The following is a 56146-nucleotide window of genomic DNA, read 5'->3' on the forward strand; positions in this document are numbered from 1 at the left end:
CGGTAGATTTGGTAACCACATCAGAAATCAGCGTAGCTATAACACTTGATAACGCGCAAAACGCCTCGCGTCCAGAGCTTGACCAAGAATGCCTAGATAAGCTTGCAGAGTTTTGCCATGTGTCGGTAGAAAACAATTTAACACTGGTAGCACTTATTGGCTCTGAGATTCAATTACGCCAACACGAAATGAACTTAATGAGTGTACTAAAAGACTTTAACATTCGATTAATTTGTCACGGTGCTAGTAAGCACAACCTTTGCTTTTTAGTAGAGCAAACTGAGTCAGATAACGTAGTACAATCTATTCATAGCCGTTTATTAGAAAATGATTTTGCTGCGTAAATCACGCTTATTCACGAAAGCGATTTATTAAAGTTACTTAATAAAATCAGTTAATAAAAAGCATCGCCAGTCGATGCTTTTTTTATGCACCACACTTACATCAAAACAAACATTACTGTCACTGCTATCAACTACAGTAACGCTATTACTGCAAGCACTGAGCTTTGCACTATGTAATTCGTCAAACACATTAGGGCTAAGTAGTTTTGCAATAGGGCGGCTGGTGGCTTTAGCAAGTGACTCTTTTAATGTCCAAATTCTAAAAAACGTATCCGCTTGGGCTTGGGTATTAGTGGGCTTTGTAATAAGTGTAATTTCATCATTATGATAAAAATGCTTAGCGAGCTTTTCAAATGGGCGCTTTAGGCTTACTTTTTCAATATCAAAACCAAACTCACTTTTACCAAGGTTAAGCGCAACCCCAACTAAACCATGCGAGTGCGAAATACAGGTATTAATAACATCATCACTTACATGTACTTGCAGCTTTGAGCTTGCTTCGTCAAATTCTGTACTCATTTTATTAAGGGTTACGTGCACATGTTGCGGCTGCGTTATTTTAATAAGGTGCTTTAACAATAACCGCGTAGCTAAATACTCTTGCTTAGCTTGCGGGCTTTTGCGGCGTTTTATAATGGCTAACTCAACCGGGCTTAAGCAATCGGGCAAATTAAAGTCACTAAGCTCAAGTGTTTTAGCATTAAATAATAAAATACTGTTACTAGCTAAAGGCAAATTTGCAAATTGAGTTGAAGTAATACTCAAGGCGTTTTTAAAATAGTGTTCAGTCATAAAAGCCCTAAAGCAAAAGAAGTCGCTGATATTGTGAGCGGTTAACGCCCCTAATAAAGGCTGGGTACAATTTTATTACTCAGCTGGCATGAAATATGGTTTAATTCACAATAATCAAAATAATAACAGATTTGTAGATGTATGGCACAAGTGCGTGATGGGTTTCAAAGCCGACTTGGTTTTGTTTTAGCCGCTGCTGGCGCGGCAGTGGGTTTAGGTAATATTTGGGGTTTTCCTACGCAAGCGGCCAACCATGGCGGCGGCGCTTTTTTACTGGTTTATTTTATTGTTATATTTTTACTTGCGCTCCCTGCGCTGTATACCGAACTTTATTTAGGTCACAAAGCACAAGCTAACCCGGTAAAAGCATTGGGCGATGCATGGCAAAGCACTAACCGCAAAGTAGGCGCAACAGCAGGTTATATTGGTCTTGCGGGCGCGGTTGTTATGCTAAGTTTTTACTCAATAGTAGCAGGGTGGATGCTCTCCTACGCTATTGAACCCATAACGACCTTTTTAGGTTTCACAGGCGCAAGCGAGTTTTTACATAGCGACTCAGTGCTTCGTAATTTTGTATTTACGCCGCTTATGCTTATTTTAACTGCCAGTATTATTTTAAAAGGTGTTAAATCGGGAATCGAAACCTGGTCGCGCCGTTTAATGCCACTGCTACTCATATTGCTTGTTGGTTTAATTGCCTACATCGCAACACTCGATGGCGCAAGTGAAGGCTTTGCCGCGTATTTAATTCCTGATTTTAGCCAAATACTCGACCCTAATTTAATTATTGCCGCAATGGGGCAAGCGTTCTTTTCGCTCTCGTTAGGTGTGGGCTGTATGATGATTTACGGCTCGTATTTACAGCCAGATGCTAATTTACCAAAGCTCACCGCAGGTGTTGCTTTACTCGATACCAGTGTCGCGTTTTTAGCGGGCTTACTTATTATTCCTGCTATTTATGTGGCGCAGCACAACGGTGTAGAGGTATTTAGTGGTGGTAAATTGATTGGCGAAGGGCAACTTATTTTTGCTATTTTACCTGCGCTATTTAGCACCATGGGCGAAATTGGCTTATTAGTTGGTTTATTATTTTTTGTATTAATGTCTATCGCATCGGTTACGTCAACAATATCGACCACCGAAATTCCGGTAGCGTTTTTAGTCGAAAACCACAACGTTAGCCGCACCAAAGCAACATGGGCCGTTAGCGCCGTTGTACTTGTGTGTGCAAGCGCAATTATACTAAATTTTGATTGGTTATTTGGCTTAGTTATTATGCTATTTACTCAATACCAATTGCCGCTTATGGGCTTGTTTTACTTTATTACGGTAGGTTGGATGTGGCAGCGTGGTAATAAATTACACCAAGCAACAACAGGCGTACATTACTGGTTTGCTCAGTATATTCGGTTTGTTTGCCCAATATTAATGACCTTAGTATTTGCAAACGTTGCGTTTGGTTAAGCTCTATTTAAAGTGAATTTTTAAACAAAAAAGCGAAGAGACTAACTTCGCTTTTTTTGTGCCTGTAATTTAGGTATAGCTTAGGTCTTTATAAAACCTCATTAGTTAGAGGCCTACCTTCACTTACTTCAAGTGCGTTAAATAGGGTTGTGTTTGCTATTTCGGTGAGTGCTTCTTGAGTAAAAAATCCCTGGTGCCCCGTTATTAATACGTTTTTAAAGCTCACTAAGCGCGAGAATATATCGTCTTGATTTATTTCGTCGCTGTGGTTTTTAAAAAATAGCTCCGACTCTTGCTCGTAAACGTCAAGCCCCAGGTAACCTAGCTTTTTAGTTTTAAGCGCGCTAATACACGCGTTACTATCAAGCAATGCACCGCGAGAAGTGTTAATGAGCATAACGCCGGTTTTCATTTTACTAAATGCCTCATCATTTATTAAATGATGAGTTTGCTCGTTCAGTGGACAATGCAAAGAGATCACATCGCTTTGGCTAAGTAAGGTGTCTATATCGATAATTGTATAATTGCCAGGTTGCGCGTATGGGTCGCACACTAATACTTTAGCGCCAAAGCCATTTAAAATGCTGCACAGCGCAAGGCCAATTTTACCGCAACCTACAATACCCACGGTTTTGTTGTGCAAGTTAAAACCTAGTAATCCGTTTAAATCAAAGTTGTCTTCGCGTACACGGTTATACGCTTTATGCGTTTTGCGGCTAAGTGTTAGCATAAGGGCTATACAATGCTCAGCTACGGCTTCTGGGCTATAGGCAGGGACGCGTAATACTTTAATTTTGTGTGCTTTTGCTGCAGGTAAATCAACGTTATTAAACCCTGCACAACGCAGCAAAATAGTATTTGTGCCTTGGCTTGCCAGTTGCTCAATAACGGCGGTATTTACAGTATCGTTAACAAAAACACATATGGCATCAAACCCGCTTGCTAAAATAGCCGTTTGTTCGCTCAGGGCTTGCTCAAAATACGTTATTTTTATAGCGCTGTAATCGCGTGTACTTTGTTCAAAAAAAGGCAGTTCGTACTTTTGAGTACTAAAAAAAGCAATGTTCATGGTAATAGCCTCGACGCTTAAGTATTTGTAGGGTAGTTAACCTTTAATACATTAAACTACTTTACAAGTAAGCGCCTAAGTAAAACGCATTTTATTGATTTAAATTAAGCCTTAAGCGGAGCCTTACTTGGGGTAAACAAAGGTATTTTTGACGATACTTTTTTACCACCTTTAGCTGCGTTTAACTTTGCGGCTTGAAGTAAGTTGCTTTCTATTACTTGTATAAGTGTTTCGGGCTTAGTTCGCGGTGCATAACGTGCAACAAGTTGCCCTTGTGAATTAATTAAAAACTTAGTGAAATTCCACTTAATAGCACGATTTTGCGAAATACCCCGCGTATGCGATTTTAAATAATTAAACAACGGGTGTGTTTCTGGCCCATTTACCATTACCTTACCAAATACCTCAAACGAGGTATTAAATTGATCTTGGTAAAAGTCTTTTATGGCTAAATTATCAAGCGGCTCATTTTGGCCAAACTGGTTACACGGAAACGCAAGCACAGTAAAACCATTGCCTTTGTATTGCTGATAGAGCTTTTCGAGTGCGTTTAATTGCACCGAAAAATTACACTTACTCGCTGTATTAACAATAAGGACGGTTTTGCCCTGTAACTGGCTAAGAGAAAAATTTTCGCTGTTGTAAAGTGGTGCATTAAATTGATAAATACTGTCCATAGGTTACCTACTTACCTTTCCCGCTAAGGAAATTTTATAAAGACTTTCATTCGCTTTTTTATCGACCGATTGACATAATCGAGGTCTAGTTTCTAAGTTATCAGTTTAATAGGTCATTTTTATGTCAATGAAAGTCGCATTTATAGGTTTAGGCGTAATGGGTTACCCAATGGCGGGGCATTTAGCAAAAGCAGGGCACAGCGTATGCGTTTATAACCGCACTCAAGCTAAAGCAAAAGCGTGGACTGCAGAACATTCAGGAAGCTTTGCATCAACCCCGCGCGAAGCTGCCAGCAATGCCGACATCGTATTTATGTGTGTTGGTAACGATGATGATTTACGCTCAGTAGTGTATGGCGACGATGGCGTGTTAGCGGGCATGTTACCGCACACTGTTTTGGTTGATCACACCACAACCTCTGCCGAAGTAGCCCGCGAAGTGGCTGCAAAAGCGGCTCTGCAAAATATCGACTTTATAGATGCGCCTGTATCGGGCGGGCAAGCTGGCGCCGAAAACGGCGTATTAACAGTTATGGCGGGTGGTAGTGAAGCTGTATTTGCTAAAGTGCAGCCAGTTATGGCGGCATTTAGTCGTTTTAGCCAATTACTAGGCGGCGTTGGCTCGGGACAACTTTGTAAAATGGTCAATCAAATTTGTATTGCTGGCGCAGTGCAAGGTTTAGCCGAAGGCTTACATTTTGCCAAGCAAGCTGGGCTTGATGGTGAAAAAGTAATAGAAACAATATCTAAAGGTGCTGCCGGTTCGTGGCAAATGGAAAACCGTTATAAAACAATGTGGGCAGGGGAATATGAGTTTGGTTTTGCCGTAGATTGGATGCGTAAAGATTTAGGCATTGCACTCGATGAAGCTAAAAACAACGGGGCTACTTTACCAATGACCGCAACAGTCGATCAATACTACGCCGACGTACAAGCACTTGGCGGCGGCAGATACGACACCTCAAGCTTACTAGCACGTATTGAAGCACTGCATAAAAAATAACGTTTACGTTGAGTATGTCGATGTAGACGACAAGCTTGCTTGCGTGACGGGCAAAGCCCGTAAAGTGATTTATTCACAAAGAGGTTATGAGTCGCTGCGCTTTTAGAGGCAGTGATAGATAAAAAAGATTATTGTTGGTTTTATGTTTGCTCATTTACTCCTTATTCGCTTCTCTTTGTGAATAGAGTTTTATTTAAGCAATTAAAAGCCGCGCTTTTCAAGTGAGCAAGCTCTACGTTTACCCCAAAGTATAGATTTATGGTTGTTTTTATAGACGTGAAGCTGCTTGCGTGACGGGCAAAGCCTGTAAAGTGACTTATTCACAAAGAGGTTATGAGGCGCTGCGCTTTTAGAGGCAGTGATAGATCTAAAAAATTATTGTTTTTATGTCTTCTCATTTACTCCTCATTCGCTTCTCTTTGTGAATAATGTTTTATTTAAGTAATTAAAAGCTGTGCTTTTCACGTGAGCAAGCTCTACGTCTACCGCCGGAGTATAAATTTACGCCTGTTTTGTAGACGCTAAGCTTGCTGGCGTGATGGGCGAAGCCCATAAAAATTCAAACAAAAAACGCGACGCTTAAATTACTATAGCGTCGCGTTTTTATATGCGTTGTATAAGCGCGTCTACACCAAATTACATGCTTTGAGCGTAATTATATAGCGCCTTTAAAATTGTAAGATTTTTTTCGCTATCGTCATGTTCATGCGCTAGGTTTTCAAGGGTAATCATAAAATCTTGCGCATTAATCGATGGTTGATCTTCCCCGTGCATTAACTTGTTTTGGCAATATTGGCGCCATTGGTCAAGCTCTTGCTGGTTTAGCGTTTCTGGCCAGTTACGGGCGCGGTATCTAAATAACAACGTATTAAACTTTTTATCTTCAAAGTCTAAATTCAACCCTGCTAATTCATCTGGTTTTGCATCACGAATAATCGCAAACTTAGCTTTATCAGCATGGCTTGTAAACCCATCGTAAAGTAAGTAGTCAACGTTAGTGGTTGCGCTGTAATCGCCTTGTTCGTTAAACACTTCCGTTACTTTATCGCGAAGGTCGGTATTGGCTTTTAAAATAGCTAAGTTAGCTAAGCACTGCTCGCGGTCAATCCCAAGGCGGGCGGCGTTTTCAGGCAATAATGTTTTAGCTGGGGCTAAAATAGGGCACTTGTTTAAATGCACTAGTTTTAAGCCAACAGGTAAATCGTCCTCGGCTAAATCTACACGTTTGGTGTATAAGCGTTTGCGTAACTCTTCTACGTTTAAATCAATGAGTACTTGCGGGTTTTGGGTTAAATCAAAGCAAATAACCGCGTTTTTATTTACCGGATGAAAGCTCATAGGTGCAACCCAGCTTGTACAACCTTGTGTTGCTGGTATGCGCGACGTGGTATGCACCAGCGGCGTCATATTAAAAACATCAACCAATTCAGCAAGGGCTTTTTTACCACGCAAACCAAAAAAGAAGTTATACAGCTTTGGTTGTTTTTCTTTTATTAGCTTAGCCAGTGCAATAGTGGCGGTTACATCGCTTAGCGCATCATGCGCTGCGGCGTGTTCAATACCATTAGCTACCGTTAAATGCTCTAGCTTAAAGCTTGGGCTGCCGTCTTCTTTTAACGGCCATTCAATACCTTCAGGGCGCAGTGCGTAACACGCACGTACTAAATCAATAATATCCCAGCGGCTATTGTTATTTTTGTATTCACGCTCGTATGGGTCATAAAAGTTACGGTAAAAGCTATAACGGCTTACTTCGTCATCAAATCGAATACTGTTATAACCGGCAACACAGGTGTTTGGCACACTAAATTCGGCATGAATTTTTGCTATAAACTCAGCCTCAACCAAGCCTTTTTTCATCGCCACTTGTGGTGTAATACCCGTAATTAAACACGCCTCAGGGTGAGGTAAGTAATCCGCTTGCGGCTTACAATATTCAATAAGTGGCTCGCCAATAATATTTAAATCAAGATCGGTACGAATACCCGCAAACTGGCTCGGCTTATCCTTTTGAGGGCTCGCTCCCCAAGTCTCGTAGTCGTGCCAATAGATTGTTGCTTGATTCTCTTGATAGCTTTCATTATTCATTCTATGTCTTAGCCCTTTATATTTACGGGTTATTAGCGCTACTCAGTTTCTTTTTGTATTTTTGAGTTTCTTGTAATTGGCGCATTGTGTGTATAGTATCGTGTATAAATTTTTTGCTAACTGTGTATAAAAAATTAAATGGCGATCAGTGACACCAAATTAAGAAAGCTGCTAGGTAAAAATCAAACACCGTCCGTATTATCGCATAGAGATAGTTTAAGTGTAAGGGTATCTGCTAAGGGGACTATTACTTGGCAATACCGTTGTCGTGTTGATGCTAAGCAGGTAATTATTACGCTAGGCCGTTATCCTGGGCTAAGCATTAAAGAAGCACAAGACTATATACCGCTTTTTCAAAATTGGTTGAGCCAGGGTAAAGACCCTCGCCTAGAACTTAAGCTTATGCGTAACAATGCCAAGGGCTTGCCCACAATGGCAGAAGTTGCTGCAGAGTGGTTAGATAAAAAAGTACTCGACCTAAAAGAAAAAACGCAAACTTTATACACAAACCAAGTCAGCAAATGGATTGTACCTATACTTAATGATAAAAATATGCCACTTGATTTAATGACCATTAAAGATTGGATAACATATTTTGATGAAGTAAAAGCACAAGGCAGTGCTAAAACAGCCGGTACCATATTAGTGCGTATTAAGTCTATTATTGGTTGGGCTGAAAAACGCGGCGAAGTTAAGCCATTTAATCCCGTACTTACATTAAATGTAAATGACATAGGTGAACAGGCATCAGTTGGCCAACGAGTAATGCGCTTTGATGAAATTGCAAAGCTATGGATACAAATAGAAAGCTCAAAAGCCACCCCAGCAACTAAAGCATGCCTACAACTAATTTATATAACAGGGGCGCGCCAATCAGAGGTTCGTTTAGCAAAGTGGGAGCATTTTGACTTTGGGAACAACATTTGGACTGTACCGCCCGAAAACTCAAAAACAAACAAATCTATCCGCAGGCCAATTTCAGCCAAGATGAAAAGCATACTAGACACACTAGCAATGGTTTATGGGCGAAAAGGTTACTTAATTCCAGGTGGTAATCCCCACAAACCAATGACCACACACTGCATTAACCGTTATTGCTGTCGAATGTGGGATCACTTATTTGAAAAATACAAAATCCCTAAGTTCCTACCACATGACGCCCGTCGTTCAATATCAACACTGCTCAGCGAAAACGGCGTTGCACCACACGTAACAGAAAAAATGTTAGGCCATACAATGCGCGGAGTAATGGCCGTATACAATAAACATGATTGGATAAAAGAACAGGCTGAAGGGTACGAGCTTTATTGTAATTTGATAGCAGATTCAATTGTGATTGAATTATCTAAAGTACATAATTATAAATGAAGATATTTTATATTTTTCCATTAAATAAGATCCAAAGAGAAAGTATTAGTAAATAATAGACTACAATACTTTCCTTCTTCTTGCCTGTTATTAACTTATGCTTAATTGAATAAATTCTTTCTTTGTTAATACTTTTGTATCGATATCAAATAATGAGTATATTGCTTGAGTTTTTTTCAAAAGTTTAGTGTCATTAGTCACAAAAATATCGGCGTATTTTCCATAAATAATATGAGATACATCATGTAGACGAGATCTGGATTTTTTTGTTTTTTCCCTATAGTAACCTAACTGCTCAAGTAGATTTGCAGCATAATTTACAGAGTGCTCTAATATGCAGAATTTATTCGTTAAATTATAGTGTGGGGAAGATTGAAGTTTTTTAATCGCTTCACATTGGGTTATTAATCCATGGTGCATTAAGGATTGGAGAATTAGAGAAATATAAGTAATATTACTAAGAACGTCTTTTGGGTTTTGGTTATTAGCTTTTTTGGGGTTACTATGCGGGTTATCATTTGCCCTTTCGATTATCCCTTTATCAACTGTTTCAGCGTAATCATTTGAGCTATAATGTTCAATTACCCTTTTGTAGCAATCTATAGGATACTCCTTACCAAATTCTATATCCTTATCGTTTCTTGATCTTGGCCTTAAAGAGTTAGTCCCGCAGAGATTTGTAAGGAATTTAATATCAGCGTCTATGATATTTTTTTTTGTTTTATTTCTCATCGCTGATACTGCGATTTCTTCTAAGTGGGCTGGACTAAATATAAATCTGAAGCCATTTTCTTTCATCTCTTTAACTTTATTTTCTAATTGTTTATTTTCTAATTGTTTATTATCTAATTGTTTATTTGAGCTTTGTCTTAAATAAATGATCAGATTGTGATCCAAATATACTTTCATAATTTACTCTTTAATATGACTATCTTTTTTGCATAGTTTCTGTAATTTTTGTACATCTTTTTTCTCATTTTGGATATGCATTTTTCTATGGCAGTTTGGGCAAAGAGCTACAGTATTCGCGATGGTGTCTTTACCACCTTTAGCAAGCCAAATAATATGATGCGTTTCTAGATACGGTTCATCCGATTTGTTTTTAAAAGGAGCCGGTTGATTGCAGAGCTGACAAAACCCTTTCGCCAATCTTTTTGTATGCTCAGCAACCCAAGGGTTGCGTTCGTGTTGCTGGATAATCACATTTCTACTACCTACATTCTTTCTAACATTTTTTGCTCTACGTTCAATCTCTTCGTCACTCAGCCTTTTTGCTTTTTTAGTCTTTGCTTCAAAAACTTTACTTAAATAAATTTTATTAATTGGGGGCGATTCATTACCTTTAAGCTTGAGCGGGAATACACAAACCTTTCTAGATAGACCATTTTGATCTGGTTGTTTCTCAAAGTAAGGCGTTGAAGCTAATTGAACAATACCGATATAAACATATTCTTTATCAACAAAAACTTCAAAAAGGTGAACCGTGATACTGGTATCATTAGATTCCGAAAGTGTTTTGTTTTGAGCGAAATTTAAACTTTGATCACCAGTGGTACCCATTCCAGTGTAATAGCAAATATCACCTTCCCAACGATCATCATATATAGATTTAATATGGTTTGAGACAATAACTAACGTATTAGATTGATGAGAACGCCTCATCCCCCCTTGTGGAGAACAAGCAAATAGCTCACACAATTCTTTATTATTTAAAACTGAGCCCGGCTGAATTTCTAGTGTCATTAATTATCCAATACATTATAAATTTATAATAATAAGTTAAATATACCTCTTTTTTGATCTTACCAGTAGGCTTTCATGTAAGTAATAAACCAATGAAATTATAAGTTTAGAAATACCACCTTTATGATAAGTATAGCTATAATAGAATTACTTTATGATTTTATTTATTCTTGAAGAGGGATTATGAAGGTAATTTTTTTTTTAATAGTTCTTGTGATATCTGTTGTTTCAACAATTTATACAAAGCAGCAAGAAATGATTCATGTTGATGTGTTAAAGGTAGGCTACATATCAGGCTTTGATGAATCAGTAGTAATTTCGTTTGGTAAAAATGAAAACGACTTTCATGCATTTGCTATAAAAAAGAAAGATATAAAGCAGGGTGTTGAGCTTGTATCTAAATCAAAAAATAACCCTAATTTTTCTATATTTGGTGATGTTGTAGGTGAAGCGCTTGTTCGTTCAAGTCAGGCAGAGACATTCGCTAAAGTTAAAGTGTTGAGTGTTGATAAGCAAAATCAAAAAGCCGTATTTGAAGTTGAGGCTAATTTATTAAACATAAATACGAATGAGCTTAATAAATTAGATAGAACAAAAGTGATTGTAAAAGATAAGCCTTTTTTAAAGCTTATGTAAGTGCTGCCTATCCTAAGGTTAAGTTAGCCCTATGCATTCTAATTGATTGAGTTACAACACCTTCTATATTGTACTGGTCAAACTTAGTTAGTTTAACAGGACTGTGGTCAGAGCTAGCTGAAAGCAATAGATTGTTTTTTAAGTCAGCAACTTTACAAACAAATTGACCATTTAAGCAGGCTACGATTATATCGTAATTTTTAACTATTTTTGCTCTATCTATAATGAGTACATCGCCATCAAATATCCCCACATCTTCCATACTTCTTCCGCTAGCACGGCCAACAAATGTTGAATCACTTAAAAAATTAGCATCGATTGTTTTTTCTAACTTTTTTACTTCAGGGCCCACTAATACATTTTGAATAAGCATATATTTTCTCAAAGCTTCAACTAAGTTGATTATAGCCTTAACTGTATATAAAAACAGTAGCTATACTTAACTGCAATAAAGATAAGTGCCAAAATATGCCTTTTAATGTTAAAGGTAAAACAATGTCTAATAGTTTAAGAGCGAGAAAGGCGATTCGCAAAATATTCGATGGTAAATATATAGACGCTCCAATTACAAAAGAGGAAGTCGATTTGCAATGGGATTTTTTAATGATGCTGAAAGTTCCTGAGCATAGGTTGATAGAGATTATAAACAATGAACAAGTAGATAAGAAGTTACTACAAAAAATTTATGACGCATTAAACATTTACGATGTAGCTTAAAAAGCCCGCATTTAGCGGGCCTTTTGTATCTTTATTTGGTAAAAGAATAGATATTTTATTGATAAAAATACAATAGATTTATAAGTTACGCTTCAAGTTAGACATTTCTGTTATTTGCTCGATTACGGATTTATAGTTATTTATTGATTGAAAGGCATTAGCCATATCTTTACCTGATTTAACAATCGAGCTTAAGTTAGCACTATTATTTATGTAGCCATAGATATTAGAAGCTACAAGTTCTGTCTCTAAGTTATTCACTAATTTAGAGACCTCCGGTGATTTTGTCTTTTCTTTGAGTTCATCTAGTAGCATTGTGATTTTGTCTTTATGCTTGGTATTTTCATTTTCTAGTTTCTTAACTTCAGCATCTCTATCTTGAATCATAGTACTCAAAGCTTTTACAAATGATCCCATTTCGTCAGCACTACCAGCCAAACGATTAAATATATTAAGAAAAGTTATTATATCCTTGTTATCAGAAAAGTTTGGATATCTAATTTTATGGTCAATTTCGCTCCAACCTTCTTCGAAGATTGTTCGAACTTGAACTTCAGTAAATACTTTTGATTTATGAGGTGATGTAGAAAAAACGAAATGTATTGAGCGATAACCAGCTTTATGTTCTTTGACTACCCAAGCAGTTCGGTCTTTGTAATCTTCTTTACTATCGCCTTCACGGATATATGCAGTTATTTTTTCAGATTTTTTCCACCTTTCTTCAAGTGAGTTGATTATTTCAACGCAATCTTGTTTAAATAAGTGTAAGGCGCGTATACCAATTAAGTCCGTAATTTTGGTAGAGTAGTTATCTACAGATATGTTTATATATTTTTTATTATAAGAGCCTGAGCCTTTGGTGGTTTTCCGTACAATTTTTTCCATCAAATGTTCGGGGTCTTTAACTCTCCAGCGCACAGAATGAACTTTAGCAAAACGTTGGATTGTTTTTGCGTATGATTCAGCTAAATCTTCAAGGTCATCGATTTTAGATTGATGATCAGCACCAATTGATTGTATTAGCTCCCAGTCAAGTGCGCATTCAGTGAATTTTTCTTCAGAGATCTTGTTTCTTGATAGAAACTCATTTAATTCCATGTCTTCAATATTCATATAACTCCCTTAACTTTTTAAAGTGACTTACCTGTAAATATAACTTTTCCAACCAACGTGCAATTACCATTAATCGGTATTAGTTGTTCTGGCCAGTTGGGGTTGGCGGCTTTTAGGAACTTGTGGCCATTTTCGATTATGAGCTGTTTAAATGTGGCTTGGTTGTCGTCGTCTAGGCGGGCTACTACGTACGAACCGTGGATGCATTCGGCTTCAGGGTCTACAAAAATCAAATCACCTTCATCAAACTTTGGCTCCATGCTAATACCTTGCACTTTTAAAACAAAAGTTAGGTCGCTGCAATTAACCGGGCACATAAAACGTTCTGCGTCATACGCTTTAATCTCACTTATTTCTGACCAAGCACCGGCTTGCACCCAGCTAATAAGTGGGGCGGTGGCTTTGATTGATGGCCCTGGTGCAACATTACTACTACTGTTTTCACCAATACCGAAGCGCAAATATTCTGGTGTACATTGGAGTGCTCGCGCTAATGACTCAATATTGCGAGGATTCTTAGTACCACCACGTTCCAACTTTTGTATAGAGGTTTGAACGGTGCCAACTAGTTCAGCAAGTTGATATTGGGTCAACCCCAACTTCTTACGGCATTCCTTAACTCTTTCTGCAATATCCATATTAATACCTTTAAATAAATTAATGACTTTAAGTAATATAGGAAAGATTATCACAACCTTTTGTGATAATTACAAATCACTTAAAATCATGCTTGATAATCAAATAAAGTGATAATTGAGTTTGACAATGAAATAAAGTGATCTTATTATCACCTAAAGTCATTTTTGAAGAGGTGTTTATGTCAGCCATAGAAAAAGCAGTAAGCCTGATTGGTGGGCAAACAAGGTTAGCTCGTCTTTTGGGTACTCAACAAACCGCAGTTTGGAACTGGGTAAATAGACACTGCCAAGCCCCAGCGAAATACATTCCGCGTATTTCAGAACTAACTAACGGTGAAATATCGGTAAACGATTTACTAGCCGATCATCAAAAAAGCAAAAAGGAAGATGCAGCATGAGCACTGAACAACAAATCATTTTATTAGATATTCACCCAGACGCTAAAGCCGTGTTGTTTGCACTACTGCAAGAAAACAACCAACTACGCACTGAGCTTGAAGAGCAAAAAGACCGCCTAGTTAGCACCGTTGAGGCATGCGAGGTATTGGGATGTGCGCGTAAAAAGTTTTGGATTTTGTCGAAGTTGTCTGATTTTCCTAAATCAATTCAGTTTGGCAAAACTAATCATTATCGCTTAAACGAGCTAATTAAATTTAGAACGCAGCACCAACAAAGCGTTAATAACTAGGAGCAAAGCAATGAGCACATACCAAATATTTGACCAAAACACGTATAACGCATTACCTAACTTAGCCGCCAAAGCTGAGTATTTACTTAAGTGCCAAATAAGCACTAAAGACGCCGTTAATTGTAAATCAGTTGAATTTGAACCGTGCTTACAAGCCTTTGTTGGTGAGTTGCCATTACCTATTTACTGCCACGGCAACGAAAACCAAACCATACAAAAAGCCGTGTACTGGTTAAAAACACAAGCTTTATCTAAACCACAGCAACAACCACAAAGAGTATAAATATGGCTAACGCACTTATTAAACAAAGCGATAACGCACAACCTGCACCACTAAAAGCAGTAGAAGGGCGCTACATACCAAAAGGCCTTGCTGAAATAAAAGTGCTAATGGGTAGCGAACGTCACACACCAGAGTACGTATACACCAAAGTGTTAAGCGAGCAAGAGCGCACAATAGTGTGTTTTGCTGCAGGCCTAAAACGTCATGACCTTGAAAAAGGCTTTGCCAATTTTAACGCTGATACACGCCTTAAAATTCACAAAGCTATTTTGCAGTTACAAGAACTGGTTAAAGCATTTGTTGATGCCAACGCCATGGCACCGGCTAAGTTTTTGCAAAATGCGCCTGCTGAGTCTGCAAAAACCAGCTACTCCCACCTAACTGTTAGTTCACACTAAGGATTGATCATGAGCTCAACTAATCGCGGAACCCAGCGCAATGCAGATGATTACTACGTAACACCGCATTGGTTAATAGAAGATTTTTTAGCAGCGTTTAGCGAAAACTGCCGCTTTAATTTTGACGAACAAGCATACCCGTTAATGTTAGACCCAAGCGCAGGCGGCTGCGACAAGTACGAAATGAGCTACCCAACCGTACTAGAAAAACAAGGCTTTACTGTAGAAAGCTGGGATATTCGCGAAGACTCACGCGCTAATTTAAAAGGCGTTAATTTTTTAAACGTGCCCAGCGCTTTATTGCCGAAATACGACGTGCTCATAACAAACCCACCGTTTAACGTAGCGCAAGAATTTACAGAACATGCGCTTGAAATGGTTAAAGAGGGCGGTTTAGTGATCATGCTGCAACGCCTTAATTGGTTAGGTAGTCAAAAGCGAAAACCTATGTGGCAAAAACTACCATTAGCCGCCGTTTATGTTCATAGTAAACGCCCAGGCTTTGACCCACAAAAACCAAGTAAAACAGATTCAACCGAATACGCCCACTTTGTATTTTGCAAAGGCCATGAACTGGCCTCTGAACTTTTCGTAATTTAACACCCAAAAACAACACCCAAAGGACTACTAAAATGAACACAATCAAAGACCAAGATCTATCTAAAAATCAGCTATTAGTTAAAAACATTGTTGAGCATGCGGTAGACCAAGCCAACTTTACTATTAAAAATTTAGGCAAGCGCTCTACCGTTGCCATGCTAATGGAGTGCGAAAACTGCCTAACTGACTTTATGCCAGTGGTCAAACTTATTGCTGATGACTACATTGAATACACGCCAATTTACGACCAAATGTGCGCCGCAATTGATGCCGTTCAAATAGGTGAAGATTTAGTTGAAATAGAGTTTGCCGAATAAATGGCTAACCCTAAGCCACTCGACCTACAAGCCCTTAGACTATCTGGTATAGCTAAGGGTTTAATTTCATCTATTAGCGATATTGACGATCGCAACTTTTTAGCGCGTGGCCTGCAAAATGTGCCAGTGCCTTTACAAAGTCGTATGGCCCGTAAATACATAGACCGCTACAACCAAAAAAAAGCGGGTAGCCAATACCGTGCTAATACATGGTTACGCCGTACCATTGCACGTTTAAAGCCACGCTTTGGCGTACTGTTTAGTATTACTCAAAATATGCCATTGCCATGGCATATTTTAAGCAGTATTGAAAAAACCAAAAAACACGCAGGCACACTCGCTATGGAATGCGTGCAAATAACGCTTGATGTAAGCGAAGAAAACCAACACCTACCGTACGAAAAAATAATATCGTTAACCTACGATGCAATAGCAACTCATGCCAAAGCTGTAGGCGCTAATGTACCATTTTACGCCATGCGCGACGACAACTTGCCAACCGAGTGTTACGAAATTGCACTGCTAAAAATGCAGTGTGATAGGTGGTGGGCTCGCCAATTAAAAACTATTCGCCGCCAGTTTTTAGAGTTACTAGAAATTGCCACAGGCCAAGTAGGCAAAGATTTATACCACGATAAAAAAAGCAAAAAGTTTAAACGCCGTGGCATTAGCCCTTACTCGTCAAAACAGGCACAGCGCGAATTTAACTTTGCCCAAGCCAGTGGCCGCCAGTTCTTAGAAATGATGGAACTGCAAAGCAGTGACGGCGACGTAATAAGTTTAATAGAAGCAGTAAAAAGCGGCATGGCAAACCCAACCAACCGTCGTAACGAGTTAATGCTACGCATACGCGAAACCGAAGAGTTAGCCGATGAAATGGGCTATGTAGGTGTGTTTTACACCATTACGTGCCCGTCACGTTTTCATGCAAACTCAAGTAAATGGCACGGCGAAACTCCAAAAGATGCACAAAATTACCTAACCCAAACATGGGCGCGTGCCCGTTCTAAGTTAAACCGACGTGGCCTTAAATACTTTGGTGTGCGCGTAGTTGAGCCACATGCCGACGGTTGCCCGCATTGGCACATGATGCTGTTTATGCCTAAAAATAAGCTGCAAGAAGTGAATGCTATTTTGCGTTGGTACTTTATTCAAGAGGATAAAACAGAGCTTTACGATTATTACGGTCCTGTGCAAACCCGCGCAAAAGTAGTAAACGAATGGGTAGATATAAACACCCACGGCACGCACATTAAAACCGTCGAAAAATGCGTAAGCTACCGCGCAGGCACTAAAAGAAGTGAGCTGTTTAAAACCTATAAACAAAAGCGCCGCGAGTGGGGCCTTAAAAAAAGCCAAGGCAAAAAAGCCAAAGCGCCCAGTAAGTTTTATCGTACTTTTAGCCCACGCTTTGACGCTATAAAAATGGATAAAAGCAAGGGCAGTGCAGCCAGCTACATTGCTAAATACATCAGTAAAAATATTGATGGCTACCAATTAAGCGACCATGAAGATGCAGAAACAGGCGAAAACCTGCAAGAGCAAGCTAACCCTGTTTTAGCCTGGGCAAGTACATGGAACATTCGTCAGTTTCAATTTCAGGGTTCACCAAGCGTTACCGTGTATTGTGAATTACGCCGCATGCCAAAAGGCAAAGCAATAAGCGACGAGACCATAGAGCCTATTCGCCACGCTGCAGATACTGCCAGCTGGAAAGACTACGTAAAACTCCAAGGCGGTATGTGTATAGGCCGTGCGGCTAACTTCAAATCAATGTACGAAGACACACAAATGGGCAACGACTACGCCGAAGTAGTACGCCGCATAAAAGGCATTGTTACCAATGTAAGTATTGAATCAAAGCTTCATCGTATGATTAACAATGTTTATAACGTTACCACCGAAACGAGCCTTAAAACTCGCCTAGTAGAATGGACAAGGCAACTCAAAGGCACAGCCGAAAAACTCAATGCTAAGGATAACACCAACGTCGGCGCAGCCGACCTATCTTGGACTAGTGGTAATAACTGTACGCCTATAGCCGCAGGGTCTAGAGCTGAATTGTTACTCGATATGATGGGCACTTCAAAAAATGACGTTGATGAAGTAATAAAGGATCTAAATAGCGGAAAAAGGATCAGCCGAAACGGCCAAATTTACCAAATACGAGACGGCCAACTTCAAGTTTTAAATATTGATGAGCAAATAAAGCATGATCAGCGCTTAGCTATTGAGTCATTGGCTAAAACATATTCCCAAAAAGCAGGTAGCTGGCACATAACTGAAGCCCATTGGCAACAAGCCCGCGAGTATGTAGAGCTTGCTTATAAATACGCCCAGCTTGACGGGCGCAATACACCAAATAACACCCATATACAAAACGGTCTAGTTACTATTGGCGACTGGGACCTAGTTACTTTAATAAAACAAGGCAGCGCATCAGCAATCAGCGATAACGATTGGTGGGCATTGGATTTAATGGCGTAGGAGAAAAAATGACTATTCGCATTTCAAAAGTACTCATGCCTAAGGCATGTATTAGTTGCCAGGCGTTTTGCCCAAAAGGGTATGCAGAGGATCAGCATAGCCCGTTTATTACTAAATTCGATAAGCCCGCGCCTAAAACCCAATACGGCCAGTGCCGAAAAAGTAATAACAGCGTATTTGCCACCGAAATTTGCATCGGCTACCAGCAAGAACCTAACGCCGACGTATTTGCAGTAACGAATAGACTAGAATTAAAACAACAGGAAATATTTTGATACGCTGACACTATTGGTGTTCTTTATTTAGCTAGATTAGTATTAAGCATAGAAGTAACGTCTATTAGTTATCGTGATTTATGAACATAGATTTAAAGGCGTAAATGTACCCGCTAATAGATTAATTAGCGGGTACATTTATAAGTTATCAAAATAAGGAACTGATATGAAAAAAGGGTTTGAAATAGCAGCCGATTTAACTGAAGTCGCAGTTAAGAGCTTGCTACTAAATGGAATAGCTAAAGATATACCTTATGTGGGCACGTTGCTTAAAGTATGGAATTTAAATGATTCAATTAGAGACCGTATGTTTGCATCCAAAGTAATGCGCTTTTTTGAATCTTTAAGTGATGTTAAAGGCAAAGAACGTGAAAAAATGTCAAACAAGATAAAATACTCAAATCAAGATGACTTAAATAACATTACGGATAAAATTTTATTTTGTATTGAGTCAATAACCGATATAGATAAGTCAGAGTTTATAGCAAATTTATTTATTGCTTACACTTATGAAAAAATAACAGAAAGCGAATTTAGGCGATGTACTGATATTATTAAGATATCCTTTTTAGATGATTTAAAAAACTATGTCATGACAAATCTTGATTCGTACTGTAACGAACAAGAGCTACAACGGAATAAAGTTATTGCTTTAATAAATACTCCACTGTTTGCTCCTTTTAGAGATGATATCTTTTTAGGTAGAGTTGGTGACACTGATAATTTAGGGGAACAATTATTTAAAGAAACTGATATAGGTCATCGGTTTAAAATTGCTTTTCAATTCGGGAAAGAGAAAAGAGAGGTTGAAAACTCTTAGTTTTCATGAAGCTACAAGCCGTAAATTATAATTACCCCTCTTTTAGTTGGTTTTGTTGATAAAGCAGGCTATTGCGTAGTGGTTTTACATGACAGGTTTAAGAAGTGAGCAAGTGGGTGTGTAATATGAAACATGGCAAAGAACACTCCAGTATTGATATACGAGTAATGCAAATTAATCATGTGTGCTTTTTGCCTTTCAAGTAAAGTAATCGTTGCTTTATTTAAAAACTTGCAAACCTTAAAAAACAAACTAAATTTAAGAGTGCCGAAAGGTATTTTTAACGTTTTCTTTTGAACCCATACATACTGTGGGTTTTTTTATGGCTAAAATAAAGCTAGGCCTAAAGCCCAATCAATTCTAATTGTTGTTCTCGAGGTAAGTTTTTAATAAGCGCTGCGGCAAGTTGCGCAGTGGTTTTACATGGTGGGTTTAAAAAGTGATCAAACGATTGGGTAATACGGAACGTAGCCCCGCATTCGCGAGTATTAGTACACGAGCAATATAAATTAACAACATGGGCGCTTTGTTTTTCGCGTGATGTAATTGTTGCTTTAGCTTCGCAATTTGGACAAGTAACCCGCGCCATAATAACCACCAATCGTTAATAAAATACACTGTTATTATATACAGCGTTTGCGTGTATGCCAAACAACCATTTAACTGTTAGCTGCTGATTTCCTTGGTATGAGAACAAATTTAACCTATTATCATGTATCAAGCTAAGTGGCTCAGACAGCTAAAAAGCTATAGGTTTGAGGTACTAGATTATTACAGTTAATTTAAGGAGAAACATGTGGGCTGGGCTTTCGATAATATAAAGATATCACTTGAAGAAATGATGTTTGATTTAGATGATGTGAAAAGCTGTTCTAGTGGGAGAGTTGTAAGGAGTAATTATTTACCACTTACTGAAGACGTATATGAAACTAATGCTGTGGCTGTATATCTTTATGGTGAAGGTAATGTTGATGCTGATTTGATTCAGCTATCAGCCAGTAAAGGGAATAAAGCGGATTTAAGTGAAACAAATTTAAATTTGTTTCACTTGTAAAGAAAGTTACAGTAATTTTTGCTTCTGCTGACTTTAATCTACCAGACGAAATTAAATTGGGTTCTGAGGATTTTTTAATTGGTGATTACACTTTACGGGTTGAGAACGAAGATAGTCAATGTAATGTTTTTCTCGCATTATCAAATTCTTTTGAGCAGGCACTGGATGTTCGTTTAAAGTGCTTATATCAATAAAGGTAATGATATACAGTACAATTACTTTGGCTTTTGGTACTTCTTAAAGCCAACCATTTTATATTTTAACTCACTGATTTATTTTAAGGACTTATATGAGTCATACAGTAACGGAACATGAATGTAATAAATGCAACGAAAAGTACAATGGTGCTTTAGACGATATTCTGCTACCTGAAAGGCAGTACTATGTAGAATGCCCTAAATGTGAGAACCATACATTCTTCTATGGTGTATCAAGCCTTGTTAATTTAGAGGTACCTGATGATGCAGTTAAGATAAAGTATGTAGCCAAACTATAGTTTCTTTAGAGCAAAATCATAATAAGGCACAAATAAAATAGATGGTTCAGTGAATCAGTATTTTGACAATGTAAATTCAAGCGTTAGTCTCTACTAGCGCTTTTCTTGACATCTTACTTGTTGGGCATCTAAGGTCAGCTGGTAAGTTGTAGCTGACCTTAGATGCCGAAAAATTCACTCCTCCTCGCCTTCCGCTTTCGTGCAAAAAATGCGTCAAATTGACAACCCCAGTGACACGCCATTAATCGCCAGCCAGCCCAGCAAAAGGATCTGTGAGCAATATTAAAAAGATCGCATTGTCAAAAAGTGACAATTTTTGACAGTTATTTGACATCGAAACGTGCGAACGGCTATTGAGATGAATATCAAAGATTAATAGATATTAAAAAGTTTAACTGGAAGAATAGCTTAGATTACAATTGTTAATTTAATTGTTTTTTAGCTGGCGGCATGATGGTTTTTTACTATATTTAATTGTGGATTATCAATATTGGCGGTCCTTTGATGTATCTAATATTAGTCGATATACACGGTTGTATCAGTTACCAAGTAAAAGGAGAGTGATATGGAAAAGAAAGCATTATTTTATTTTTTAGTGGCTATCTCATTGGTTGGTTGCAACAACGTTCCAGAACATGGAGCAATGTTGAACGAAAAAGTTAGTGAAGGTATAAGTAAAAATCAGGTTGAAGTTGAGGGAATAATTAATGCTTTGGCGGATGTAGAGCGTGCAATACTTGATCAAAAATGGGATGAAATTTACGGGAAGGTTGAAAGTAAATACATTCTAAAACACTCTGTTGCTGCCGCAGCATCGTTAACCCAACCTCAAAGAAGAGCCATTGCAGCTAATGCATCACAGACTTACTTCAACTTATTGGATAAAATCTCAGAGAAGGAGCAAGAACTTATTTCTGCAACAAGAGCTAACTCTAACACCATAAAAAGTATCAATAATGAGGTAACCCAATACCTTCTTTCAGTTGAGGAGTTAGAAGCCGCTAAAAGCAATATTACGAGTAAACTATCAGAATTAACAGGATATAATTTATCAAGCATTTCAGGGCTTGCTAGTAATCTCATAGGAGGGATATAAAATGCCATTTGCGGAAGATCTTGACCCAGCAATTATTCAGGAAGTGTCTGAAGAATATCAGAAGGCAGCATTTTGGCTACCATTCACAGCGATTGAAATTAAAAAAGTTTTTGATGAAGAGCAGCTTGATGAGCTTGGGAAATTCATCTCTGAAGTAAAGTTAGCTGGAAAGAGCAACAAGAAAAAAACTCAAGCAATCGAGAAGTACAGTGACGTAACACTAAGATTGCTGAAGATGGCTAAAGTGGTTGTATAGGGCTTTAAAATTAGTTTATCGGACAATACTTAAGTACTTAAAAGAAAAGCGCTAGTTACTTACTAGCGCCTTTTAATTTTTCTACCGTTCTCAATCCCGCAAGCCCCAGCATTGCAAGTGTTAATTCCATCATTGCATCAAGAGGTAGCTCAGGTTTACCAATGTTAGGTATTAGCCACACCAAAAGCGGATTGATCACAAACGCAAATAAAAAACCAAAACCACACACCCACATTAAGAACGGCCGGGCGCCTGCAACAAAGGTGCTACGATGTTGTGCTTGCACTTTCATAATTTCAGCTTGGGCTAAAGCGGGTTGTTGGGCTAAACGCTGCTTTGCAATATCAAGCGTAAGTTTTTCACCATCGCTAGTAAACAGCTTATCAAGCACATTACCCACAGCATTAATTGGCTCAGCCACATTGCTAGTAAATATATTAGAAAACCATCCCATTATTTAATCCCTCGTATAAATTTAAGAAAGCTTTTAGGGTCTTTACTAAACGCTTTAATTAGCTTGTCGAACCCTTCTAAAATATGTGGAGCTGCATACGCGGTTACGCCAATTACCCCCGTTTTTAGGCTTTCGTCAAAGCCGCGCCACTCACAAAACATAGCCGCTAAGTACGCTGCAAAAATAGCAACGAGTACGTTCATACAGTAATGAAAAAACGTAAATTGCTTTTTGCTTAAATACATTTGAATAGCGGCTGCTAAAAAGCTCAACATAAATAAACGCCCCCATTGTTTAATAAACTCTGTTACATCTATCCAGCTCATGCGGCTTCCTTGGTAGTTGGGTTTAAGTCTGAATACTCAGGCTCTTTAAATTCAATATGCTGCGCGGCAGGTAAGTAGTTATTAATGCCTAATACGTCTTGCTGCAGGGGCACAACTTCGTTGTTGTAATAGGCGCGAGTAATTTTGTCTAAGTCGCCAAAGCCTGGGCTGTCGCCAGATGATTGGCCGCTCAGTGCTTCTTGCGCACGGTGCATACTGAGCATGTCGTTAAGGGTAATTTTTTTAATGCGCTCAAATTCGTCTTTGGTTGATATGTCGCCCACCGGTGTAATGTTTATCGCTTTTTCAGCATCGGCTTTATTACTGCGAAAATTAAAAAACAAACTTCTAAAGTTACCCACGCCTTTGCTGTCGCGTATGGCATTTTTAAGAGCGGTTTCATCGTCAGCGCTTAAATTAGGGTCAGCCATTGAGAATATAAAGCCCATGTGCGCACCGTTCTTGTAATAACGGCGACGAAATAATGTGGCATCTTCATTAAGCAACGCCGACTGAATACCGCCGTAATATTGCGGTATGCCATAAATGCCTTGCCCGGGGTCGTATTCCTTTACGTGTATTATTTCGCCTTCATTAAAATAAATAGGATTATGGCTTTGGTTACTTAATTGCGCGTACACACCGCGTTTATCGGTATAACGCATAGTCAGTGCAGGCAAATGGCGCAGTTTAATAACTTGCCCAAATGAATTTTTAATAATTTGCAAATAGGCGTTACCGCTCCACAGCAAATCAAACGCAAACTTACTAAGGGCTTGATGGCTTAAAAGCGGGTTAGGCTTATACCACTTTAAAATCATGTTGCGCTTAAAGTAGAGTATTGGCCCATGCTGGGCATTTACGCGCAGTAGTTTAACCAAGCCTTGCAAATTAATGGGCGGGGCGTAAATGCCGTTACTGTCACTAAACACCCCAACGTAATCTGTTAGCCGGTTGTCTAGACAGGGCTCAGGATCGCCAAAGCTAAACGTATCGGTTACCGCTGTGCGTTGGTTGTAGTTTGGCGCTTGGCCGTTACTTACTTGTAATCGTGGTTTACTCATTAAGCTGCAATTCCTACAGATGTTTGACGGCTATGGGCGTTACCGTCGAGTGGTTCAAATAACATGGCGTGCATAATTGCCCACGCAATATCGGCATGGCCTGTTGTCGCTGTGCGGTTTGTGGCATAGGTGATTTGGTCGCCCACCACTTTGCGGCGAATATTAATGAACGAGCTAGCAATATTTACCGCATCCTGGTCAAACTCAAAGCGGCGGTTTTGAATAACGTTAATGGCTTTAATTACCATGCGGTTTTTAATAATTGGGTTGTAATGAATCGGCTCAGCATTAGGGTAAAACTTAGTAATAAGCTCCCACACACCATAGCCAATGCCGGTGGTGTCTACGCCAATATGCACAACGTTGTATTTTTCGGTGAGGTGTTTTATCTCGTTTGCCATGGCTTCAAAGTCGTTGCCGCTTAAATCAAGTGCTTCTAGCAGTAAAAACTTTTCGCCTGGCTGCATGGGCGCACTTAAAATGGCAACACTTGCTTTATCACCAAAGCGAGCAGGGTCAAAACCAATTACAACAGGGCGCAGGCCAAACGGGCGCTCGTAGTCTAAATCAAAGTCAGTCCATTTGGTTGAGTCGCCTACACAGTTCATAAGCTGTTTAAGATTAAACGCGCTGTGTGCATCATCAATAAACTTACACATAAACAAGTTATTAAACTCATCTACGCTGTATTCATTTTCAAGTACGCCAATATCTATACGGTCAAAACCACTGGTTACTACATCGTAAACCGTGAGCATTTGTCGCCAAGTACCGTCGTCACACAACTTGCCGGTTTTTAAGTTTTTATGGCTTACATCAATAGCAAATTCAGGATCGTTACACGCTTTTGTTTTGCGGTACCATTTACCGTTCCAATGGTCGTAGGCTTCGTGGCTGGTAACCGATGGCGTACTAAAATACGTTATGCGTAAATGTTTGTGGGTTGCCATGGCCTGCGCCAAACCGCGCAGCGACTTATATTTAGGTATCCAAAATACTTCATCAATATATAAATCGCCGGATTCTGATTGTGCAGTACGGGCATTGGTTGACTTAAATATTAGTTTAACGGTTTTACCGCCGGCTAAATTAAGCACCATAGGCGAGCCGCTAAGTTCAACATTAAAATGCTCACGCACCAACGCCACAATATTGGCTTTAAATACTTCGGCTTGGTCGCGGCTCGCCGATATAAATATTTTATTACGGCCATTTACCACAGCATCGTAAAACGCTTCGAATGCAAAATAAAATGTAGCGCCAATCTGGCGCGGTTTTAATATAAAGCGGGTGCGATGGTCTTGGTTGTCAAACCAATGTTTTTGGTGAGGATAAAGTAATGTGTCTTTAAGCTCGTTGAGCATTTCAAGGGTAATGCCAGAGCAATCGTTTTTCTTTTTCTTCTTTGATTTTTTGTCATTGCCGTTATGACTGTTGCCGCTGTTATTGTTGGCGGGGTTGTCATTACTTGCGCGCAGTTTTGGGGCTGGGGCTAATTTACTTTTATTAAGTGCGCACAACTGGCGCGTGCAAAAGTCGAGCTCTTTATAGTCAGCATCGGTTTTATCGTCTTTATCGGCCAGTACATTAATGCGTTTGCTAAAGGCCATTTCGGCGTTATAGCTTGGGCACATGTCCTCCCACTTGCCAGCCTCCGACCAACGGCGAATGCTACGCGCACTGGGCATCTCGTCAAGCTCGGCTATTTCGTCCACCGTGTAGCCCTCAACAACATACAAATCTTGTGCTTTTTTGCGTATTTCTGGTCCGTAGTTCGCCATCTATTGCGCCGCTTTTATTAATCCATAGCGGCAGTGTATTCGTTATAAAACGCTTAATCTGTCAGTCAAAAACCTAGCCATTCCTAAAAGTTAAATATAGGAATTTCAAAAAGTTAAACCGTTGGAAAGGAATAAAAAGAGGGTGCAAACTGCAATCACTTTAAAGCAATACGCTTAATTTGCACATATTTAAAAAGGGTTGTTTATGCCAGGTCAACTACGTACTAAACCGTTATCGATTGCCGCTGTAGGTATGACCGTTGACGGCCGCGAAATATCAGAGCAAGACGTAGCCGACATAGTAGAAACCTACAACCCACGTAAATACGGTGCACGCATTAATGTTGATCACGAGTTTAACTGGTCGGGCTGGGCCGCTAAAAATCTTCATAACGTAGATATTCCCGGCATGTTGGGCGATGTAGAAAGCGTTGCAGCCTATGAAAACGAAGAGGGCGTTGTGTGCTTATACGCAGTGCTTGCGCCCAATCAAGGGTTTGTAGAGCTGAACAAAGCAGATCAAGCTGTTTATTTTAGTATCGAAATTAGCCGCGATTTTATGGGCACAGGCAAAACCTACCTAACCGGTTTAGCAGTGACCGACTACCCAGCGAGTTGCTATACCGACCGTATCCATTTCAGTAGTAAGAGTAAGCCAGATGACACGGACGTCTCTTTATTAAAAGTTGATTTAGGATCATGTGAGCCTATCGACGCCGCACCTAAAAAACCATTTTTTAAACGACTATTCGCAAAGGAAGAACCCGACATGAACGAAACACAATTAGCCACAGCCTTAAAAGATGCGCTGGGCACACCGCTTAGTGAGTTTGGTAAAAAACTAGACGGGCTTGCCACAAAGCTTGATTCGTTTTCAACCACAAAAGTGGAAGGTGAAGAAACGCCGCCAGCTGATGATGAAAACACTGAATTAGCTCAAGTAAAAGAAGAGCTATTAAAAACAAAAACAGCATTAGGTGAACTTAACGACAAGTTTACTAAAGCGTTGAAAACACCTGCGGGTGATACCACTGACGCCGACGAAGAACCCGAAGGCGATGAGGGTAAATACAGCAACTGCTTGTAATTACATCACCAACTTAACTTAGCTAAACGCAGGAAAGAATATGAAAACCAGAACTAGAGAATTATTTGTCGCCATTATGGCAGGCATGGCCGTTAATTACGGCGTTACATCAATGAGTGAACAGTTCAACGTTGAGCCTACAACCGAGCAGCGCTTATATGATGCTGTTTATGAATCGGCTGAATTTTTACAGATGATCAACACCGTACCGGTTGACGACTTAGTTGGTCAGTCAGTGATCATGAGTGTAGACGGTGGCGTAACAGGTCGTGCAGGCGTTGAAACTGACGACACCAAAGAGCGTAAAACCCGTGATGTATCAAAGCTCGATAAACGTGAATACCGTTGTTACCCAACAGAATGCGACATTCATATCACATGGGTAAAAATGGATCAGTGGTCTAAGTTCCCTGATTTTCATAATCGTTATCGTAATCACGTACGCCAGGCTATTGCGCTCGACATTATTAAAATTGGTTGGAATGGTACGCGCGTAGCTGATACCACAGATATTACAGCCTATCCAATGATGAACGATGTAAACATTGGCTGGCTACAACTAATTCGCCGCGATGCACCCGAGCGCGCAATTAGTGAAGGCGCAACCGCTGGCGAAATTCGTATTGGTGCTGGCGGCGATTACGAAAACCTAGACCAAGCGGTTCACGATGCATTGCAAGGTACTCCAGAGCACAAACGTGCAAACATGGTGGCTATTATTGGCGACGAGCTTTTAGCGCAAGACAAAAATAAGCTGTACGCCAAGCAAGCACATACCCCAAGTGAAAAAACCAAGATTGAGCTGCAACAGGTGATTGATACCTATGGCGGTTTAATGACATACAAAATCCCTTTTTTCCCTGCTCGTGGCATTTTAGTCACCAGCTTTGACAACTTAAGTCACTACGTACAAACGGGATCAACGCGTACCAGTGTAGAAAACAACGCTAAGAAAAAACGCGTTGAAGACTACCTATCACGAAACGATTGCTACTACGTAGAAGACCTTGAAAAAGTAATGTATTTCGAATCAACCAGTATCAAGTTACCAAATTCAGACGGTAGCGCCTGGGTTTAAATTTTCGGTAAATTCCCATTTGGCCGGCTTGTTTAATCCAATTTTCAAGCCGGTCTTTTTAACCACATTAAAGAGTGTTTTTAAATGAGCTTAGTCAAAAAATCATTAGCCAAAGCAGCAAGCAGCGTACCAACAAGCACTGACGAAAAAGCGCCAACGGTCGCGGCAACAGCCACGAGCACCCATGCGCCAACCACTATCACTACGCAAACCGAGTACCAGCTTTATGCAGCAGCCATCGAATCTGACTTAGCTCAATTAAAAACATTTACTGATATAGCCGACAAAGCAACTTACAAGTCTGAAGCGTTAGAACGCCAAGATTATTTAGGGTATATCAATAAATATCGACTAAGCGGCCAGTGCCATCCGAACACGGTTTTAGCATGGGTGTTTATTTGGTTGGTTGATCTTAAACGCTGGGATGCGGCGCTAGAACTCCTGCCGTTTATGATTGAGCAAAAGCAACCGCTACCCACGGTATTTAATACCAAGCATTGGCCTGCGTTCGTTATCGACCAACTCTATGACGATGCAAATTACTACCTATCAGAATCAAAGCAGCAAGGCTTATTTGATATTAGCTATGTACTGCGTGGCTTAATTAATACCGTTAAAAACCAAGACTGGAACGGGCTTGAAGTGGTAGGCGGCAAGTTGTACGCCATTGCGGCAAAGGTTGATGCCGCATTACACAATTATGGTAATGCACTGTTATTTGCAGAGCACGCACAAGCCATTAACGACAAAGCTGGGGTTAAAGGTTTAGTCGATAAGTTAACAAAGCAATTAAAAGCAACGGTTAACGAGTAACAGCTCCAACGCCGGTGGGCAACTTAGCACTTCGTCAGCATTCGTTGTTTGACGCCCTGTGACTAAGTGGCGCCCACACCCAATTTAATGTGTGTTTTTACAGGTGCAATATGAATTTAAGCGGTATGCCACAAGCAGATTTACAAAGCATTAATGTTGATGTGCCAGGCAATGGCTATTACCCGACATTAAGCACGGCTTATTTTATAGAGCATTACGCCGTTGCCCAAGCATACGCCAGCAAAAGTGAGCTGCTTGTTGAAAAGCTAAAGCGCGCACAGACCGAGGTAAACCAAGAACTAGTAAGCGCTGTGCTTACTAACGGCACACCATTAAACGCACAACAAATAATTTTTTATAACGATGCAGTGTATAGCAAAGCCAAAGCTAATTTATTGGTATCCAAGCTTGGCAGTACACACCGTGAAAACGCAACAGCACAGTCGCAATCAGCCATTGATAACTTTGAACACTGGCAACGCGAAAGCATAAACGCCATGCGCTTACTGCAAGCACTAAGCCCTAATTTATCGGTAGAGCTGTTATGAGCAAAAGCAAAATTGAAAAGCTTAAACAGCATTTAGTGAGTGTTGAGTATCAAGGGCATAAGTTGGCGCTTAATACCCAGTTTGATAGCTGGATAGAAGGCGGGCGCATAGAGCCAAGTAGTAAAACAATGAATGGTAACGGGTTATTGGCAGCGCGGTTTTATTACTCAGGTGTGATCAGCATTAATCCATGCTTTGCGCCGGCTGCGTTAATTTGTGCCTTTGCATCGTTTTGGTTGCAAAACAATGGCGGGCGTTATGACAGCACCGATATTGAATTTAGCGCCGATGTAAACGACGACAACAGCAATGAAGTAGAGCTGACTATTAACCAGTTGTGTGAAGACATAGAACTAATACAAACAGACAATGGCCCCTTTGAATTAAACGGTAACCGTTACGACTTTGGCGAGCAAAGTCTATGGGTTGCTGAATCATTTTTACTGCAAGGCACTGTAAGCCGTGCTTAACGTTAAATTTGACGAAGGGCGCAGCAAAGACCAATTAGCGTTTTTACAACTTAAGCCTAATAAACGGCGCAATATATTACGTCGTGTTATTCGAACAACGAATAAAAGCAGTAAAGAGCGGATCACCAAGCAAACGGATTTAGCAGGTAAAACATGGCAAGGCAGAGCAAACGGTAAAAAAAAGAAAATGCTCACCAAGCTTAAAAAGTTTATGAAGGTTCGCCACAGTGCAAACGACGCCAGTGTTTATTTTTCAGGGGGCAACAGCGGAAAAATAGCCCGCGCCCACCAAGTGGGCATAAGCCTAGATGCAGGCAAGCCAAAAGGCAGTGCCGCACAAAATAAAGAAGGGCCAGCCACGCGAAATTTAGCCAGGGCATTAATAGCCGAGGGTTACAAAATACCGCGTCGTAAAGGCAAGGGCAGTAAACGCCCAAGCATTAAATGGATAACAGAGAATTTAAGCATTAACCAAGCAGGGTTTTTACTTCGTGATTTAAAGGGCAGCTCAAGTAAGAGTACATGGCAAATTGACTTGCCGGCCCGCTCATTTTTAGGGCAAACGCAGCGCGAAGAAAAGCAGCAAATGAATTTTATTTTAAACCAGGCTATGCACGTTGCGTAGCGCAAAGCAAAAGGAACGATCATGGCACAAGGTAAAGTAACCGTTGCCGCCATACAAACAGGCAGTGGCGCTACGAAACAGATTGAACGCAGTGTGTTGTTTATCGGTCAAGCGAGTGAGAACAACGGCAAAATTTTATCTATTAATGCACAAAGTGATTTTGATGTTGAGTTCGGCGCCGCCGACTCCCCACTAAAAACACAAGTAAAAGCATGGCAACGCAACGGTGATGACTTAGTGAGTGGTTATGCCATCCCGCATGGCGCAGGCGATAACGTAATGGCCCTTATTGATAAAGCAATGGATCAGGATGTTAGCCCTGAAATTATTGTTATTTGTACGCCAGTTACAGGCAAAGCCGACATTGAAAGCTACCAAGCCAAAGCGCTTGAAATTTTATCGAGCCTTGCTCGTCGTGTTCGCTTTTTACTTGCAGCACCTGGCTTAACGGCTGAGCAAAGTTGGCCTGATTTAGTGACTTCATTACAACCGTTAACCGATGGCGTAGTAGGCGATCGTGTGGCTGTTATCCCGCTTTTATTCGGTGACGAACTAGGTGCAGTAACAGGGCGTTTATGTAAAAGCGCAGTCACTATTGCTGATAGCCCAATGCGTGTGCTTACGGGTGCAATGTCATTGATGCCACACCCAGAAGATGCCGCCGGCAACCCCTTAACCAACTCAACCACGGCGGCACTTGATGCGCTGCGTTTTAGTTGCACTCAGTTTTATGCTGATTTTGATGGTACGTATTTTGGCGATGTAAACATGCTCGACGCTGAAGGCGGTGATTTTCAAAAAATTGAAATTGGCCGCATTGTTGATATGGCTGCACGTGCTGTGCGCATTATTGGGATTCAAAACGTTAAAAATCGTCGCTTAAACAACAGCAGCACCGGGATTGAATTTGGTAAACGCATTATGGGTAAACCGCTGCGCGACATGGCACGCTCTATCAATATTGGTGCCGATAAGTTCCCTGGTTTAATTCGCGCCCCAAAAGACGACAGTATCAACCTAACGTTTATGAATGCGACCACATTACAAGTCGTACTTAAAGTTAAACCAATCGATTCACCCAACACCATCATTGTTGGGATCATGTTAGATAACGCAGAGTAGGAGCGCAAACATGCAAAAAGTACTAGGCGGTAAAGACTTCGATATCTTCATTGGTGATTCGATGGTTCATGTTATGGAAGCGACTTGCAAAATTACGGATGGGCGCACCGTTAAAAAAGTGCGCGGTATTCCAAAGGGCTTTATTGATGGCGATGTTGAAGGCGAAGTAACACTAAAGCTTGATCATGAAAATTGGTTAATCGTGCAAGCGCAAGCTGAAAAAGCAGGCAGTTGGAAAGGTATTGAACCGTTTGATATTGCGTTTAATGCAGAAGTAGCTGCAGGTAAAAAGAATGTTGAAGCATTTGGTTGCCTGCCGCAGCTGGACGAAATTTTAAACATTAAAGCCGATGGTGGCGAAGAAGACACCACATCAATCAAGTGTCCGATTACTAGCCCTGATTTTGTCAAAATTAATGGTGTGCCATACCTAACTGACGATGAAGTGAGAGATTTGTAATGACTAAAGCCATTCGCACACTAACTGCCACAACATTACTAAGCACCTTGCAAGCATGTGGGCATAAAGTATTTGAGGGTGAATTAAACCTAAACATTATAGGCATTCGCCATACAAACACCCGCGCCAACACGTTTAACGATGCAATTTGTGTGTTGTATCAGCAAAACAGCGAATGGCAGTTAAAGCAGTATAAAGCCACAACAGATGCCGGTATTTACTGGCGTAAAAACCCAATGAACATAGACGGCACAGCGGTGCTAGTTGCAGGGCAGCATAAAAGCTTATGGACGTTGGGTTATCACCAAGGCAAGTATCGCGCCCTTGTACAGCATAAACCGGTTGTTGTTTTACGTGACAACAACAAAGACACCGAGTTAGACACGGATGTCACACCCCAAGCAGAGCTACAACAAGGTTACTTTGGTATTAATTGCCACCGTGCAAACAGCAAAACCACATCAACCCAAGTTGATAAGTGGTCAGCCGGTTGCCAGGTGTTTGCAAATCCCAATGACTTTGATGAATTTATTGCTTTGTGTGAGCAATCAGCAGCCAAGTACGGCCCTTATTTTACCTACACACTGCTAGAACAAGCAGATTTAAAAGAGAGTATTGATCATGGCGTTTGAGAAAAAAATCACATTAGAAACACCCGTTGGCGAAATCACATTTAATGTAAATGGCGCCGACTACAACAAATACATTAACTCGACTCAGCCAAATAACAAAGTGCAGCCGGCAACTAACTTTTTATTAAACACAGTGGTTGAAGCCGACGCTAAAAAGCTCAAAGAGCTGGTACAGCAACCGGGTGCCGCGTTGTTTTTAGTGGGTGCCATTGTTGAAGAATACCAACCTGAGTTTAATTTTACGGTAAAAAAATCGAAAGCCGAGCCAAGCAAATAGGCAAAAGCAGGCTCGATCAGTTACTGGCATATCACGCTAAATACTTTGGCAATGTACCAGTCACTGACGAGAGCTTGGCACAGGCGCTTTACCTTGAAACATCACAGCAAGAAAACTTTGTAACAGCCGTAAATAACGGTATTTGCACAGCATTAGGCGGCGAGTAATTAATGGCAACACTCAGCAAATTAGACAAGCTTACTTATTCAATCGGGATCATCGATAAAGTGACGGGTCCGGTTAATAAAGTGATGGCTAAAATAAATCAGCTGAGTCAGCAAACCGCCGCTGCACAAGATCAAATGATGCGCGGCGCAACCACGGCCGTGGGTGGCGGTTACGCACTTGCTAAATCGCTCGCGCCTGCAATTGACCACGTTGCTGCTTTGGGCGAGGTGCAATCACTGGGCGTTACCGACGACGCCTTGCAACAACTGACTAAAACATCTTATAAGTTTGGTTTTCAATTTGGGGGTAACTCGGCCGAGTTCGTCCGCAGTGCTTACGATATTCAATCAGCTATTGCCGGTTTAAATGGGTTTGAGCTATCTGAATTTACCAAAACGTCAAACATACTAGCGGTAGCAACCAAAGCCGACGCAGCCACTATTACCAGCTATATGGGCACCATGTATGGCATCTTCGAAAAGACCGCCAATAAAATGGGCAAAGCGAATTGGGTAAACCAAATCGCAGGGCAAACCGCCACCGCCGTACAGCTTTACAAAACCACCGGTGCAGAAATGCAAGCCGCGTTTTCAAACCTTGGGGCGACCGCGACAAACATTGGCTTAAGTTCAGCTCAACAATTCGCGTTAGTGGGTGAACTGCAACTGGTTGCTAAATCAGGCTCTGTGGCTGGCACGCAAGCGGCCTCATTATTACAAGGCATTGGTAAAGCACAAGATGCATTAGGCATAAAATTAACCACAGATAACGGCGACATGCTAGCAATAGACGTAGTGCTGGGGCGCATTAATAACCGCTTATCCTCACTGGGTTCTGTAGCGCGCGGCGATGTGCTAACGCAAATATTTGGTAAGCAAGGTGCAAAAGCCGTTGATGTATTGAGTACCAAAGTCGATAAGCTAAAAGACGGCATCACCGTTTTTGAAAACGTACAAGACAGCTCCAAAGCAATCGAAATGGCCAATATTATTGCCAGCCCTTGGGATAGATTAGGCGGTTCGTTTAATGCGGCCGCTACAGCAATGGGCAGTCGTTTACTTCCCGTTGTGGAACCCTTTATAGAATTACTCTCAGCAGGCTTTGCGGTTATCGTCTCGTTAACTGAGCGTTTTCCGATTTTATCCAGTGTAATTGCAACACTTGTAGTGGGCATTGTGGCGCTTATCTCTATTTATGGCGTGGTCATGTTCATGATGGGCCTATACAAAATGGCGCTGATAACAAGTGGAGCGCTCACAATGGGTTTAACAGTGATAACTAAATTATGGCAAGGCGCACTCATTGCGTTGCGTGTATTGGGTTTTTTATCACTCATTGCAACGATGGGCGCGGCGGCCATTGCCATGGGTACATTTAAAGCAGTTATGCTCGCAGGCCAAGCGGCTACATGGTTGTTTAATGCAGCGCTTTGGGCAAACCCAATTACGTGGGTAGTAGCGGGTGTTATTGCGCTCATCGCGGCGGTTGGTGCGCTTATCTATTACTGGGATGACTTAGTGGCTGCGTTTCAAAATACCGCATGGGGGAAAGTATTAATGGCGGTGTTTGATAGTGTGAAAGCGGCCTTTAATGGGGTGATTGATAGCGTAAAATGGGTGCTCGAAAAGCTCGGTCTGATTGACGATACCGAGGCAAAAATAAAAACAGAAGCGACCTCAACACACGAAAACATTAACCGTGCTCAGCCTAGCAATTTAGTCATGCAAAATGCAGATCAAGCGTTCAGCCGTGACTACGGCCAAGCTGTGATCAACAAAGCTAACCAAGTACCCGGTAATAAAGCCAGCACCCACTATGCTGCAGTGAATGATGTTACATATTTGAATCGAACGCAGTTAGACAAAGGTCAAACTAATAACGCTATTAACTCAACATTACAGAGCAGTAATGCCATTGAGCAAACAAATAGCGCGTTGGCACAAACGAACACATTAAATAACCGCAATGTAAGTTCAACTGTGACGAATGGATTAATCAATATCGCGCCTGTAAACACTGCTATTAATAACAATGCTTCAGCAAACGATGCTGCTTATTTTGCAAGCGCAACAACGCATAGTGTAGTTAACCCAGCATTACAAAATAGTATTGTTACAAACCAAAAAAATAAGGTTTTGGCACAAACCAGCGCAGTAACCATGGCTGCAAACGATGCTGCTTATTCAACAACGGGCAACATCAATAACAGCGCGACTAACTCATTATTACAAAGCAGCCCAGCTACACATAACGATGTTGGCCACAATGCACAATCAACACAGTTCGTAACACAATCAGCGATAGGAAATGGCAATACACGCACAGCTAATCATTTTACTAACGCGGCCAATTCACCTGTTTATAGTCAAAAATATGAACAACTCGCCCGCTTTAATCTAGGTGCAGCGCCATTACAACGATTGGCAATGGTCAAAACAGATCAGGCAATTACTAACACAGCGAACGCGTACAGCGTTGAGCCGTTAAATACTGAGCAACAACACACGAATAGCTATAAAGCCAAAGTACAAAAATCAGCGTTTTTACAAAGCCTAACGAGCAGCACCAGCCAGAGCAGTTCAAGCGAGAGCGATAACAGCAAGCGTGTGCACATAGACAATTTAACGATTAAATCTGACGACTTAGCGCAAAGCTTTGAACAAATGATGGAGCTAGCAAGCTGATGAACTTTGATATTGCACTGCACATAGATTTAGCCGTTGAGGATAATGATTTTGTACTTAATGACTCGCTGACACCCAGTACATTAAGTAAATCGAATGTGGTGGCGCAAGATATAAAGCATCGAATTTTAGAAAGCGGTTTACTCATAAAGCTGATTGGTCTGCGCAATAAAAACGGCATAGCGCCCATTTTAACCGAGCTCGAATTACTAACCGAGCAAGACAATCGGATTAAGCCTGGCACTATAAAAGTGTACCGAAATGACGACGGCACATTAAGTATCACCGCGCAAACGCGCCAATACGGGAGCCTACAAAGTGGACTTTAAAACCCTAATGCAAAATGCAGGTTTGCCAATGGATGAGCAAACAGCGCAAGCGCAGTGGCAAGCACAGTTAAAAGAGCAAAACATACAAGTTGCCAACAATTCACCCTTTGGCCCATTTTGGCGAACCGTTGAAGCGTTGCTAACAAAGCCCGTCGTGCAGCTGTTTAATTGGCTAGCAACGCAGCTAATGCCTGACTTATTCATTATGACAGCAAGCCGAGCTGCACTGATTGAACGCCATGGCCCTGCACGTAATGTGTTTATTCAAGCGGGCGTAAAAGCACAAGGATTATTAACGTTTACACGCGAAAGCGACGAGGGCGAAAGCGCCATTGTGGCAGGAACCGCCGTGGTAACCGATGTGCTAGGCGATAAAGTGTATAAGCTTATACTTTTACAGGATGTATATTTTGAACAAGGGCAACGCACTGCGTATGCATTGGCTGAAGCCTATGAAACCGGTGCAGCTTATAACTTACCCGCAGAGGCTTACCGATACTTTACTGGGCAACAAGAAGGGATCACCGTAACCAACAATGATGATTGGTTAATTAAGCCAGGCTCTGATGATGAAGACACTGAGCATTATCGCCTACGCATTCGTAACGTATTTGGTACAGCCTCCCGCTGGCATATCAATGCTGTATACAAACAAATTATTGCTAGCTTTGCTGTACCAATAGATAACATTGAAATTCTAACCAATGCACCACGTGGACCTGGCACGGCTGATGCGTATATTTACTTAGATGTTGGCCCTGTACCAACAGCACTATTGAGTGCCATTAACCAACATATTCGTACCGCAGGTCACCATGGTCTAGGGGATGACTTTATGGTTTACGCTATGGCAACCAACGGGTTTGATATAACCGCAACCTATAAGTTACATGACAACAGCCACGCTATTCAAGACGACTTAACCACGTTTATACAAGCCGCATTTCGTCAAAATGCAGCGTATGCACCTACACGCGTAACGCATCAAACTGTGTTCAGCATTAGCCAATTAATAACACAGTGCCATGAACAATTTAGTGAACTGCAATCAATCAAGTTTGATATTGACGACATAACCGCCGCCAACTGGTTACCGGTACTTACATCACTAACCGTTAATGAGGTTGCAAATGGCTAACGAAATCGCGACATGGCTCAATAAAGGTTACGCCGAAAAACTTGTAAAAGCGGCCACAGGCTATTGGGTGCAATCGCGCGACTATGTTATGTGGGCAGTGAACCAAAAAGACGAGTTAAAAAATGAAGAGCCTGTATTAGGGTTTCTGGCATGGGAGCGCTTAACAAACCGCTTAGATGATGAGCCAATCGAGCTATACAGAAAACGCGTACAGCATGCATTAGTTAATACTATTGACGCTGGCGAAATGGCATCCGTAAGAAGTATTTTCGACCGCTTAGGGTTAGAAGTACTCAATGTACGTGAGCGCATTGATGGGCGAGATTGGGACATTATTGCCATTGATATGTCTGACTCAACGCTTGCAGGCAATAACGATTTATTACCCGAACTTATTCAGCTGTATGGGCGAACGTGTAGGCGTTATGAATTAACCGTGCATAACAAAGCTGATGTATCACTGAGCTTAGGATTAACGCACGTACAGTGGGATAGCTGTCACATTGATCACCCACTGCATTTAGCAACGCAAAATAAAGCGCAGCAACAATACAGTTATGGTTTTACTGATTTGCAAAATGAAAGTTGCGAAGCACCACTGTATGCAATTACGCACGATGTAAAACACGTATTGCCATTCGAGCAGTTATATCAATTTCTAGGGTGTGACAACCTTGTAAGTAATACACATCCCCAAGCAATCACTACTGATGTACAGCATATTATTGCCGCACATCATCACTATGGATTTTTAAGTAAAGAGGGCGGTGTAAGTATCGCCAAGGAGCCATTATGACCCAAGCGATCACCGGCATTATGACCAACGCTGGCAAAAGTTACATCACAACCCGCGCGCTGCAAAACTCAGGGCTCGATGTTAAAGAATTAGTGTTAGCAAACATTCCTAATTTAAATGAAAGCGCAGAGCGTAACCCCAATGAAAGCATGCCTAGCACTTTGCAAATTGTGTATCGGCGCAATATTGATACGTCAGGCTATGTTGATTCAAATACCGTGGCATGGGCCGTCATACTTGAGCAGGACGTTGGCGACTTCGACTACAACTGGATTGGGTTAGTAACAGAAGACGGTACTTTGCTAGCGATTGATTACTTGCCACTACAACGCAAGCGCCAGGGCGTAAACAATGTACACAACCGCTCGTTTGTATTGAAGTTTGCAGCGGCTGCAGCATTAGCGCGGATCACCATCCCTGCACAATCGTGGATGTTCGATTACAGCCCACAAATTGATGCAATTAACACACATTTAGCCAGTATTGTGACGAGCCAAGTTAAATCCATGACACGTCATGTAAAACAAGTACTTAAGGAAAATAGCATATGAATGAATCAGATTTAGGTCGCGTTGTTGACGCATGTGAACAACTAACCGATGCCGTAGAAAAACACTCTGCGGCTATAAGTGAAAGAGTAAGCACTGTGTCGCAGTCTATTTTAAACAATTTGTCAGGCGACAGAGATGTTACTTTTTACGTTGATGTTAATGGCAGTAATGCAAATTCAGGCTCGAGTACGGAGCCATTTCAAACGTTATTGCATGCTTTAAACATAATTCCTGCCGGGAAGTCTGCAACGATAAAATTATCAAGATCACAAAAGCATGTGGTTGATGGCAATGTAAATTGTTATGCAAGTAAGGTAATTATCGTACCTGATAGCAAAAATATTGATCAGTCTAAAAGCATAGATATTGACGAGACGACACCTGAAATTATCTTCCTCAGTGGAAGTGTCTTTTTTTATGGGAACTTGTTATTGGGCTATTTTAAACAGTCTTTAGTTATTAATGCAAAGTTCGACAAGTATGGAGGCATCAGTTTTTGGGGGGGCGGGGCTGTGATCATTGCACGAAGCAAGGTCATTGTAGATTTAGAAAGTGCAGAGCAAGGGGTATTCGGTGGTGACTTAAATTACTTACTCCCAACCAAAATTGGTCTAAGAGAAGTCGAATTTGAGCTATTAAATGGTTATTTATCTTTGAATGGAACCTCAGTACTGGCTAATACGTTATGGGGGGTGAATTACATTAATGAACTCGTCAATGAGCCTACGGTTCAAAATACAATTACCAATATTCCTTATGCACCGGAGTAATTATTTATGTTATTAAGCGGAACATTAAACGGTAAAAAAGTCTGTAATATTGAAGCAAGCTCAGATTTAATTACAGAAGTTCAGAAGGTTGAGCTTCAAAAATCTGTTGATAGATTATGTCTTCGTAAAAAGAGAAATGCACTTATCTCGAAATATGACTGGACACAAATGCCGGATGCGCCTTTAACCCAAGAGCAGAAAGTTGTGTGGTCAGAGTATCGCCAAGCATTACGAGATTTACCGCAACAGTTCGAAAATATACACGATGCTGTATGGCCTGTTGCACCTAATGCATAACATTGTACTTTGTTATCACCAAACGGCCGCCCCTTGCTCAATGCAAGCGGGCGCGCAGTTACTTGCATTAGCGATCAAGGACGCGTCGCGAACCGATAAACCCACACGCTTTAATGGTTTGCTGCTATCAGTGAGCGCAAATGACCCCGCAGCATTAGCTAGCAAATTAAAAACAATAAACGAATATTGCCCAATACCTGAGTTTATTAGCTGTGCTCAATACGGCCAAAGTCAAAGCGCATTAGAGCAAACTCAGCTCGTAACCTATGACGGCCAAAGTATCGAATGGCAAATAAACACATTGCAAAACTTGACGCCAATACGTGAGCAACAAATAGCGGACGAAATTGCTACTGTAAACGACAGTGGCAAGCAATTAATAAACACCATTGACGATGCATTAACTCAAACCGTTGAGCTAAAAAAAGCACGCGACGAGCGATTAAATCAGGCGCAATTTACTGTCCAAAGTAGTGGGGTCGATATGCAATTAATAACAGCCGGCTCAGCAATGCAGGTTGCCGACTCAGTTGGTAGCAAAGGCAATGAGCATAACTATTGGGCGATGTGTTTGTTTGTTGGCGAACCAAGCGAGCTTAATCATATTAAAGAGGTGTTATGAGCATATCGTTAGATGGCTGGAATATCCCCGGGTATGAAACGCGGGTCAATGCTGGTATTAAATTAGCCGGCGGCGATATGTCAGGCATGGGAAGTTTTGCGCTCATTAGCGATCAAGGTGTTAAGCCTGGCATATTAACTGTGAGCACTAAAATACCGCTTAATGAAGAGGGGGCTTTAGCATTGCTTATTAGCAAAGCGAAAGCACTTGATGAAAACGGCGCCCGTATTATTTACACAATTAATAATGCATTGGCAGAGGCTTATAAAATACGTAAAGCCAAATTTGATGGCGAGGTAAAGGCTGTAGAACTTGAAGAAAAGCGCGCATGGCAAATCACCTTTAAACTTATTGAAGTACAGTCCGTATCAGAGCGTGAGCAACAACAGCTAGATGGTACAGCAAACCAAAATGCACAGTCGCAAGCGGTCACTTCAAATAACGATGTACAAAGTAAATTTGCAGCAGTGGAGGGGCCATGAGTACCCGCTTATCCGATACGCTAACAATTGGGGGTAAACCAGTAACGAGCATCGTTACTAAAAGCGTACAACTTGATATAGCCAGCACTGGTCGTGCAAAGTTTGAAATAGTGACAGAGCAAGTGCCAAGCGGATTAGTGGAGCTGCATTTAGGTTACACGCTAGATAATATGGTCCCGTACTTTCTCGGCGTTATCGAATCAAAACACCAGGCAAACGGCCGTTGGTATTTAACTTGTCGCGAATTACTCGGCGCATTAAGTTTCACTGCCCCCCTTGTAGTTCGCCATGCAACAATCAAAGCTGTGCTTGATGAATTGGCAAAGCTCGGTGTTGAATTTGTGACTCCAAATAACGCCGGCTATTTAAATAAAATGATACCCGCGTTTTACCATAGCGGCACAGGTATTGAAGCGCTAAAGCAAATAGGCAAAGCATGGGGCATTAGTGATTTTATATTTCAACAACGCCCCGATGGCAAAATATTTGTAGGCAGTTGGCACGACTCCCGCTGGCCGCTTGCAGCAATAAACGATTTTCCAGAGCATACAATAACAGCCCAAAGCTCAACTACCGGTGAGTTGATCGCCATTCCAAAATTAAGACCAGGCATACAGCTAAACGGGCGTCATATTACCGAAGTAACCTTAATTAATAACAGGATGCACATACGATGGTCAAACAAGCCATTAAACGCCTAATACAGCGCTACTTTCCAGAGTTAAACGAGCGTAAACACCTGCCGCAACTTGCACGTATCGAAAAAATATACGACCTACCAAGTGACGCCGCAGCAATCAGCACCGCGTTTAGGCCTCTAAAAGCGGCCGACGTACAGCTATTCAACCCGCTCACAAATGAGCCATTAGCCGTGCCTGTATTTGAGCAAGTAACACTCGGGACAGGGCAAGCATCCGATCACGGTTTGTTGAACGAACCTATGCCAGGCATGCAGTGTTTAATACAATACATTGATGGCCTAAACAGCCATCCCGTCATCACCAGTTTATTACCATGGCAAAGTTTAGTGCCAGAGCACAAACGCACCGATGTTACGCTACAGCAAAACGGCTGCAGCAAAATACAAGGCCGCGACGGCAACTGGCACACCACAACTGATGGCGATATAACCCAAACCAGCGATACCACAAAAAGAAAATCGCGCAACTGTTTAGAAAATCATCATGAACGCAATACCAATATAGCCATGCACGACACATTAAAAATAGACGGCAACCAAATAACCGAAGTCATGGGTGCCCTGAAAACAGTAGTAGGTGAAAAAGCATTAATTGTAGCTTTAGAAGGGCTGTTACTTGGCAGTAAAAAACAGGTAGATATTGAAGCCACCGAAAACATGAACCTAACCACACTAAAAACCCTCCACGCTAAAGCCACAGAACTAGCAAAGGTAGAAGGTGCAACAGTGTGGCTAGGTAATAATTCAGTAAACGTGGCTCAAGTACTCCTTGATTTAATAAGCCTGGTTAAAGACATAAACCAAAGTTTAGAAACTCACGGCCATAAAGATCAGGGAGCAGGGCCTCCAATAACAAAGGGCGAATTTACAGGCCACAAATCAACAGCAAGTGATTTGAAAAGTATATTAAAGCCAATTGTGGCTAATTAATTTTTGGTGCTGAATTTAAATTTTTCTTTGACTGTTTCATCATAGAGTGATGTGTATTCAAACTCTAGAGTCAATTTGGATGTTATTTCGCTTTCAATCTCGTTTTTACTTTGTTGACTTGTTCTGTCATCAAACTGTAATTCCAATATAATTATTGTTTCGCCTTGAGCTATATAACTATTTTGTTTTTGTGTAGAGGTAATTGGTGGTTTTTTGTATGCACAATACGCCCGAAATTTTTCATTAATTATTGTTTCGAAGTCTTCGTATTCGATGAGTTCATCATCATAAAAAAACTTAAATTCATCTACTTTTGCTGGACCTAAACCTTTGTTGGTTATTGAAAATGTAAAGGCTTCTACATGTAGGTTAATATTACTGCATATTGCAGGTCTGACAGATAGCTCATTGTGCCGTTTATTTGACTTTGATTGCTGCCAAGTAAAGTAGATCGCAACTATCGCTATAAGTGTTGAAATTAAGGGTAAGGCGAACTTTAGAATTAGATCCATAATCGTGCAATCTCATATTAGAGCGGAGAATAAGAGTTGTGTATATATATGTGTATAAAACATTTTGAATGTTTGTTTTATTTGTTTTAAATCAGATGCTTGATGTCATTATCTCATAGTCGTGCCAATAGATTGTTGCTTGATTTTGCTCTTGATATGCCATTTGAAAACCCTGAGTAGTTAACTTAAAAACGCCTAAATACACGCCAAGTTACTAAAATAATGAATTATTTAGATTATGGCATATGGGCGAGGGAGTTTATAGGTTTGGGTGATAAATGAGGTGTTTAGTGCTTTTTAGTAATGAAATAATAAAAACTGTTTACATAAGTAATCAAGGTGTACTAATATAGATTCGTGGGTGCTAATCGCCCATTTGCTTTGTTTTCTATCGTGTATTAAACAGAAAAACGACGCTCTAACGAGCGAATCAATAGTAAATTACCATTGATTCTTGACCCGCCTCCGCGCACTTAGGTTCCTTTTGACCTGCAGCTGTTTTAGCTACAAAAGGACTCCAAAATAAGCGACGGTTGTCTGGCATTGATTAGAGAGGTCGGCCCAAAGGTCATTATTAAGATTTCTGTAAACGTTTTTATTGGTCTGGCAGACAATTAAGTCAAAACTAATAAGGAACAAAAAATGTATAAGTTAAAACTACACATTATTTACACGAACAAAAATGAAAACACAGATATTAATATTTTAGTAAATGTTGATAAATCTGAACAGCAAAATGACCAGGGCCTAAAGGGTAAACTAGGACTAGTTTTAGACTATTTCCCTTTGGTTGTTCGATTATTAAGTGTCGCACCAGTAATCTTGGATGCAATCTCTAAAATGATTTAATAGCTGATCTCTCTTTTTCACTTTATTTTGGTACCTTATGGATAAGCCTTTATACCCATGCAAGCCTATTGGTTCAATAGAAGTTCTTGCTAAAACTCTTGGTATACACACTAGTAAATTACAGAGTATCTCAAAAAAAATTGAAGAGTCATACACCCCTCACACACTTAAACCAAACTCTAGTACGGGTAAAGTCCGAAGCGTTTTCGACCCAAAATTTGAATTAAAAAAACTCCAAAAACGAATTAACTCAAGAATTTTTGAAAATATCAAATTCCCGGAGTATTTACAGGGTGGATTAAAAGCTACAGCATCTTGCAAACGTGATTATGTAGAAAATGCAGAAATTCATGGACGAAGCAAAACATTAATCAATCTTGATGTAAAAGATTTTTATCCCAACATTAAAGTAGATACTGTAAGAGATATATTTAAAAATTTTTTTCGATTTAGTGATGATGTTGTTGATATTTTAACTGTGATTACGACATATAGAGGTTGCTTACCTCAAGGTGGGTGTACTTCAAGTTACTTAGCTAATTTAGTTTTTTATAACAATGAATATCGTTTATTTAGTTCACTTAGAGGTCGAGGTTTAAGATATACAAGATTACTTGACGACATTACAATTTCATCTAAAACGGCTATTGATAATAAAGTTCGAGAAAAAGCAATTAAAGATGTTGCTGCAATGCTTAAGAAGAAAAATCTTAGGTTAAAATCTAGTAAAACTAAAATCACAGATCGCACTGAGATGCATAAAGATTTTGAGGTGACAGGGCTATGTGTTAGAAGTCGCTTGCCCAACATACCCAAAAAAGAACGAAAATATATTAGGCAATTAGTTTTTAATTGCGAAAAAATCGGTAGAAATGACAAGACAAGTAAAGAATATCATTCATTGTGGAATAAAACCTCAGGATTAGTTACAAGATTAGGGCGGTTAGGTAATACACAAGCTTCAGACTATCGTTCGCGATTATCTGAAGTACTCCCCGAGTATGATGAATACGAGGAGGCTAAACTTGTTAAAAGGTCAAATGCTGCTTTAAAAGTTCCTCAAAGTGAGCACCTAAAATGGGGAGTGATCAAACGGTATAATATTATAATTTATCATTTAGGAATTTTAACAAGAACTAAAGCTTTGTTAGCTAGAAATTTGAGAAATAAATTAAAAGAGCATTATAGTCTAGTTCCATCGGTTAAAGATTTTTGGGAAAAATAAATGTCAAAAGAACAAGGATATATAAATGCATTCAATGACTTTAAAGGTTTTGGATTTATAAGAAGGGAAAAAGGTAAAGATGTATTTTTCTCAATTGATGACCTTGAAGATGGTTTTGATATAGATTCCGTATTAGTAGGTATGAGATTAAATTTTAGTATAATTGATACTTCAAAAGGCCCAAGAGCCACAAGTATAAAAATCAAATGAGCAGTTTCTTATCGCCTGGATATAGTTAATAGGTAACTAAGTGTTAGACTAAAGTCTATAGGTTAGATTTATTCACTTGTTAGGTTTGTTTTAATCGTTTGTCGGTTTTGTGTTAATTCTCTAAAGTTTAGTTGTCGGCAACAAGTACGACTAACTTAACAGGACAATAATCATGAAACTTACTCTTATCAAAACTATCGCTCTTAGCTCACTACTTACATGTTCAGCTGCTGCAATGGCTGATCAAAGTGATTACAAATTAATGGTTATTGAAACTGCAACAGCGCCACAGCCACTTGAGCAATCATTTAATAGCTGCGCACTGAATGTTAAGTCAAAAAATTACGCTGAAGCTGAAGCAATTTGTACTAAAGCAATCGCACTTTTAAAAGACGCAGATGGCCCTAAATTTAAAGTACGCCAACTTACGTCATTCGCATTAAGCAACCGTGGTGTTGCTCGTTTAAAAGCGAATAACGACACTGCTGGCCTTGCTGATTTATACGAAGCAAATGAAATGTCTAAAAGTGCAATGGTATCGCATAACTTAACTCGCGCTAAAGAAGACTTATCTTTGATAAGCGCTTTATAAAATACTTAAAAAGCATGATATAAAATAGCGAGAGTAAAAAAGCCCATGTTAGGTTAATTCCTAACATGGGCTTTTTTGTTTTATTTAACGCGTGAGTTAATACTTTAAATACGTTAATTGAGTGGGGTGTGTATTTATAATTAATATTTTGGGTATGCTTGTTTAGGCTACACGAATATAATGCGAGATAACCGTATAAAAAATAATAACCTTTCTGCTTTGTTTGTTTTGAGCAAGGCATCATTAAATAAATATTGAGATTTAAACCATGGCACCAGGAACCAGCCTAAGCGTACTTGAAATAAGTGCGATATTTTTATCAATTACCGCGTTACTCACCTATGTAAACCATCGCTTTATTGGGTTGCCAACAACCATTGGCGTTATGGTTATTTCGATGCTTTTATCTATCGGCGCTATATTTTTGGGCTTTTTAGGGTTTGATGATCTTATAGATTACGAAGTGAGCTTGCTCGATCAGTTAGATTTTACTGAAGTTTTGCTTGATGGCATGCTCTCTATGCTGCTTTTTGCAGGGGCGCTACATGTAAATGTTAGCGATTTAAGACGCTATAAATTACCAATAGGTATTTTGGCCTGCGTTGGGACGTTGCTATCTACGGTTATTATTGCAGGCGCGCTTTATTTAGTACTTCCTTTGCTTGGTTTTGATTTAGCGTTTATTTGGTGTTTACTGTTTGGCGCATTAATTTCGCCAACCGATCCGATTGCGGTAATGGGTATTTTACAATCTGCGGGTGCGCCTAAAAGTATTGAAACCGTGATTGCGGGTGAATCGTTGTTTAACGATGGTATAGGCGTGGTTATTTTTGTGCTTTTATTGGGTGTTTTATCAAGTGGTGATATTCCTACAACTTATTATGTAGCGCACACGCTGGCGGTTGAAGCCGGTGGCGGTATTGTTTTTGGTTTGGTATTAGGTGGTATTTTATATTACTTACTAAAAAGTATTGATAGTTACCAAGAAGAAGTACTACTTACTTTAGCGGGCGTTATTGGTGGTTATGCATTGGCAAGCCATTGGCATTTGTCGGGCCCGCTTGCAATGGTAATGATGGGGCTAATGGTGGGCAATCATGGTCGTAGTATGGCTATGAGCGATAAAACACGCCATTACGTTGATTTGTTTTGGGAGCTGATTGACGAAATTTTAAATGCCATTTTATTTGTACTCATAGGGCTTGAAGTCGTCATGATTGCATTTTCGAGTAATTTATTTATTGCTGGTGGCTTAACTATTTTTATAGCGTTAATGGCACGTTTAATTGTTGTGGGTATAACAACCACTACATTTAATAAGCAATTAGAGTTGCCATCTGGCGCATGGAAAGTTTTAACCTGGGGTGGCTTGCGTGGTGGTATTTCGGTTGCTCTGGTATTGCAATTACCTGATGGGAACGAGCGCGATATTTTGTTGGCTCTGACTTATGCGGTTGTGGTGTTTTCTATTTTAATTCAGGGTTTGAGTATTGGTAAAGTAGCCAAAACTATCCGTTAAATATAAATCGGTTAGACTAAACCTGTTAAATGTAATTTTTAAAAAAGCGTGTGAAATAGCTGTATTTCACACGCTTTTTATTTTTTTATAAAACAAAAGGGGAGTTAAAACGTAAAGCTGAGCTGCACACCGCTGTAAATATGTTCTTGTGCTTCCCAGTAGTCGCCATCTATTTGGCGTGCTCGGGTAAATACTTCTATTTTAAATGGCTTGAAGTGATAACCCGCACCTATACCTGCGTAACCGTCAATGTCGTTGTTCGATTTTTCTATTTGGTAGGTGTTATCGCCTCTATCGTTTTTAAAGGCGAGTTCGAACAGATCTAAGCCAAGCTCGGCGTATATAAAAAAGTCATTGAAATAACCAAGCTTCATTCCGTTGTCCCACGTTATAAACTCTTCTTGCTCGCCTTGTTTATTATCGATTACTGCCGCGCCAATTGCGCTTGTAAAAACAACACCAAAGTTACTGTAATTTTGCTTAACCATCATTTCTACACCCGCAGATGTAATGCTGCTATCGCCATTAAATTCTGATTTTATAAACATACCGGTGTTAGGCATGTTGTTACCGAGCAAAAGCCTTGCGTTAGCATTTTGGCTAAATGATAAAAGCGTGCTTAATAAAACAAAAAGGGGAAGTGTGTGTTTCAAAAAAGTTAATCCATTAATGATGAAAAGTTACCAGAACTGCAATTATAAATACATAACTTAGTATTGCATGTAATTAAATGTATAAATTTGTTTGAATGTTACTCAGCTATGCTTAAGTAAGTTGCTCAAAATAAAATCGACTAAATAAAAGCATAAATAATTATATACATTTTAAAACGTAAAGTAGCGATTTTAGGCACGTACGATGATGCGTAAGCTATTTAAATATATAGAAAAAGTTTAAACGTATTAGACTAAGGTCTATAGGTTAATTTTCTTCACTTATTAGGTTTGTTTTAATCGTTTGTCGGGCTTGTGTTAATTCTCTAAAGTTCAGTTGTCGGCAACAAGCACGGCTTAACTAATCAGGAATATGACCATGAAAACACTTATCAAAACTATCGCTCTTAGCTCACTATTAACATGTTCAGCTGCTGCAGTAGCTGATGCAAGTGATTACAAATTAATGGTTATTGAAACTGCAACAGCGCCACAGCCACTTGAGCAATCATTTAATAGCTGCGCACTGAATGTTAAGTCAAAAAATTATGCGCAAGCGGAAGAAATTTGTACTAAAGCAATCGCACTTTTAAAAGACGCAGATGGCCCTAAATTTAAAGTACGCCAACTTACGTCATTCGCATTAAGCAACCGTGGTGTTGCACGTTTAAAAGCCCATAACGACACTGCTGCACTTGCTGATTTATACGAAGCATCAAAATTGTCTAACAGCACGATGGTATCGCACAACTTAACTCGCGCTAAAGAAGAATTATCGTTATAAAAAACCTTTGTAACGTGTTTTATAAAGTGCTTATTAAAGCATGATATAAAATAGCGAGAGTAAAAAAGCCGATGTTGGGTTAAACCCTAACATCGGCTTTTTCGTGTTTATTAACTTTGTATTGTGTTATACCAATCCGCAATAATACTTAATCATTTTGCGGGGCTAAACGTGTCGCTACCTGCGTTAAAAAATTCTCATTTAGAAGAACCAAATAGCGAATTTTTTGCCTAGCTATCAACACGTTTTTTCATCCTCAAAATAGATCACTTAATTAAGCGAATTGGTATTATTAAAAAATAATAAAACTGTATTCTGTTATTTATTGTTTATTGTTTATTGTTTATTGTTTATTGTTTATTGTTTAGTGATTTTGTAGTTTTTAACTGATTGTAATTAATAAGTATTTTTACAAGTGTTAGACTAAAGTCTATAGGTTAGATTTATTCACTTATTAGGTTTGTTTTTATCGTTTGTGGTAATTGAGCTAACACTCTAAAGTTAAGTTGTCGGCAACAAGTACGACTTAACTAATTAGGAATATAATCATGAAATTTACACTTTTAAAAACCATCGCTCTTGGCTCATTATTAACTTGCTCAGCTGCTGCAATGGCTAAACAAGGTGACTATAAATTAATGGTTATTGAAGACTCTGTAACTGCAGCACCCGCATTTGAAAAATCATTTAATAGCTGTGCTTTAAATGTTGAATCAAGAAACTACGAAGAAGCAGAAGCTATTTGTACACAAGCAATTGCATTACTTAAGCAAAGCCATGGTCCGCGTTTAAAAGTACGTGAACTTACATCGTTTGCATTAAGTAACCGTGGTGTAGCGCGTATTAAGGCTCAAAAAGACACTGCTGGTATTTCTGATTTATATGAAGCGGTTCAAATTTCTAAAAACTCACTTGTAACGCATAACTTAACTCGCGCTAAAAAAGAGTTATCTTTATAAGAATGCTTGCATAAAGCGCTTATAATTTAGCGAGAGTATAAAAGCCCATATTAGGTAGCACCTAATATGGGCTTTTTTTGTATGTTTCAATAACCGTAGTTACCTATTAAATACACTTTTTTTAATAAAGCAGCTTTACTGAATAATAGTGCTTTTAAGAGTGATTTTAAGAGCCTTACGTTACTAATTTATATTGGTAAGTACTTGTTACCTAAAGCATAGGTCTATAAATATAGAAACATAGGTAAAAATATTATTTTTTGACGTGACTTAACTGTGCAGTAAAACGGGATTGTTTTATTTAAGTGGTTGTTTTTAATTGATAATAAAACCTAATACCTTTGACTTTAGTCTGTTTTTATTTAAAAATCGAAATGATATATATTTTATAGTATTAACGACATGTGAATGCTAATCACTGTTTTGTGATAAATAACTAGGTATTACCTTTGTTTTAATTTTTAGTCCCACCTCCATATTACTAATAATTAAACACGGAATAGAGTAGTTATTAACTTGCGCAATAAAAATAAAAAGCGCAAATAAAGGGATTTAAAAATGCAATTCAAACTAAAAAAAATAGCTGCCTTGTTATTCGGGGTGGGTATTAGCCTTTCTGTATTTGCCGAAGATATAGAACTATACGTAAACCATAATGTTGAAACCGACGAAAACCCTCGCGTGCTTATTGTGTTTGATACATCAGGAAGTATGAAGACTAAGCTGCCTAATGGGGGCCCTAAAAAAATCGATGCTGGTATAAGCGCGATGACCCAATTAGTAAGTGATAACAGCTCGATTGATTTTGGTTTAATGCGTTTTTATAGTTCATACGGTGGATATGTTTTATCTGATGTTGGGACTGATCACGATACTATCACGGATAAAATTGAAGAATTAAGTGCGGGTGGAAGCACGCCTTTAGCTGAGACTCTATGGGAGGCTTATCGATACTTAAGAGGTTGGTATGTTGATTATGGTCGAAATAAAGGTGATAGGGATTATTCTGCCGAAACAGGGAATCGATATGACGGCTATGATTCTAAATACATCTCGCCCTTTAAAGCTGTTCAAGGTTCTGATGAGCGCTGTGACAACTCTATTAACGTGATTTTAATGACCGACGGTGATCCCTACAACGATAATCAGTCAGACTCAGATATAAAAGCTTTATACAAATCTACTTTTGGTTCATATCCTAGTACTACAAGTAATAGCTATTTGGCTGCTTTAGCTCAAATAATACATGGTACAAGAGATGTTGAGGTGGACTTGTACGACACCACGCCAGAGGTTGCTGATACTGGGCGAGTTTTTACTATCGGTTTTGGTAGTGGCATGAGTACAAATGGTAAAAAGTTATTAGAAAAAACCGCTTTATTGGGAGGAGGCGAGTACTTACATGCAGATACATCAACTGAACTTTCTGAAGCACTTAATAATACAATATCGAAAATACGCGAAGTTAACGATAGTTTTTCATCTCCTACGGTAGCAAGTAACAATGTTGACCAAACTCGTAGCCGAGAGTCAATTTATTTTGCGATGTTTTACCCAGAAACAGGCGCACGCTGGAGCGGGAATTTAAAAAAGCTTAAAGTGTCTGGTGCAAATATTGTAGATTCAACTGATAAAATAGCTTTAGATAATAATGGGTTGATTGATGAAAAAGCACGAACTTTTTGGCTGCCAACTAATAAGCCTGCAGACGGTAATTTAGTGGCTCAGGGGGGCGTAAATTTACTTTTATCAACCCTAGACCCTGATAGCCGTAAAATTTACATAGATAAAACGGGCAGTATTATTGATTTTACTTTTGATAAAGTACAAACCATTTTAAATTTAGCGACAAGTACAGTTACCGATCTTGCCCCTGATTTGATTCCTAATATTGGGTTAACTTTAGAGGAAGATGATATTAGCTGGGCACGAGGAGTTGATGTTGATAATGAAGATGGAGATGACTCATCAGTCGATCAGCGAATCAATATTTTTGGCGACCCTTTGCATTCAAAACCGGTATCTATAGATTACGGCGATGGAAGTATTCATATACTTGTTGGTACCAATGCCGGCTTTTTACATATGTTTGAAGACAAAGGCGATACTGTTGAAGAAAGGTGGGCTTTTACACCAGCAGCCTTATTAAAAAACATTCCGGCTTTGCGGAGTAATCTCGCAAATACAAAAGTGTATGGCATGGATGGCCCTATAAGTGTGTTCTTTAATAATAAAAGTTTAAACACTGATGGTTTAAATGATGGCGTTGTTAAAGCAAGTGAGGGCGATGAAGTTTGGGCATTTACAGGCATGCGCCGAGGCGGTAAAAATTACTACGGCCTGGATATAAGTGACCCAGATAAACCTAAAAAATTATGGAATAAGCCAATTGTTGGTGGCTCTGAAGAATTTAAATATTTAGCGCAAACATGGTCTAAGCCCCAAATTGCGTATATTAAAGCGTTTGGTGAGGATCCCTTGCTGATATTTGGCGCAGGCTACGATACAAACAAAGATAATGCGATTAGAACAACAGATGAAACCGGGCTAGGTATTTACATTGTTAATGCTAAAACTGGCGAAAAGGTATGGGCGCTCACTCCAGATGAACATGGTTTTACCGGTGAGCACAGTATTGCAGCGGATGTAACTACGCTTGACTCAGATTACGATGGGTATATTGACCGAATTTATGCAACCGATACTGGCGGTAATATTTGGCGTGTAGATATTCCCACCGATGATGAAGATGAGATTACTCACTTTAAACTTGCGGAGCTTGGCAGTACATTAGCGTCACAAGACAGACGTTTTTTTTATAAACCGTTAGTTGCTAGAACGCTGTTTAGTAAAGTTACTAAGACCAATTATGATGGTGAAATGATCACGACTCGTTTAGACACCCCGTACGACGCAATTGTGATAGGCAGCGGAAACCGCTCAAACCCACTTGCTACTAATGAGCAAGATCAGCTTTATATGATCCGTGATGAAAACACCTTAACAAAAATATTTACTGAATTTCCAGATCCAATAGTGCCAGATGATTTAATGAAAATGAATGAAGACCCATTTGGTAACGCACTTGATGACGTTGATAAGTTTGTTAACCTTGAAGTTAAGTTAGCTGAATTTAAAGGTTGGCGATATGAATTAGGGACAGGCGAGAAGTCCCTTGCTGCAGCTACAGTCGTTGGTGGGGTTGCTTACTTTACTTCCTTTACGCCCGCATCTTCCTCATCAACTCAAAACCAATGCTCGTTAACAGGCGGCGGTGGGTCGCTTTATGCCTTTCATTTGCATTACGGAACGAAGGTTTATGACGATGTGAAATTTGCAACAAGTAATGATGTACCAGATACACCACAACTATTTTTTGGAGAAGGACCTTCGTGTGAAGATAGTGATGCCAATGGTAAGTGCGATTGGGATGATGAAACGGATGTAACGCAAATTAGTCAGTTTTATTTAATAGGCCCTGGGATTGAGGGTTCTGATAAGCCAATAAAAGCTATTGAAATACTTGGACCAAATTTAAATATTGAAGATGGAAAAGTTAAGCTAGTAAATGGCGCTGAACCAATTGGTTTTGGCTTCAAAACTCAACAAACGTATATTTATAAACGCGAAGAAAACGATAGTCAGGCAAATTAAAAATACGATACTATAAGCTTTAGCCACCTTATTTAGGTGGCTTTTTGCTTTTAGAAGCCAATCAAAAATGCAGATGGTTTGCTTATATAATTGTTTTATAGTCATCGCAGGGCTCTAAACCAACCCATGTATACCAATCCGCAATAACCTCTCAAATTGTTTAGTTATTATGTGCAGTTTTACTATATACCTGCTGAACTTTATTTTTAATCTGTTTTTTACTCGGGTTTACTGTAAAATTACTGGGTTAACATTTGTTAAGCAGTGCTTACAATTGTTATTGCTCGTTAAGTATTTAAACTAATTTAAGTAGAGCTTATGATTTTTTATATTATAGGGTTAAGTTTACTGATTATTATTTTATGCGTTGCACTTTATGTAATTTACAGCAACGTACATAAAAGTCGGGTAAGAAAATCCAAGGAATACAACGTACTGTTTGATAAAGACACGATAGTGGATGATTTAATCACTCAACTAACAGAAAAAAACCAAACACAAGAAAACCAAGATAAAACAGCAAAAGGTAAAGAAGAAATCCTTGCAACATTTGTTGAGTTACATCGCTCTGGTAGCTTTTGCGCACATTTGAGTGAACAGGAAATTATTTACTTTGTTAAAAAGAAATTAAACATGGAGAGTAGTAAAAATGGATAGCGAAAAAGCAGTCCCAGCAGTAAAAAGTGGCTCATTTATGAGTCGATTTGGTCGTCGTAATGTAATTGTTGTTTCATCAATTGTTGTTGTATTAGCGGTAATTGCAACGCTTACATCGCAAGTTGTTTCATGGAATGAAGCTGATGAGCGTTTAGTCCATCAATCGGCTTTTACAGGTAACTTAACCGTAATAAATCAAGCCGGCCCTTATTTAAAAGCGTTTGGTACTACATCGGCTTATAAAAAAGTAATATCGATTAATTTTACGGGTGACGCAGGCGCAACAGCAAGCGCAATTGTACCGCTAATACCCATTCGATTTTTAGATACGACAACGGGTGGCGCACGCGGTGTTTCTCGTTTTAGATTACCAGGCAATGTACCAGCAGCTGAATCGGGTGCTTTACGTGGTTTACTTAAAATACACGAAGAGTTTGGCTCACAAGAAACATTAATATCTAATTTATTAATGCGTGCTACCACTGAAAATGTAAAAGCATCGGCGCGTATGATGTCGGTAGAGCAACATTACTCTGGTGGTAATGGTCAATTGAGCCAAGATTTTGCTGATCAATTAACCAACGGTATTTTTGTTACTGAACAAATTATTAGTACCGGTGAGCGCGATAAATCTGACGATTTAGGTAATTTAAGTAAACAGCAGCGTGTCACTATTAATATTAAAATGGACGATGAAGGTAATACACTGCGTAATGCACCTATTTTAGGCGCTTATGGTATTACAGTAGTTGATGCCAGCATTATTGATATTGACTACGAAAGCAAAGTAAACGCTCGCCTTGAGGCGCAAAAGCAAGCAGCTGCAGATGAAGCACTAGCGCGTCAAAACCTTAAAAAAGCTGAGCAACAAGCACGTACCGAAGTGGCTTTAGGTGAGCAAGCAATTGCTAAGCAACGTGCTGAATCAGAAAAGCTTAAAATTAAAGAGCAAATTGATGCTGAGCGAATTAAGGCAAATGCTATTATTTCTGCGCAGCAACGTGTTGCTGTAAAAGCGGAACTTGCAAAAGAGCAAGAAGAGATTTTAAAGCAACAACGCCTAGAAGCATTAGGTATGGACGTTTTAGCAGAGGCTCGTTTAAGAGCTAAGTCTGCGGCACTTGATCCTAAGTATGTATTTGATGAAACGCTAAAAGCAGAAGTTAAAATTCAGACTGCTTTATTTACAAGTTTAGGTAATAGCCGTTTAGTGCCTGAAATTGTAATAGGCGGGAGCCAAGGCGAGCAAAGTAATGGCTCTGAATTTATGCGCTTATTAGCCGCTGATGCAGCACTAAGTCTTAAAAAACGTTTAGAAAAAGATAAAAAATAAACAATAGTTAAGTATTGTACAAACAATAAAAACGTTGGCTGAATCGCATTGGCCAACGTTTTTTATTGCGTAAATTTTGTTATTGTATGGTGCGGCTTAGCTTGTGAAAACAAGCTTTTTAAATTATGAAATAAAAGAGTGAGCAGTACTTATGGACTCCAGCAGTAATCAGTTTATTTTAGATTTAGGGCAAGAGCATATTACCATCCAGCGGCGTTATGAAGCGCTGGGTGCATTTAACGATTTTTTAATTGCCGTGTGGTTTTTAATTGGTAGTTTTTTCTTTTTAAATGACTCATTAGTAGAAAGTGGCACATGGTTGTTTATAGCGGGCAGTGCTCAATTACTTATAAAGCCTGTTTTAAAGTTGATCAGCTTAGTACATGTTAGTCGGGTATTTCATTCAAATAAAACAGCATAAATACGACTCATGATGAGTTCAGTTATTATGGCTAATAATTTACCAGTATAAGTTATTTAAATATCAAGGATAGAGCAGTGAAAGTACTTAAGTGGATTGCAATTGGAATAGCTACTTTATTAATTATAGGCTTACTAATTCCCGAAAAAATA

At 39.7% G+C, this 56146-nt stretch carries 67 protein-coding genes (2 of these 67 only partly in view); 51 read left to right on the plus strand and 16 right to left on the minus strand.

The genetic code is table 11. The features are described from left to right. Nucleotides 1-344 carry the 3' portion of a lysine-sensitive aspartokinase 3 gene (gene lysC / locus WNY79_RS02880; protein WP_342875067.1) on the plus strand. It extends 1060 nt beyond the left edge of the window, so 344 of the gene's 1404 nt are visible here — the last part of the coding sequence; its start codon lies beyond the left edge, outside the window; its stop codon occupies nt 342-344. 33 nt (nt 345-377) lie between these two features. Here the strand turns inward: lysC and WNY79_RS02885 are convergent, their stop codons facing one another. Beyond that, a complete protein-coding gene (locus WNY79_RS02885) occupies nt 378-1136 on the minus strand; it encodes a 4'-phosphopantetheinyl transferase superfamily protein (protein WP_342875068.1) in 759 nt (252 codons plus the stop codon). 141 nt (nt 1137-1277) lie between these two features. Here WNY79_RS02885 and WNY79_RS02890 point away from each other — a divergent pair, with 141 nt between their 5' ends. Next, complete coding sequence (locus WNY79_RS02890; protein WP_024599535.1) at nt 1278-2600, plus strand: sodium-dependent transporter; 1323 nt, start codon at nt 1278-1280, stop codon at nt 2598-2600. A gap of 88 nt (nt 2601-2688) precedes the next feature. On the opposite strand, the gene WNY79_RS02895 is transcribed toward WNY79_RS02890, so the two are convergent. Further along, nucleotides 2689-3669 carry a 2-hydroxyacid dehydrogenase gene (locus WNY79_RS02895; protein ID WP_342875069.1) on the minus strand — a complete coding sequence of 327 codons (981 nt, stop codon included), beginning with the start codon at nt 3667-3669 and terminating at the stop codon, nt 2689-2691. A gap of 104 nt (nt 3670-3773) precedes the next feature. Next, the gene (locus WNY79_RS02900; RefSeq protein WP_197186010.1) at nt 3774-4346 is read right to left on the minus strand and encodes a glutathione peroxidase; all 573 of its coding nucleotides are present in this window, start codon (nt 4344-4346) and stop codon (nt 3774-3776) included. Between the two features lie 121 nt (nt 4347-4467). On the opposite strand from WNY79_RS02900, the gene WNY79_RS02905 reads away from it, so the two are divergent. Next, nucleotides 4468-5349 carry an NAD(P)-dependent oxidoreductase gene (locus tag WNY79_RS02905; protein ID WP_182711591.1) on the plus strand — a complete coding sequence of 294 codons (882 nt, stop codon included), beginning with the start codon at nt 4468-4470 and terminating at the stop codon, nt 5347-5349. 636 nt (nt 5350-5985) lie between these two features. Here WNY79_RS02905 and sbcB read toward each other — a convergent pair. Beyond that, nucleotides 5986-7437 carry an exodeoxyribonuclease I gene (gene sbcB / locus WNY79_RS02910; protein WP_342875070.1) on the minus strand — a complete coding sequence of 484 codons (1452 nt, stop codon included), beginning with the start codon at nt 7435-7437 and terminating at the stop codon, nt 5986-5988. Between the two features lie 138 nt (nt 7438-7575). On the opposite strand from sbcB, the gene WNY79_RS02915 reads away from it, so the two are divergent. Next, nucleotides 7576-8805, plus strand: a complete 1230-nt coding sequence (locus WNY79_RS02915; protein ID WP_342875071.1) for a tyrosine-type recombinase/integrase — start codon at nt 7576-7578, stop codon at nt 8803-8805. A gap of 90 nt (nt 8806-8895) precedes the next feature. On the opposite strand, the gene WNY79_RS02920 is transcribed toward WNY79_RS02915, so the two are convergent. Together WNY79_RS02920 and WNY79_RS02925 are read right to left on the minus strand one after the other, a co-directional pair. Then, nucleotides 8896-9714, minus strand: a complete 819-nt coding sequence (locus tag WNY79_RS02920; protein WP_342875072.1) for a hypothetical protein — start codon at nt 9712-9714, stop codon at nt 8896-8898. A 3-nt stretch (nt 9715-9717) separates the two neighbouring features. Further along, the gene (locus WNY79_RS02925; protein WP_342875073.1) at nt 9718-10548 is read right to left on the minus strand and encodes an HNH endonuclease signature motif containing protein; all 831 of its coding nucleotides are present in this window, start codon (nt 10546-10548) and stop codon (nt 9718-9720) included. 183 nt (nt 10549-10731) lie between these two features. On the opposite strand from WNY79_RS02925, the gene WNY79_RS02930 reads away from it, so the two are divergent. Further along, the gene (locus WNY79_RS02930) at nt 10732-11184 is read left to right on the plus strand and encodes a hypothetical protein (protein WP_342875074.1); all 453 of its coding nucleotides are present in this window, start codon (nt 10732-10734) and stop codon (nt 11182-11184) included. A gap of 7 nt (nt 11185-11191) precedes the next feature. On the opposite strand, the gene WNY79_RS02935 is transcribed toward WNY79_RS02930, so the two are convergent. Continuing rightward, nucleotides 11192-11557: a S24 family peptidase gene (locus tag WNY79_RS02935; RefSeq protein ID WP_342875075.1), complete on the minus strand. Its 366-nt coding sequence runs from the start codon at nt 11555-11557 to the stop codon at nt 11192-11194. Nucleotides 11558-11679: 122 nt separating this feature from the next. On the opposite strand from WNY79_RS02935, the gene WNY79_RS02940 reads away from it, so the two are divergent. Continuing rightward, the gene (locus WNY79_RS02940; protein WP_342875076.1) at nt 11680-11901 is read left to right on the plus strand and encodes a hypothetical protein; all 222 of its coding nucleotides are present in this window, start codon (nt 11680-11682) and stop codon (nt 11899-11901) included. Nucleotides 11902-11979: 78 nt separating this feature from the next. Here WNY79_RS02940 and WNY79_RS02945 read toward each other — a convergent pair whose 3' ends face one another. Together WNY79_RS02945 and WNY79_RS02950 are read right to left on the minus strand one after the other, a co-directional pair. Then, nucleotides 11980-13014 carry an addiction module component gene (locus WNY79_RS02945; protein WP_342875077.1) on the minus strand — a complete coding sequence of 345 codons (1035 nt, stop codon included), beginning with the start codon at nt 13012-13014 and terminating at the stop codon, nt 11980-11982. 17 nt (nt 13015-13031) lie between these two features. Then, nucleotides 13032-13652, minus strand: coding sequence for a S24 family peptidase (locus WNY79_RS02950; RefSeq protein ID WP_282338233.1), 621 nt, complete (start codon nt 13650-13652; stop codon nt 13032-13034). Nucleotides 13653-13831: 179 nt separating this feature from the next. On the opposite strand from WNY79_RS02950, the gene WNY79_RS02955 reads away from it, so the two are divergent. From WNY79_RS02955 to WNY79_RS02995, 9 genes are all read left to right on the plus strand, one after another. Continuing rightward, nucleotides 13832-14050, plus strand: a complete 219-nt coding sequence (locus WNY79_RS02955) for a YdaS family helix-turn-helix protein (RefSeq protein ID WP_282338249.1) — start codon at nt 13832-13834, stop codon at nt 14048-14050. Then, nucleotides 14047-14340 (plus strand): hypothetical protein, encoded by a 294-nt coding sequence (locus WNY79_RS02960; protein WP_008135661.1) that lies wholly within the window; start codon nt 14047-14049, stop codon nt 14338-14340. Before WNY79_RS02955 ends, WNY79_RS02960 begins: the two co-directional genes overlap by 4 nt. A gap of 10 nt (nt 14341-14350) precedes the next feature. Continuing rightward, complete coding sequence (locus WNY79_RS02965) at nt 14351-14623, plus strand: hypothetical protein (protein WP_342875078.1); 273 nt, start codon at nt 14351-14353, stop codon at nt 14621-14623. Between the two features lie 2 nt (nt 14624-14625). Continuing rightward, a complete protein-coding gene (locus WNY79_RS02970) occupies nt 14626-15021 on the plus strand; it encodes a hypothetical protein (RefSeq protein WP_342875079.1) in 396 nt (131 codons plus the stop codon). A 9-nt stretch (nt 15022-15030) separates the two neighbouring features. Beyond that, nucleotides 15031-15621, plus strand: a complete 591-nt coding sequence (locus WNY79_RS02975) for an SAM-dependent methyltransferase (RefSeq protein WP_342875080.1) — start codon at nt 15031-15033, stop codon at nt 15619-15621. 32 nt (nt 15622-15653) lie between these two features. Then, nucleotides 15654-15938: a hypothetical protein gene (locus WNY79_RS02980; protein ID WP_309168330.1), complete on the plus strand. Its 285-nt coding sequence runs from the start codon at nt 15654-15656 to the stop codon at nt 15936-15938. After that, on the plus strand, nt 15939-18425 hold the full coding sequence (locus tag WNY79_RS02985) for a replication endonuclease (RefSeq protein WP_342875081.1): 2487 nt from the start codon (nt 15939-15941) through the stop codon (nt 18423-18425). It begins immediately after the preceding gene. An 8-nt stretch (nt 18426-18433) separates the two neighbouring features. Further along, nucleotides 18434-18700 (plus strand): hypothetical protein, encoded by a 267-nt coding sequence (locus WNY79_RS02990; protein WP_342875082.1) that lies wholly within the window; start codon nt 18434-18436, stop codon nt 18698-18700. Nucleotides 18701-18866: 166 nt separating this feature from the next. After that, complete coding sequence (locus WNY79_RS02995) at nt 18867-19520, plus strand: hypothetical protein (protein ID WP_342875083.1); 654 nt, start codon at nt 18867-18869, stop codon at nt 19518-19520. A gap of 343 nt (nt 19521-19863) precedes the next feature. Here WNY79_RS02995 and WNY79_RS03000 read toward each other — a convergent pair whose 3' ends face one another. Further along, on the minus strand, nt 19864-20109 hold the full coding sequence (locus tag WNY79_RS03000) for an ogr/Delta-like zinc finger family protein (protein WP_342875084.1): 246 nt from the start codon (nt 20107-20109) through the stop codon (nt 19864-19866). A 207-nt stretch (nt 20110-20316) separates the two neighbouring features. On the opposite strand from WNY79_RS03000, the gene WNY79_RS03005 reads away from it, so the two are divergent. The 3 genes from WNY79_RS03005 (at nt 20317) to WNY79_RS03015 (ending at nt 22422) form a co-directional block, all read left to right on the plus strand. Continuing rightward, the gene (locus WNY79_RS03005) at nt 20317-20574 is read left to right on the plus strand and encodes a hypothetical protein (RefSeq protein WP_342875085.1); all 258 of its coding nucleotides are present in this window, start codon (nt 20317-20319) and stop codon (nt 20572-20574) included. Between the two features lie 1061 nt (nt 20575-21635). Continuing rightward, nucleotides 21636-22166 (plus strand): hypothetical protein, encoded by a 531-nt coding sequence (locus tag WNY79_RS03010; RefSeq protein WP_342875086.1) that lies wholly within the window; start codon nt 21636-21638, stop codon nt 22164-22166. A gap of 1 nt (nt 22167) precedes the next feature. Next, on the plus strand, nt 22168-22422 hold the full coding sequence (locus WNY79_RS03015) for a hypothetical protein (RefSeq protein WP_342875087.1): 255 nt from the start codon (nt 22168-22170) through the stop codon (nt 22420-22422). 55 nt (nt 22423-22477) lie between these two features. Here the strand turns inward: WNY79_RS03015 and WNY79_RS03020 are convergent, their stop codons facing one another. Genes WNY79_RS03020 through WNY79_RS03035 form a run of 4 tightly spaced genes read right to left on the minus strand, consistent with a single transcriptional unit; the run spans nt 22478 to nt 26047 of the window. Then, the gene (locus tag WNY79_RS03020) at nt 22478-22876 is read right to left on the minus strand and encodes a 3TM-type holin (protein ID WP_342875088.1); all 399 of its coding nucleotides are present in this window, start codon (nt 22874-22876) and stop codon (nt 22478-22480) included. Next, complete coding sequence (locus WNY79_RS03025) at nt 22876-23202, minus strand: phage holin family protein (RefSeq protein WP_342875089.1); 327 nt, start codon at nt 23200-23202, stop codon at nt 22876-22878. Before WNY79_RS03025 ends, WNY79_RS03020 begins: the two co-directional genes overlap by 1 nt. Further along, complete coding sequence (locus WNY79_RS03030) at nt 23199-24266, minus strand: phage portal protein (RefSeq protein ID WP_342875090.1); 1068 nt, start codon at nt 24264-24266, stop codon at nt 23199-23201. Before WNY79_RS03030 ends, WNY79_RS03025 begins: the two co-directional genes overlap by 4 nt. After that, nucleotides 24266-26047: a terminase family protein gene (locus WNY79_RS03035; RefSeq protein WP_342875091.1), complete on the minus strand. Its 1782-nt coding sequence runs from the start codon at nt 26045-26047 to the stop codon at nt 24266-24268. The genes WNY79_RS03030 and WNY79_RS03035 overlap by 1 nt, the downstream gene beginning before the upstream one ends. A 205-nt stretch (nt 26048-26252) precedes the next feature. On the opposite strand from WNY79_RS03035, the gene WNY79_RS03040 reads away from it, so the two are divergent. The 21 genes from WNY79_RS03040 to WNY79_RS03140 all read left to right on the plus strand — a co-directional run bounded on the left by WNY79_RS03040 (nt 26253) and on the right by WNY79_RS03140 (nt 42626). Further along, nucleotides 26253-27134, plus strand: a complete 882-nt coding sequence (locus WNY79_RS03040) for a GPO family capsid scaffolding protein (protein ID WP_342875092.1) — start codon at nt 26253-26255, stop codon at nt 27132-27134. Nucleotides 27135-27174: 40 nt separating this feature from the next. Beyond that, entirely contained in the window at nt 27175-28212 is a 1038-nt protein-coding gene (locus WNY79_RS03045) for a phage major capsid protein, P2 family (protein ID WP_342875093.1), read from the plus strand. Between the two features lie 84 nt (nt 28213-28296). Then, complete coding sequence (gpM, locus tag WNY79_RS03050; RefSeq protein WP_024609304.1) at nt 28297-29025, plus strand: phage terminase small subunit; 729 nt, start codon at nt 28297-28299, stop codon at nt 29023-29025. A gap of 110 nt (nt 29026-29135) precedes the next feature. After that, nucleotides 29136-29573, plus strand: a complete 438-nt coding sequence (locus tag WNY79_RS03055; RefSeq protein ID WP_342875094.1) for a phage head protein — start codon at nt 29136-29138, stop codon at nt 29571-29573. Then, nucleotides 29570-30043: a phage tail protein gene (locus WNY79_RS03060; protein WP_024609305.1), complete on the plus strand. Its 474-nt coding sequence runs from the start codon at nt 29570-29572 to the stop codon at nt 30041-30043. Before WNY79_RS03055 ends, WNY79_RS03060 begins: the two co-directional genes overlap by 4 nt. Further along, nucleotides 30036-30668 carry a phage virion morphogenesis protein gene (locus WNY79_RS03065; RefSeq protein WP_342875095.1) on the plus strand — a complete coding sequence of 211 codons (633 nt, stop codon included), beginning with the start codon at nt 30036-30038 and terminating at the stop codon, nt 30666-30668. The genes WNY79_RS03060 and WNY79_RS03065 overlap by 8 nt, the downstream gene beginning before the upstream one ends. A 21-nt stretch (nt 30669-30689) precedes the next feature. Continuing rightward, nucleotides 30690-31790: a DUF2586 domain-containing protein gene (locus tag WNY79_RS03070; protein WP_024609307.1), complete on the plus strand. Its 1101-nt coding sequence runs from the start codon at nt 30690-30692 to the stop codon at nt 31788-31790. Nucleotides 31791-31800: 10 nt separating this feature from the next. After that, on the plus strand, nt 31801-32250 hold the full coding sequence (locus WNY79_RS03075; RefSeq protein ID WP_007378142.1) for a phage protein: 450 nt from the start codon (nt 31801-31803) through the stop codon (nt 32248-32250). Continuing rightward, entirely contained in the window at nt 32250-32882 is a 633-nt protein-coding gene (locus WNY79_RS03080) for a hypothetical protein (protein ID WP_182755100.1), read from the plus strand. The genes WNY79_RS03075 and WNY79_RS03080 overlap by 1 nt, the downstream gene beginning before the upstream one ends. Further along, nucleotides 32872-33159, plus strand: coding sequence for a putative phage tail assembly chaperone (locus tag WNY79_RS03085; RefSeq protein WP_007378140.1), 288 nt, complete (start codon nt 32872-32874; stop codon nt 33157-33159). The genes WNY79_RS03080 and WNY79_RS03085 overlap by 11 nt, the downstream gene beginning before the upstream one ends. Before the next feature lie 170 nt (nt 33160-33329). Next, nucleotides 33330-36011 (plus strand): phage tail tape measure protein, encoded by a 2682-nt coding sequence (locus WNY79_RS03090; protein ID WP_342875096.1) that lies wholly within the window; start codon nt 33330-33332, stop codon nt 36009-36011. Next, complete coding sequence (locus WNY79_RS03095) at nt 36011-36340, plus strand: DUF2590 family protein (protein WP_007378137.1); 330 nt, start codon at nt 36011-36013, stop codon at nt 36338-36340. Before WNY79_RS03090 ends, WNY79_RS03095 begins: the two co-directional genes overlap by 1 nt. Next, nucleotides 36330-37478: a baseplate J/gp47 family protein gene (locus WNY79_RS03100; RefSeq protein WP_342875097.1), complete on the plus strand. Its 1149-nt coding sequence runs from the start codon at nt 36330-36332 to the stop codon at nt 37476-37478. Before WNY79_RS03095 ends, WNY79_RS03100 begins: the two co-directional genes overlap by 11 nt. Then, complete coding sequence (locus tag WNY79_RS03105) at nt 37471-38274, plus strand: hypothetical protein (protein ID WP_342875098.1); 804 nt, start codon at nt 37471-37473, stop codon at nt 38272-38274. The genes WNY79_RS03100 and WNY79_RS03105 overlap by 8 nt, the downstream gene beginning before the upstream one ends. Beyond that, nucleotides 38271-38825: a phage tail protein gene (locus tag WNY79_RS03110; protein ID WP_342875099.1), complete on the plus strand. Its 555-nt coding sequence runs from the start codon at nt 38271-38273 to the stop codon at nt 38823-38825. Before WNY79_RS03105 ends, WNY79_RS03110 begins: the two co-directional genes overlap by 4 nt. Next, nucleotides 38822-39595: a hypothetical protein gene (locus WNY79_RS03115; RefSeq protein WP_342875100.1), complete on the plus strand. Its 774-nt coding sequence runs from the start codon at nt 38822-38824 to the stop codon at nt 39593-39595. The genes WNY79_RS03110 and WNY79_RS03115 overlap by 4 nt, the downstream gene beginning before the upstream one ends. 6 nt (nt 39596-39601) lie before the next feature. Continuing rightward, nucleotides 39602-39892, plus strand: coding sequence for a tail fiber assembly protein (locus tag WNY79_RS03120; protein ID WP_342875101.1), 291 nt, complete (start codon nt 39602-39604; stop codon nt 39890-39892). Next, a complete protein-coding gene (locus WNY79_RS03125; RefSeq protein WP_342875102.1) occupies nt 39885-40514 on the plus strand; it encodes a hypothetical protein in 630 nt (209 codons plus the stop codon). The genes WNY79_RS03120 and WNY79_RS03125 overlap by 8 nt, the downstream gene beginning before the upstream one ends. After that, nucleotides 40511-40996 (plus strand): hypothetical protein, encoded by a 486-nt coding sequence (locus WNY79_RS03130; protein WP_033040806.1) that lies wholly within the window; start codon nt 40511-40513, stop codon nt 40994-40996. Before WNY79_RS03125 ends, WNY79_RS03130 begins: the two co-directional genes overlap by 4 nt. Further along, a complete protein-coding gene (locus WNY79_RS03135) occupies nt 40993-41697 on the plus strand; it encodes a hypothetical protein (RefSeq protein WP_342875103.1) in 705 nt (234 codons plus the stop codon). Before WNY79_RS03130 ends, WNY79_RS03135 begins: the two co-directional genes overlap by 4 nt. After that, entirely contained in the window at nt 41670-42626 is a 957-nt protein-coding gene (locus WNY79_RS03140) for a hypothetical protein (protein WP_342875104.1), read from the plus strand. The genes WNY79_RS03135 and WNY79_RS03140 overlap by 28 nt, the downstream gene beginning before the upstream one ends. Here the strand turns inward: WNY79_RS03140 and WNY79_RS03145 are convergent. Next, complete coding sequence (locus WNY79_RS03145) at nt 42623-43138, minus strand: hypothetical protein (protein ID WP_342875105.1); 516 nt, start codon at nt 43136-43138, stop codon at nt 42623-42625. The genes WNY79_RS03140 and WNY79_RS03145 overlap by 4 nt on opposite strands. A gap of 642 nt (nt 43139-43780) precedes the next feature. On the opposite strand from WNY79_RS03145, the gene WNY79_RS03150 reads away from it, so the two are divergent. The 5 genes from WNY79_RS03150 (at nt 43781) to WNY79_RS03170 (ending at nt 47533) form a co-directional block, all read left to right on the plus strand. Further along, nucleotides 43781-43987, plus strand: a complete 207-nt coding sequence (locus WNY79_RS03150; RefSeq protein ID WP_182711593.1) for a hypothetical protein — start codon at nt 43781-43783, stop codon at nt 43985-43987. Between the two features lie 37 nt (nt 43988-44024). Then, nucleotides 44025-45212 carry a reverse transcriptase family protein gene (locus WNY79_RS03155; protein ID WP_342875106.1) on the plus strand — a complete coding sequence of 396 codons (1188 nt, stop codon included), beginning with the start codon at nt 44025-44027 and terminating at the stop codon, nt 45210-45212. After that, nucleotides 45213-45422, plus strand: a complete 210-nt coding sequence (locus WNY79_RS03160) for a retron Se72 family effector protein (protein ID WP_182711595.1) — start codon at nt 45213-45215, stop codon at nt 45420-45422. Between the two features lie 172 nt (nt 45423-45594). Then, complete coding sequence (locus WNY79_RS03165; protein WP_170070705.1) at nt 45595-46014, plus strand: hypothetical protein; 420 nt, start codon at nt 45595-45597, stop codon at nt 46012-46014. A gap of 268 nt (nt 46015-46282) precedes the next feature. Then, complete coding sequence (locus tag WNY79_RS03170) at nt 46283-47533, plus strand: sodium:proton antiporter (RefSeq protein ID WP_007583286.1); 1251 nt, start codon at nt 46283-46285, stop codon at nt 47531-47533. Between the two features lie 104 nt (nt 47534-47637). Here WNY79_RS03170 and WNY79_RS03175 read toward each other — a convergent pair whose 3' ends face one another. Next, nucleotides 47638-48096 carry a hypothetical protein gene (locus WNY79_RS03175; protein WP_231616293.1) on the minus strand — a complete coding sequence of 153 codons (459 nt, stop codon included), beginning with the start codon at nt 48094-48096 and terminating at the stop codon, nt 47638-47640. 469 nt (nt 48097-48565) lie between these two features. Here WNY79_RS03175 and WNY79_RS03180 point away from each other — a divergent pair, with 469 nt between their 5' ends. The 7 genes from WNY79_RS03180 to WNY79_RS03210 form a co-directional block, all read left to right on the plus strand. Continuing rightward, nucleotides 48566-48970: a hypothetical protein gene (locus tag WNY79_RS03180; protein WP_024600636.1), complete on the plus strand. Its 405-nt coding sequence runs from the start codon at nt 48566-48568 to the stop codon at nt 48968-48970. A 548-nt stretch (nt 48971-49518) separates the two neighbouring features. Continuing rightward, nucleotides 49519-49929 (plus strand): hypothetical protein, encoded by a 411-nt coding sequence (locus WNY79_RS03185; RefSeq protein WP_024600637.1) that lies wholly within the window; start codon nt 49519-49521, stop codon nt 49927-49929. 558 nt (nt 49930-50487) lie between these two features. After that, a complete protein-coding gene (locus WNY79_RS03190; protein ID WP_342875107.1) occupies nt 50488-53583 on the plus strand; it encodes a PilC/PilY family type IV pilus protein in 3096 nt (1031 codons plus the stop codon). Nucleotides 53584-53901: 318 nt separating this feature from the next. After that, nucleotides 53902-54240, plus strand: coding sequence for a methanolan biosynthesis protein EpsI (locus WNY79_RS03195; RefSeq protein ID WP_170070708.1), 339 nt, complete (start codon nt 53902-53904; stop codon nt 54238-54240). Beyond that, nucleotides 54233-55573, plus strand: a complete 1341-nt coding sequence (locus tag WNY79_RS03200; protein ID WP_076925962.1) for an SPFH domain-containing protein — start codon at nt 54233-54235, stop codon at nt 55571-55573. Before WNY79_RS03195 ends, WNY79_RS03200 begins: the two co-directional genes overlap by 8 nt. A gap of 151 nt (nt 55574-55724) precedes the next feature. Next, nucleotides 55725-55994, plus strand: a complete 270-nt coding sequence (locus WNY79_RS03205) for a YrhK family protein (protein ID WP_342875108.1) — start codon at nt 55725-55727, stop codon at nt 55992-55994. Between the two features lie 77 nt (nt 55995-56071). Further along, nucleotides 56072-56146, plus strand: partial view of a M23 family metallopeptidase gene (locus WNY79_RS03210; protein ID WP_197186017.1) — the beginning only. The gene runs 441 nt beyond the window's last position; only the first 75 of its 516 coding nucleotides appear in the window; the start codon lies at nt 56072-56074; its stop codon lies off the right edge, out of view.

The sequence above is a fragment of the Pseudoalteromonas sp. AS84 genome (assembly GCF_038900255.1).
Classification (GTDB): domain Bacteria; phylum Pseudomonadota; class Gammaproteobacteria; order Enterobacterales; family Alteromonadaceae; genus Pseudoalteromonas.

Bases quoted from the DNA above. Each gene is read 5' to 3' on its own strand.
- WNY79_RS03115 (WP_342875100.1), top strand. From the start codon at position 38,822: ATGAATGAATCAGATTTAGGTCGCGTTGTTGACGCATGTGAACAACTA.
- WNY79_RS03180 (WP_024600636.1), top strand. From the start codon at position 48,566: ATGAAAACACTTATCAAAACTATCGCTCTTAGCTCACTATTAACATGT.
- WNY79_RS03070 (WP_024609307.1), top strand. From the start codon at position 30,690: ATGGCACAAGGTAAAGTAACCGTTGCCGCCATACAAACAGGCAGTGGC.
- WNY79_RS02920 (WP_342875072.1), bottom strand. From the start codon at position 9,714: ATGAAAGTATATTTGGATCACAATCTGATCATTTATTTAAGACAAAGC.
- WNY79_RS02890 (WP_024599535.1), top strand. From the start codon at position 1,278: ATGGCACAAGTGCGTGATGGGTTTCAAAGCCGACTTGGTTTTGTTTTA.
- WNY79_RS03120 (WP_342875101.1), top strand. From the start codon at position 39,602: ATGTTATTAAGCGGAACATTAAACGGTAAAAAAGTCTGTAATATTGAA.
- WNY79_RS03010 (WP_342875086.1), top strand. From the start codon at position 21,636: ATGGAAAAGAAAGCATTATTTTATTTTTTAGTGGCTATCTCATTGGTT.
- WNY79_RS03130 (WP_033040806.1), top strand. From the start codon at position 40,511: ATGAGCATATCGTTAGATGGCTGGAATATCCCCGGGTATGAAACGCGG.
- WNY79_RS02940 (WP_342875076.1), top strand. From the start codon at position 11,680: ATGTCTAATAGTTTAAGAGCGAGAAAGGCGATTCGCAAAATATTCGAT.
- WNY79_RS03125 (WP_342875102.1), top strand. From the start codon at position 39,885: ATGCATAACATTGTACTTTGTTATCACCAAACGGCCGCCCCTTGCTCA.
- WNY79_RS03045 (WP_342875093.1), top strand. From the start codon at position 27,175: ATGAAAACCAGAACTAGAGAATTATTTGTCGCCATTATGGCAGGCATG.
- WNY79_RS03090 (WP_342875096.1), top strand. From the start codon at position 33,330: ATGGCAACACTCAGCAAATTAGACAAGCTTACTTATTCAATCGGGATC.
- WNY79_RS02915 (WP_342875071.1), top strand. From the start codon at position 7,576: ATGGCGATCAGTGACACCAAATTAAGAAAGCTGCTAGGTAAAAATCAA.
- WNY79_RS03085 (WP_007378140.1), top strand. From the start codon at position 32,872: ATGGCGTTTGAGAAAAAAATCACATTAGAAACACCCGTTGGCGAAATC.
- WNY79_RS03075 (WP_007378142.1), top strand. From the start codon at position 31,801: ATGCAAAAAGTACTAGGCGGTAAAGACTTCGATATCTTCATTGGTGAT.
- WNY79_RS03195 (WP_170070708.1), top strand. From the start codon at position 53,902: ATGATTTTTTATATTATAGGGTTAAGTTTACTGATTATTATTTTATGC.
- WNY79_RS03105 (WP_342875098.1), top strand. From the start codon at position 37,471: ATGGCTAACGAAATCGCGACATGGCTCAATAAAGGTTACGCCGAAAAA.
- WNY79_RS02960 (WP_008135661.1), top strand. From the start codon at position 14,047: ATGAGCACTGAACAACAAATCATTTTATTAGATATTCACCCAGACGCT.
- WNY79_RS03015 (WP_342875087.1), top strand. From the start codon at position 22,168: ATGCCATTTGCGGAAGATCTTGACCCAGCAATTATTCAGGAAGTGTCT.
- WNY79_RS03110 (WP_342875099.1), top strand. From the start codon at position 38,271: ATGACCCAAGCGATCACCGGCATTATGACCAACGCTGGCAAAAGTTAC.
- WNY79_RS02935 (WP_342875075.1), bottom strand. From the start codon at position 11,557: ATGCTTATTCAAAATGTATTAGTGGGCCCTGAAGTAAAAAAGTTAGAA.
- WNY79_RS03140 (WP_342875104.1), top strand. From the start codon at position 41,670: ATGGTCAAACAAGCCATTAAACGCCTAATACAGCGCTACTTTCCAGAG.
- WNY79_RS03205 (WP_342875108.1), top strand. From the start codon at position 55,725: ATGGACTCCAGCAGTAATCAGTTTATTTTAGATTTAGGGCAAGAGCAT.
- WNY79_RS03165 (WP_170070705.1), top strand. From the start codon at position 45,595: ATGAAACTTACTCTTATCAAAACTATCGCTCTTAGCTCACTACTTACA.
- WNY79_RS02945 (WP_342875077.1), bottom strand. From the start codon at position 13,014: ATGAATATTGAAGACATGGAATTAAATGAGTTTCTATCAAGAAACAAG.
- WNY79_RS03025 (WP_342875089.1), bottom strand. From the start codon at position 23,202: ATGAGCTGGATAGATGTAACAGAGTTTATTAAACAATGGGGGCGTTTA.
- WNY79_RS02930 (WP_342875074.1), top strand. From the start codon at position 10,732: ATGAAGGTAATTTTTTTTTTAATAGTTCTTGTGATATCTGTTGTTTCA.
- WNY79_RS03030 (WP_342875090.1), bottom strand. From the start codon at position 24,266: ATGAGTAAACCACGATTACAAGTAAGTAACGGCCAAGCGCCAAACTAC.
- WNY79_RS03135 (WP_342875103.1), top strand. From the start codon at position 40,993: ATGAGTACCCGCTTATCCGATACGCTAACAATTGGGGGTAAACCAGTA.
- WNY79_RS03160 (WP_182711595.1), top strand. From the start codon at position 45,213: ATGTCAAAAGAACAAGGATATATAAATGCATTCAATGACTTTAAAGGT.
- WNY79_RS02925 (WP_342875073.1), bottom strand. From the start codon at position 10,548: ATGACACTAGAAATTCAGCCGGGCTCAGTTTTAAATAATAAAGAATTG.
- WNY79_RS03175 (WP_231616293.1), bottom strand. From the start codon at position 48,096: ATGCCTAACACCGGTATGTTTATAAAATCAGAATTTAATGGCGATAGC.
- WNY79_RS02985 (WP_342875081.1), top strand. From the start codon at position 15,939: ATGGCTAACCCTAAGCCACTCGACCTACAAGCCCTTAGACTATCTGGT.
- WNY79_RS02885 (WP_342875068.1), bottom strand. From the start codon at position 1,136: ATGACTGAACACTATTTTAAAAACGCCTTGAGTATTACTTCAACTCAA.
- WNY79_RS03020 (WP_342875088.1), bottom strand. From the start codon at position 22,876: ATGGGATGGTTTTCTAATATATTTACTAGCAATGTGGCTGAGCCAATT.
- WNY79_RS02900 (WP_197186010.1), bottom strand. From the start codon at position 4,346: ATGGACAGTATTTATCAATTTAATGCACCACTTTACAACAGCGAAAAT.
- WNY79_RS02970 (WP_342875079.1), top strand. From the start codon at position 14,626: ATGGCTAACGCACTTATTAAACAAAGCGATAACGCACAACCTGCACCA.
- WNY79_RS03200 (WP_076925962.1), top strand. From the start codon at position 54,233: ATGGATAGCGAAAAAGCAGTCCCAGCAGTAAAAAGTGGCTCATTTATG.
- WNY79_RS02955 (WP_282338249.1), top strand. From the start codon at position 13,832: ATGTCAGCCATAGAAAAAGCAGTAAGCCTGATTGGTGGGCAAACAAGG.
- WNY79_RS03055 (WP_342875094.1), top strand. From the start codon at position 29,136: ATGAATTTAAGCGGTATGCCACAAGCAGATTTACAAAGCATTAATGTT.
- WNY79_RS03095 (WP_007378137.1), top strand. From the start codon at position 36,011: ATGAACTTTGATATTGCACTGCACATAGATTTAGCCGTTGAGGATAAT.
- sbcB (WP_342875070.1), bottom strand. From the start codon at position 7,437: ATGAATAATGAAAGCTATCAAGAGAATCAAGCAACAATCTATTGGCAC.
- gpM (WP_024609304.1), top strand. From the start codon at position 28,297: ATGAGCTTAGTCAAAAAATCATTAGCCAAAGCAGCAAGCAGCGTACCA.
- WNY79_RS03060 (WP_024609305.1), top strand. From the start codon at position 29,570: ATGAGCAAAAGCAAAATTGAAAAGCTTAAACAGCATTTAGTGAGTGTT.
- WNY79_RS03170 (WP_007583286.1), top strand. From the start codon at position 46,283: ATGGCACCAGGAACCAGCCTAAGCGTACTTGAAATAAGTGCGATATTT.
- WNY79_RS02895 (WP_342875069.1), bottom strand. From the start codon at position 3,669: ATGAACATTGCTTTTTTTAGTACTCAAAAGTACGAACTGCCTTTTTTT.
- WNY79_RS02950 (WP_282338233.1), bottom strand. From the start codon at position 13,652: ATGGATATTGCAGAAAGAGTTAAGGAATGCCGTAAGAAGTTGGGGTTG.
- WNY79_RS02975 (WP_342875080.1), top strand. From the start codon at position 15,031: ATGAGCTCAACTAATCGCGGAACCCAGCGCAATGCAGATGATTACTAC.
- WNY79_RS02905 (WP_182711591.1), top strand. From the start codon at position 4,468: ATGTCAATGAAAGTCGCATTTATAGGTTTAGGCGTAATGGGTTACCCA.
- WNY79_RS03000 (WP_342875084.1), bottom strand. From the start codon at position 20,109: ATGGCGCGGGTTACTTGTCCAAATTGCGAAGCTAAAGCAACAATTACA.
- WNY79_RS03185 (WP_024600637.1), top strand. From the start codon at position 49,519: ATGAAATTTACACTTTTAAAAACCATCGCTCTTGGCTCATTATTAACT.
- WNY79_RS02995 (WP_342875083.1), top strand. From the start codon at position 18,867: ATGAAAAAAGGGTTTGAAATAGCAGCCGATTTAACTGAAGTCGCAGTT.
- WNY79_RS02990 (WP_342875082.1), top strand. From the start codon at position 18,434: ATGACTATTCGCATTTCAAAAGTACTCATGCCTAAGGCATGTATTAGT.
- WNY79_RS03150 (WP_182711593.1), top strand. From the start codon at position 43,781: ATGTATAAGTTAAAACTACACATTATTTACACGAACAAAAATGAAAAC.
- WNY79_RS03190 (WP_342875107.1), top strand. From the start codon at position 50,488: ATGCAATTCAAACTAAAAAAAATAGCTGCCTTGTTATTCGGGGTGGGT.
- WNY79_RS03080 (WP_182755100.1), top strand. From the start codon at position 32,250: ATGACTAAAGCCATTCGCACACTAACTGCCACAACATTACTAAGCACC.
- WNY79_RS02965 (WP_342875078.1), top strand. From the start codon at position 14,351: ATGAGCACATACCAAATATTTGACCAAAACACGTATAACGCATTACCT.
- WNY79_RS03155 (WP_342875106.1), top strand. From the start codon at position 44,025: ATGGATAAGCCTTTATACCCATGCAAGCCTATTGGTTCAATAGAAGTT.
- WNY79_RS02980 (WP_309168330.1), top strand. From the start codon at position 15,654: ATGAACACAATCAAAGACCAAGATCTATCTAAAAATCAGCTATTAGTT.
- WNY79_RS03035 (WP_342875091.1), bottom strand. From the start codon at position 26,047: ATGGCGAACTACGGACCAGAAATACGCAAAAAAGCACAAGATTTGTAT.
- WNY79_RS03040 (WP_342875092.1), top strand. From the start codon at position 26,253: ATGCCAGGTCAACTACGTACTAAACCGTTATCGATTGCCGCTGTAGGT.
- WNY79_RS03145 (WP_342875105.1), bottom strand. From the start codon at position 43,138: ATGGATCTAATTCTAAAGTTCGCCTTACCCTTAATTTCAACACTTATA.